51 protein-coding genes are annotated in these 45,455 nt (G+C 72.6%); 14 read left to right on the top strand and 37 right to left on the bottom strand.

Annotated elements, in window-relative coordinates:
- The first annotated feature begins 79 nt into the window (after window positions 1-79).
- Both ASG32_RS32615 and ASG32_RS15395 read left to right on the top strand, forming a co-directional pair.
- Window positions 80-1,176, top strand: a protein-coding gene (locus tag ASG32_RS32615; protein WP_091926811.1) for an IS630 family transposase whose coding sequence is annotated in 2 segments (ribosomal slippage) — window positions 80-611 and window positions 611-1,176 — 1,098 coding nt in all. Because the reading frame shifts where the segments join, the coding sequence is not laid out codon by codon here.
- A gap of 126 nt (window positions 1,177-1,302) precedes the next feature.
- Entirely contained in the window at window positions 1,303-1,791 is a 489-nt protein-coding gene (locus ASG32_RS15395; protein WP_056527645.1) for a GNAT family N-acetyltransferase, read from the top strand.
- A 10-nt stretch (window positions 1,792-1,801) separates the two neighbouring features.
- Here the strand turns inward: ASG32_RS15395 and ASG32_RS15390 are convergent, their stop codons facing one another.
- From ASG32_RS15390 to ASG32_RS15365, 6 genes are all read right to left on the bottom strand, one after another.
- The gene (locus ASG32_RS15390) at window positions 1,802-2,002 is read right to left on the bottom strand and encodes a hypothetical protein (protein WP_056527690.1); all 201 of its coding nucleotides are present in this window, start codon (window positions 2,000-2,002) and stop codon (window positions 1,802-1,804) included.
- Window positions 2,003-2,039: 37 nt separating this feature from the next.
- A complete protein-coding gene (locus ASG32_RS15385; RefSeq protein WP_026604575.1) occupies window positions 2,040-2,408 on the bottom strand; it encodes a DUF6481 family protein in 369 nt (122 codons plus the stop codon).
- A 124-nt stretch (window positions 2,409-2,532) separates the two neighbouring features.
- Entirely contained in the window at window positions 2,533-2,742 is a 210-nt protein-coding gene (locus ASG32_RS15380) for a cold-shock protein (protein WP_020090869.1), read from the bottom strand.
- Window positions 2,743-3,113: 371 nt separating this feature from the next.
- Window positions 3,114-4,253, bottom strand: a complete 1,140-nt coding sequence (locus ASG32_RS15375; RefSeq protein WP_056527642.1) for a beta-ketoacyl-ACP synthase — start codon at window positions 4,251-4,253, stop codon at window positions 3,114-3,116.
- A gap of 18 nt (window positions 4,254-4,271) precedes the next feature.
- Window positions 4,272-4,751, bottom strand: a complete 480-nt coding sequence (locus ASG32_RS15370; protein ID WP_056527639.1) for a 3-hydroxyacyl-ACP dehydratase FabZ family protein — start codon at window positions 4,749-4,751, stop codon at window positions 4,272-4,274.
- Between the two features lie 22 nt (window positions 4,752-4,773).
- Entirely contained in the window at window positions 4,774-5,082 is a 309-nt protein-coding gene (locus ASG32_RS15365) for an acyl carrier protein (protein WP_010683687.1), read from the bottom strand.
- 278 nt (window positions 5,083-5,360) lie between these two features.
- On the opposite strand from ASG32_RS15365, the gene ASG32_RS15360 reads away from it, so the two are divergent.
- Complete coding sequence (locus ASG32_RS15360; RefSeq protein ID WP_056527636.1) at window positions 5,361-6,479, top strand: AI-2E family transporter; 1,119 nt, start codon at window positions 5,361-5,363, stop codon at window positions 6,477-6,479.
- A gap of 13 nt (window positions 6,480-6,492) precedes the next feature.
- On the opposite strand, the gene ASG32_RS15355 is transcribed toward ASG32_RS15360, so the two are convergent.
- Complete coding sequence (locus tag ASG32_RS15355) at window positions 6,493-6,996, bottom strand: thermonuclease family protein (RefSeq protein ID WP_056527634.1); 504 nt, start codon at window positions 6,994-6,996, stop codon at window positions 6,493-6,495.
- Between the two features lie 211 nt (window positions 6,997-7,207).
- On the opposite strand from ASG32_RS15355, the gene ASG32_RS15350 reads away from it, so the two are divergent.
- A complete protein-coding gene (locus ASG32_RS15350; RefSeq protein ID WP_020090875.1) occupies window positions 7,208-7,501 on the top strand; it encodes a hypothetical protein in 294 nt (97 codons plus the stop codon).
- Window positions 7,502-7,528: 27 nt separating this feature from the next.
- Here ASG32_RS15350 and ASG32_RS15345 read toward each other — a convergent pair whose 3' ends face one another.
- Complete coding sequence (locus tag ASG32_RS15345) at window positions 7,529-8,209, bottom strand: L,D-transpeptidase (RefSeq protein ID WP_020090876.1); 681 nt, start codon at window positions 8,207-8,209, stop codon at window positions 7,529-7,531.
- Between the two features lie 171 nt (window positions 8,210-8,380).
- Here ASG32_RS15345 and ASG32_RS15340 point away from each other — a divergent pair, with 171 nt between their 5' ends.
- On the top strand, window positions 8,381-8,821 hold the full coding sequence (locus ASG32_RS15340) for a VOC family protein (RefSeq protein ID WP_020090877.1): 441 nt from the start codon (window positions 8,381-8,383) through the stop codon (window positions 8,819-8,821).
- Here the strand turns inward: ASG32_RS15340 and ASG32_RS15335 are convergent, their stop codons facing one another.
- Window positions 8,822-9,265, bottom strand: a complete 444-nt coding sequence (locus ASG32_RS15335) for a Crp/Fnr family transcriptional regulator (RefSeq protein ID WP_020090878.1) — start codon at window positions 9,263-9,265, stop codon at window positions 8,822-8,824.
- A 136-nt stretch (window positions 9,266-9,401) separates the two neighbouring features.
- Between ASG32_RS15335 and ASG32_RS15330 the strand changes: the two genes are divergently transcribed.
- Window positions 9,402-10,160 (top strand): electron transporter, encoded by a 759-nt coding sequence (locus tag ASG32_RS15330; RefSeq protein WP_082557902.1) that lies wholly within the window; start codon window positions 9,402-9,404, stop codon window positions 10,158-10,160.
- 17 nt (window positions 10,161-10,177) lie between these two features.
- Here the strand turns inward: ASG32_RS15330 and ASG32_RS15325 are convergent, their stop codons facing one another.
- On the bottom strand, window positions 10,178-10,384 hold the full coding sequence (locus ASG32_RS15325; RefSeq protein WP_020090880.1) for a hypothetical protein: 207 nt from the start codon (window positions 10,382-10,384) through the stop codon (window positions 10,178-10,180).
- A 240-nt stretch (window positions 10,385-10,624) separates the two neighbouring features.
- On the opposite strand from ASG32_RS15325, the gene ASG32_RS15320 reads away from it, so the two are divergent.
- Window positions 10,625-10,813, top strand: a complete 189-nt coding sequence (locus tag ASG32_RS15320; protein WP_010683678.1) for a KGG domain-containing protein — start codon at window positions 10,625-10,627, stop codon at window positions 10,811-10,813.
- A 164-nt stretch (window positions 10,814-10,977) separates the two neighbouring features.
- Here the strand turns inward: ASG32_RS15320 and ASG32_RS35120 are convergent, their stop codons facing one another.
- Window positions 10,978-11,187, bottom strand: a complete 210-nt coding sequence (locus tag ASG32_RS35120) for a hypothetical protein (protein ID WP_244491985.1) — start codon at window positions 11,185-11,187, stop codon at window positions 10,978-10,980.
- Window positions 11,188-11,805: 618 nt separating this feature from the next.
- Window positions 11,806-12,609: a response regulator gene (locus tag ASG32_RS15310; protein WP_012321915.1), complete on the bottom strand. Its 804-nt coding sequence runs from the start codon at window positions 12,607-12,609 to the stop codon at window positions 11,806-11,808.
- A gap of 174 nt (window positions 12,610-12,783) precedes the next feature.
- On the opposite strand from ASG32_RS15310, the gene ASG32_RS15305 reads away from it, so the two are divergent.
- On the top strand, window positions 12,784-13,122 hold the full coding sequence (locus tag ASG32_RS15305) for a NepR family anti-sigma factor (protein WP_244491983.1): 339 nt from the start codon (window positions 12,784-12,786) through the stop codon (window positions 13,120-13,122).
- A gap of 149 nt (window positions 13,123-13,271) precedes the next feature.
- On the opposite strand, the gene ASG32_RS32610 is transcribed toward ASG32_RS15305, so the two are convergent.
- Window positions 13,272-13,448, bottom strand: coding sequence for a DUF1328 domain-containing protein (locus ASG32_RS32610; RefSeq protein WP_007568853.1), 177 nt, complete (start codon window positions 13,446-13,448; stop codon window positions 13,272-13,274).
- A 610-nt stretch (window positions 13,449-14,058) separates the two neighbouring features.
- Here ASG32_RS32610 and ASG32_RS15300 point away from each other — a divergent pair.
- Entirely contained in the window at window positions 14,059-14,979 is a 921-nt protein-coding gene (locus ASG32_RS15300) for an MBL fold metallo-hydrolase (protein WP_056527625.1), read from the top strand.
- A 13-nt stretch (window positions 14,980-14,992) separates the two neighbouring features.
- Here ASG32_RS15300 and ASG32_RS15295 read toward each other — a convergent pair whose 3' ends face one another.
- Both ASG32_RS15295 and ASG32_RS15290 read right to left on the bottom strand, forming a co-directional pair.
- Entirely contained in the window at window positions 14,993-15,772 is a 780-nt protein-coding gene (locus tag ASG32_RS15295) for a DUF1499 domain-containing protein (protein WP_056527687.1), read from the bottom strand.
- Between the two features lie 67 nt (window positions 15,773-15,839).
- Window positions 15,840-17,675 (bottom strand): AsmA-like C-terminal region-containing protein, encoded by a 1,836-nt coding sequence (locus tag ASG32_RS15290; RefSeq protein WP_244491981.1) that lies wholly within the window; start codon window positions 17,673-17,675, stop codon window positions 15,840-15,842.
- A 304-nt stretch (window positions 17,676-17,979) separates the two neighbouring features.
- Here ASG32_RS15290 and ASG32_RS15285 point away from each other — a divergent pair, with 304 nt between their 5' ends.
- A complete protein-coding gene (locus ASG32_RS15285) occupies window positions 17,980-18,720 on the top strand; it encodes a CoA transferase subunit A (protein ID WP_020090888.1) in 741 nt (246 codons plus the stop codon).
- Between the two features lie 24 nt (window positions 18,721-18,744).
- On the top strand, window positions 18,745-19,407 hold the full coding sequence (locus ASG32_RS15280) for a 3-oxoacid CoA-transferase subunit B (protein WP_042671934.1): 663 nt from the start codon (window positions 18,745-18,747) through the stop codon (window positions 19,405-19,407).
- A gap of 361 nt (window positions 19,408-19,768) precedes the next feature.
- Here the strand turns inward: ASG32_RS15280 and ASG32_RS15275 are convergent, their stop codons facing one another.
- The 17 genes from ASG32_RS15275 to ASG32_RS15195 form a co-directional block, all read right to left on the bottom strand.
- Window positions 19,769-20,062: a formate dehydrogenase subunit delta gene (locus tag ASG32_RS15275; RefSeq protein WP_056527622.1), complete on the bottom strand. Its 294-nt coding sequence runs from the start codon at window positions 20,060-20,062 to the stop codon at window positions 19,769-19,771.
- Window positions 20,063-20,071: 9 nt separating this feature from the next.
- On the bottom strand, window positions 20,072-22,933 hold the full coding sequence (gene fdhF, locus ASG32_RS15270; RefSeq protein WP_056527619.1) for a formate dehydrogenase subunit alpha: 2,862 nt from the start codon (window positions 22,931-22,933) through the stop codon (window positions 20,072-20,074).
- Window positions 22,934-22,943: 10 nt separating this feature from the next.
- Window positions 22,944-24,503: a formate dehydrogenase beta subunit gene (locus ASG32_RS15265; protein ID WP_056527615.1), complete on the bottom strand. Its 1,560-nt coding sequence runs from the start codon at window positions 24,501-24,503 to the stop codon at window positions 22,944-22,946.
- Window positions 24,500-24,973 carry a formate dehydrogenase subunit gamma gene (locus ASG32_RS15260; RefSeq protein ID WP_010684574.1) on the bottom strand — a complete coding sequence of 158 codons (474 nt, stop codon included), beginning with the start codon at window positions 24,971-24,973 and terminating at the stop codon, window positions 24,500-24,502. The genes ASG32_RS15265 and ASG32_RS15260 overlap by 4 nt, the downstream gene beginning before the upstream one ends.
- 399 nt (window positions 24,974-25,372) lie before the next feature.
- Entirely contained in the window at window positions 25,373-26,029 is a 657-nt protein-coding gene (locus ASG32_RS15255; RefSeq protein WP_020090894.1) for a glutathione S-transferase family protein, read from the bottom strand.
- 96 nt (window positions 26,030-26,125) lie between these two features.
- Entirely contained in the window at window positions 26,126-26,590 is a 465-nt protein-coding gene (locus tag ASG32_RS15250) for a cytochrome c-type biogenesis protein (protein ID WP_020090895.1), read from the bottom strand.
- On the bottom strand, window positions 26,590-28,590 hold the full coding sequence (locus ASG32_RS15245; RefSeq protein ID WP_020090896.1) for a heme lyase CcmF/NrfE family subunit: 2,001 nt from the start codon (window positions 28,588-28,590) through the stop codon (window positions 26,590-26,592). Before ASG32_RS15245 ends, ASG32_RS15250 begins: the two co-directional genes overlap by 1 nt.
- A 10-nt stretch (window positions 28,591-28,600) precedes the next feature.
- Window positions 28,601-29,113 carry a cytochrome c maturation protein CcmE gene (gene ccmE / locus ASG32_RS15240; protein ID WP_020090897.1) on the bottom strand — a complete coding sequence of 171 codons (513 nt, stop codon included), beginning with the start codon at window positions 29,111-29,113 and terminating at the stop codon, window positions 28,601-28,603.
- A 214-nt stretch (window positions 29,114-29,327) separates the two neighbouring features.
- Window positions 29,328-30,815: a c-type cytochrome biogenesis protein CcmI gene (gene ccmI / locus ASG32_RS15235; protein ID WP_056527613.1), complete on the bottom strand. Its 1,488-nt coding sequence runs from the start codon at window positions 30,813-30,815 to the stop codon at window positions 29,328-29,330.
- A gap of 219 nt (window positions 30,816-31,034) precedes the next feature.
- Window positions 31,035-32,453 carry a sensor histidine kinase gene (locus ASG32_RS15230; RefSeq protein WP_056527609.1) on the bottom strand — a complete coding sequence of 473 codons (1,419 nt, stop codon included), beginning with the start codon at window positions 32,451-32,453 and terminating at the stop codon, window positions 31,035-31,037.
- Between the two features lie 15 nt (window positions 32,454-32,468).
- Entirely contained in the window at window positions 32,469-33,629 is a 1,161-nt protein-coding gene (locus ASG32_RS15225) for a PrpF domain-containing protein (protein ID WP_082557901.1), read from the bottom strand.
- Window positions 33,626-34,303: a response regulator transcription factor gene (locus ASG32_RS15220; protein ID WP_012321897.1), complete on the bottom strand. Its 678-nt coding sequence runs from the start codon at window positions 34,301-34,303 to the stop codon at window positions 33,626-33,628. Before ASG32_RS15220 ends, ASG32_RS15225 begins: the two co-directional genes overlap by 4 nt.
- A 35-nt stretch (window positions 34,304-34,338) precedes the next feature.
- Window positions 34,339-34,710 carry a PepSY domain-containing protein gene (locus ASG32_RS15215; protein WP_020090901.1) on the bottom strand — a complete coding sequence of 124 codons (372 nt, stop codon included), beginning with the start codon at window positions 34,708-34,710 and terminating at the stop codon, window positions 34,339-34,341.
- A 197-nt stretch (window positions 34,711-34,907) separates the two neighbouring features.
- Window positions 34,908-35,126: a hypothetical protein gene (locus ASG32_RS15210; protein ID WP_056527606.1), complete on the bottom strand. Its 219-nt coding sequence runs from the start codon at window positions 35,124-35,126 to the stop codon at window positions 34,908-34,910.
- 1 nt (window position 35,127) lies between these two features.
- Window positions 35,128-35,472 carry a hypothetical protein gene (locus tag ASG32_RS15205; protein WP_056527605.1) on the bottom strand — a complete coding sequence of 115 codons (345 nt, stop codon included), beginning with the start codon at window positions 35,470-35,472 and terminating at the stop codon, window positions 35,128-35,130.
- A 54-nt stretch (window positions 35,473-35,526) separates the two neighbouring features.
- Entirely contained in the window at window positions 35,527-36,060 is a 534-nt protein-coding gene (locus tag ASG32_RS15200; RefSeq protein WP_056527602.1) for a hypothetical protein, read from the bottom strand.
- 60 nt (window positions 36,061-36,120) lie between these two features.
- Window positions 36,121-36,627 carry a phage tail tip lysozyme gene (locus ASG32_RS15195; RefSeq protein WP_056527598.1) on the bottom strand — a complete coding sequence of 169 codons (507 nt, stop codon included), beginning with the start codon at window positions 36,625-36,627 and terminating at the stop codon, window positions 36,121-36,123.
- A 79-nt stretch (window positions 36,628-36,706) separates the two neighbouring features.
- On the opposite strand from ASG32_RS15195, the gene ASG32_RS15190 reads away from it, so the two are divergent.
- Complete coding sequence (locus ASG32_RS15190) at window positions 36,707-37,267, top strand: GDSL-type esterase/lipase family protein (RefSeq protein WP_244491979.1); 561 nt, start codon at window positions 36,707-36,709, stop codon at window positions 37,265-37,267.
- A 37-nt stretch (window positions 37,268-37,304) separates the two neighbouring features.
- On the opposite strand, the gene ASG32_RS15185 is transcribed toward ASG32_RS15190, so the two are convergent.
- Both ASG32_RS15185 and ASG32_RS15180 read right to left on the bottom strand, forming a co-directional pair.
- The gene (locus tag ASG32_RS15185) at window positions 37,305-38,561 is read right to left on the bottom strand and encodes a DUF2793 domain-containing protein (protein WP_056527591.1); all 1,257 of its coding nucleotides are present in this window, start codon (window positions 38,559-38,561) and stop codon (window positions 37,305-37,307) included.
- Between the two features lie 31 nt (window positions 38,562-38,592).
- Window positions 38,593-42,501 (bottom strand): glycoside hydrolase/phage tail family protein, encoded by a 3,909-nt coding sequence (locus ASG32_RS15180; protein WP_056527589.1) that lies wholly within the window; start codon window positions 42,499-42,501, stop codon window positions 38,593-38,595.
- Window positions 42,502-42,576: 75 nt separating this feature from the next.
- On the opposite strand from ASG32_RS15180, the gene ASG32_RS15175 reads away from it, so the two are divergent.
- The gene (locus tag ASG32_RS15175) at window positions 42,577-42,879 is read left to right on the top strand and encodes a type II toxin-antitoxin system RelE/ParE family toxin (protein ID WP_056527588.1); all 303 of its coding nucleotides are present in this window, start codon (window positions 42,577-42,579) and stop codon (window positions 42,877-42,879) included.
- The gene (locus tag ASG32_RS15170) at window positions 42,879-43,163 is read left to right on the top strand and encodes an addiction module antidote protein (protein WP_056527585.1); all 285 of its coding nucleotides are present in this window, start codon (window positions 42,879-42,881) and stop codon (window positions 43,161-43,163) included. The genes ASG32_RS15175 and ASG32_RS15170 overlap by 1 nt, the downstream gene beginning before the upstream one ends.
- Here ASG32_RS15170 and ASG32_RS15165 read toward each other — a convergent pair.
- From ASG32_RS15165 to ASG32_RS15155, 3 genes are read right to left on the bottom strand one after another with little or no spacing between them, the layout of a single operon-like run.
- Complete coding sequence (locus tag ASG32_RS15165; RefSeq protein WP_056527582.1) at window positions 43,094-43,642, bottom strand: NlpC/P60 family protein; 549 nt, start codon at window positions 43,640-43,642, stop codon at window positions 43,094-43,096. The two genes, ASG32_RS15170 and ASG32_RS15165, sit on opposite strands and share 70 nt — an antisense overlap.
- Window positions 43,639-44,514 carry a DUF2163 domain-containing protein gene (locus ASG32_RS15160; protein WP_056527579.1) on the bottom strand — a complete coding sequence of 292 codons (876 nt, stop codon included), beginning with the start codon at window positions 44,512-44,514 and terminating at the stop codon, window positions 43,639-43,641. Before ASG32_RS15160 ends, ASG32_RS15165 begins: the two co-directional genes overlap by 4 nt.
- A gap of 14 nt (window positions 44,515-44,528) precedes the next feature.
- Complete coding sequence (locus tag ASG32_RS15155) at window positions 44,529-45,170, bottom strand: DUF2460 domain-containing protein (protein WP_056527675.1); 642 nt, start codon at window positions 45,168-45,170, stop codon at window positions 44,529-44,531.
- Between the last annotated feature and the right edge of the window lie 285 nt (window positions 45,171-45,455).

Genomic DNA, 45,455 nt, shown 5'->3' with positions numbered 1-45,455 from the left:
CCTACCCTGCCGAGTCGTTCAATCTTATACCAAGTCTCGTTGAGCAGGACTCACGCTGGGTAGCGGTGGCGAGCGGGTTGTGATTCTGTCCTCTGGTTTGGAGCCTGAGGAGGATGGGATGGCCGCTCCTGTGCCGCTGCGGCCAGACTTTGATGCCGCGGCCCTGCGAACTCTGGCCAAGAGCTCGCGCGATCCGGATCAGACCCGCCGCCTTCTGGCTTTGTCGGCGATCTACGCGGGCAGTCCGCGCTCCGAGGCGGCCGCTCTCGGCGGGGTTGGGCTTCAGACCGTGCGGGACTGGGTGCTCGCCTTCAACGCTGAGGGGCCACATGGGCTGATCGGCGGCAAGGCTCCCGGTGCCCGCCCACGGTTGAATGCGGATCTGCGTGCCGCGCTGAAGGCCCTGGTCGAGCAAGGCCCGGTGCCAGCCGCGCACGGGGTGGTGCGCTGGCGTTTGGTCGATCTGGCTCAGATCCTGTTCGAGGACCACGGCGTCTCGGTCTCCGAGCAGACGCTGAGCCGGGTTCTGCGGAGCATGGGCTACCGGAAGCTCTCAGCCCGTCCGCGCCATCATGCTCAGGATCAGGACGTCATCCCGGCTTTTAAAAAGCCTTCCCGGTTCGCTTGGCAGAGGTCGCGCAGGCTGTCGGAGGCAAGCCGATAGAGATCTGGTTTTCCGACGAGGCTCGGGTCGGTCAAAAGAACTCCATCACACGTCGTTGGGCCCGCCGCGGCACACGGCCCGCAGCCTCAAAGGACCAGCGCACCGCCTCCGCCTATCTCTTCGGCGCGATCTGCCCGGCTCGTGGCACGGGAGCCGGGCTCGTCATGCCCCGCTGTACCACCGAGGCGATGAACCTGCATCTGGCCGAGATCGCCAGGGCCGTCACCGCTGGTGCGCACGCCGTGCTGCTGCTCGATCAGGCTGGCTGGCACATGACCCAGAAGCTTATCGTGCCGGCCAACATCACGCTGCTGCCGCTGCCAGCGCGCTCGCCCGAACTGAACCCGGTCGAGAACCTCTGGCAGTTCATCCGTGAGAACTGGCTCGGCAACCGGATCTTTGCGTCATACGAGGCCATCCTCGATCAGTGCTGCGACGCCTGGAACAAGCTCATCGATCAGCCCTGGCGCATCATGTCCATCGGCCTGCGGGCCTGGGCTCATGGGTTCTGATCAGTGAGAGTTGGTATNCTCGATCAGTGCTGCGACGCCTGGAACAAGCTCATCGATCAGCCCTGGCGCATCATGTCCATCGGCCTGCGGGCCTGGGCTCATGGGTTCTGATCAGTGAGAGTTGGTATGAGTCTGCACATCCGGGCCGTGCAGGCGGCCGACCACGCGGCCATCACCGGCATCATCGTGCCGACCATCCGGGCCGGTGAGACCTACGCGCTGGACCGCGACCTCGGCGAGGCCGAGGCCCTCGCGTACTGGATCGGCCCCGACCGCGAGACCTTCGTGGCCGAGGAGGCGGGGACGGTGCTCGGCACGTACTACCTGCGCGCGAACCAGGCTGGCGGAGGCGCCCATGTCGCCAATTGCGGCTTCATGACGGGAGCGGCCGCCCTCGGCCGCGGGGTCGCGCGGGCCATGTGCGCGCACGCCCTCGATCGGGCGCGGGCGCGGGGCTTCGCGGCGATGCAGTTCAACTTCGTGGTGAGCACCAACGCCCGGGCCGTCCGGCTCTGGGAGAGCTTCGGCTTCGACGTGGTCGGCCGGCTGCCGGGCGCCTTCCGGCACCCGACGCTCGGGCCGGTCGACGCGCTGGTGATGTTCCGGACGCTCTGAGGCGCCCGGATCAGGCCTGCGGGGCCGCGACGAGGTCACCCTCACGGATCGCCCGCTCGCCGGTCCTCGTCCGGATCCGATAGCTCGGCTCGCCGGTCTGATCCGCCGGCATCAGCCGCAGGATCTCGAACACCTCGGCCTCGCCCGTCTCGCCCGGGATGCCCAGGCGGGACCGGCAGACGCGCTCGCCGACCTTGAACTTGTGGGACATGCCGAGCTCCTGGACGGGCATCGCTGCGGAACGCGCCTCAGCGCTTCTTCTGAGCCTTCGCCTTGCGGGCGAGATAGCGCGCGTCGCGCTGGGCCTTCTGCTCGGCCTGCAGGGCCTTGGCGCGCTCCTGGGCGGCCAGCTGCTCGGCGTGCTTGCGCTCGATCTCGGCGAGGCGTTCCGCCTCGGCGAGGGCGGCGGCGCGCTCGATCTCGGCCTGACGCTGGGCGGCGCGCTCGGCAGCGCGGACTTCGCGGGCATCGACCACCGCGCGGCGGGCGGATTGGCGGGCGAGGACGGCCGGGTCGTCGGCGGACGGGCGGGCCCGGAACCGGGCCAGCATCTCGGAGCGCGCCTTGGCGGCGGTCTCGAGGCGATCGGCGACACCCTGCTTGTTCAAAAAGCTCACAGACACTCCTGGATCGGGTGCGGCGAAGGCCGTCACCCGCAGAGGGGGGATCAGAAACACGATGGCAGATACGAAGAAGCCGCTCCCAGAGGAGCGGCTTCCGGAGAAACGCTGAGGACGGCGATCAGGCCGTCTGGAGCTGACCGGCGGACTGCTTGCCGCTGCGACGGTCGGTCTCCAGCTCGTACGTGACCTTCTGGCCCTCGTTCAGGCCGCGCAGGCCGGCGCGCTCAACGGCCGAGATGTGGACGAACACGTCCTTGCCGCCGTCATCCGGCTGGATGAAGCCGTAGCCCTTGGTCTCGTTGAACCACTTGACGGTTCCGGTGCTCATGGAAGTCCTTGATCTTCGCAGGCATAGTGAGAGATGGCACCCGCCCGAACGAGGGGGCGCCGGCATCGACCGATAGCGATAGGAAAGTCAGAACCGCCCTGCGAAGGCGTAACGGTCCAAGATATCCGGACACGTGCCGATGCGGTAGAAGTAGACCGCCGGCGGTTCTTTGGCAAGCGCAGAGAAATATTTCCCTCGGCCAGCGCCGCAGCGATGCGGGAAACTCTTTCCGGAAATTCCGGTTGAGCGGCGCCGGAACGGTCGCTTGAACAACGGGATAAGGGATTTCAATACGGCGCATCCGCGCGAAAGCTGTGCTGCCGACCGGACGATCGGACGCGGCCGACATGCGCCGCGTGACGCGGGTTCGCTCAGGCCGGGACGAGGCGCAGGATCCCTTCGCCGCGCCGGTGGCCGACGGCCGTCACGGCGACCTCGCGCGCACCGCCGGCGGCGACGAGGACGGCGGCGAGGGCCGCCCCGAACGGCGCCGCCACTTCGAGCCCGTGCCCGATCACGTCCCCGAGGGCGCGCAGGCGCGCGCCCGGTGCGAGCCGCGCCAGCGCGCCGCGCTCCTCCGCGGTGATCGGGGCCACGCCGGTAGCGCCGGACAGGACGGTGTCGGGAGCCGAGAGGCCGGCCTGTCGCCAGAGCGTCTCGAGGCTGCCGGCGACACTGCCCGGCGCGCGCCGGGTCCGATCGCTCGCCACTGGCTCCAGCCGGGCCAGGGCGCGGGCGCCGCGCGCCGCGGCGTGGGCGGCGGATTCGAGCATCAGGAAGGCCGCGCAACTCCCGAGGATGAACCCGCCCGCCCCGCCACCGGACTCGCCCCGCGCGAAGACCGGGCGGTAGGCGTCGCGGGCGAGGTAGCCGCCCATCTCGTGGATCACCAGAACGTCCGGCCGCTCGGCGCTGTAGGAGCCGCCGACCAGGATCGCGTCGATCTGGCCCGACGCCACCCGCGCCTGGGCGATCCGCAGGGCATCGACCCCGGCGGATTCCTCGCCCATGAACGTGCGCGAGGCGCCCGTCACCCCGTGCACGATGGCGATGTTGCCGGCGAGCAGGTTCGAGAGCTGGGCGAGGAACAGGGTCGGGCGGAGATCGTTCTGGAGCCGCTCGTTCAGGTAGGCGCCCGGATCGGCGGCGTCGCGCAGGCCGGTCAGGATCGCTCCGTCCGCCGCGTAGTCGCGCTCGCCGCCGCCCGCGGCCACGACGAGGTGGAGCGCCTGCTTGAAGGCGGCGTCGTCCTTCACGCCCGCCGCGTCGAGCGCGAGGCCGGCGGCGTAGACGCCGAGCCGCTGCCACGCCTCCATCTGGCGCTGGTCGCTGCGCTTGGGGATCTGGCCGTCCCAGACGATCGCCGGGGCCGGATGGACCGGATAGGGCGCGAAGGTCTCGCTGTCGGTGCGCGGGGCCGCCTCCCCGGCGAGGGCGGCCAGGTGGGCGTCGACGCCCTCGCCCGCGCAGGAGACGAGGCCGAGGCCGGTGACGACGACGGGGCGGCTCATGGCTGGCTCATGGCTGGCTCAGGGCTCGCGTTCGGCCGGAGCCGGATCGGGGAACAGGCCGATGGTCCGCGCGCGCTCGCGCATCGGCGCGTCGAGTCCGTCCGGGAACGGCATGGTGCGGAAGCGGAGTTCCGCGTCGCACAGCGCCTTGCCGTCGTGACTGATCGCCGCCTTGGTCACCGCGTAGCCCGAGCCGTCGTGCTCGAGGGTGGCCGTGACGAGGAGGTCCGCGCCGGGCCCGACGAAGGACCGGAAGCGCGCCTTGTCGACCCCGGTGAGGAACGGCATCCGGGCGAAGTCGAGATGGGCGAGCACGAGGTACCCGGAGGCCTGGGCCATCGTCTCGGTCAGGAGGACCCCCGGCACGAGGGGGTGGCCGGGGAAGTGGCCCTCGAAGACCGGGCTCGCCATCGGCACCCGGGCGAGCGCCTCGATGCGGCCGGCGGCCCTGTCGAGGAGCCGCACGGAGTCGATCATCTCGAAGTATTCGAGGCGCATGACGGGTCGGATCGGCCTCGGTTCAGACCTTGGCGGCCTTCTCGGCCACGAGGCCGTCGATGCGCGCGCACAGGTTCTTGAGGACGAAGTACTCCTCGGCCGGGACCTTGCCCTCGTTGACCTCCTGGGTCCAGCGCTCGAGTGGCAGCTTGATCCCGAAGGCCTTGTCGACCGCGAAGGCGATGTCGAGGAAGGCGAGGCTGTCGATGCCGAGGTCGTCGATGGCGTGACTCTCGGGCGTGATCTTGTCCCGCGGGATGTCGGCGGTCTCGGCAATGATGTCGGCCACGCGCTCGAAGGTGGCGCTGCCGTGGGCGGGCTCGTCGGACATGTCTTCTCGCGGGCTGTTCGAGTTCCGGATCGGTCGTGCGGGAGCCCCCTCGCCGCCCGGGCGGCCGCCCGACGCGTGGACGGGGCCTGGAACGCGGCCCGGTCGAATGGCGGCGACCTCTACACGAGGGTGTCAGAAGCGGCAACCGCGGCGCTTCCCCGGCGTTTCAGCGCCTGTCCACAGGCGTGCGCCGCCGGGTGCGGGAACGCGCGTACGCTCCGGACGCGCCGGCCCTAGCTTGACGGCGAGACGAGGCGCGTCCTCAGGAGACCAGACGGATGCCACCGATCACCAAGCCCGCCGCCCCGCCGGCGCGCGTCGAGACGCCGCCCCTGCCGCCGCAGGAGCGCGCGCGCTCCCAGGGAGCGGCCCGGGTCCTGCTGGTCCTGACCCTGACGGCGCTCGGCCTCTGGATCCTGCACGAGTTCCTGCCGGCGCTCGCCTGGGCAGTGGTCCTGGCGATCGCCCTCTGGCCTGTCTACCAGCGGCTCGAGCACCGTTTCCCGCCGGGCAAGCACAACATCCTCCTGCCCACGCTGATGACCGCGGCCGTGGCGCTGGTCTTCCTGGCGCCGCTCGCGATCCTCGGCATCCAGGCCGCCCGCGAGGCCCACGACGTGGCCGAGTTCGTTCGGAACGCCGAGGCGAACGGGGTGCCGGCGCCGGAATTCCTGCAGCACCTGCCCTACGGCGCCGCGCAGGCGACCGCGTGGTGGAACGACAATCTCGGCCACGCGCAGGCGGGCTCCGACCTGCTGCGCCGGTTCGAGAACCACTCGGTGCTCGGGGCCTCCCGCAATGTCGGCCGCGAGGTGCTGCACCGCATCGTCCTGTTCGGCTTCAGCCTCGTGGCGCTGTTCTTCCTGTTCCGCGACTGGCGGACGGTGCGGGACCAGTCGCTCACCGCCTGCCACCGGCTGTTCGGGCCGCGCGGCGAGCGCGTCGCCCGCCAGATGGTGGCCTCCGTGCACGGCACGGTCGACGGGCTGGTGCTGGTCGGCCTCGGCGAGGGCTTCGTGCTCGGGATCGTCTACCACTTCGCGGGCGTGCCCCACCCGGTCCTGCTCGGCGCCTTCACGGCGGTGGCGGCGATGATCCCGTTCGGCGCCGCCGTGGCCATCGCGATCGCGGCGCTCCTCCTGGTGGCGGCCGGGTCGGTGACAGCGGCTCTCGTGGTGGCGGCGGCGGGCTTCGTCGTGACTTTCGTGGCCGACCACTTCATCCGCCCGGCGCTGATCGGCGGCACGACCAAGCTGCCCTTCCTGTGGGTGCTCCTCGGCATCCTCGGCGGCGTCGAGACCTTCGGGCTCCTCGGCCTGTTCCTCGGGCCGGCCGTGATGGCCGCCCTGGTCCTCCTCTGGCGGGAATTCACCGAGGGACAGGACGCGACGGCCTGAGCCGCCGGAGCGGCTAGTCGGCCGCGCTCGTGCCGGCCGCGGCCTCGACTCGGCGCCGGTCCTGGCGCCAGTCGGCCGGCTTCTCGAAGGTGCCGGCCCAGATGCCGCGGCGGGTCGCCCAGGCGTGGCCCTCCTGGCGGATATAGGGAGCCGTCACTTGACGGTTGGCCAGCGCCAGGCCCTGCCCGACCATCCAGGCGGACAGGTCCTCACCGTGGACGTGGCAGATCCCGGTGACGCGACCGGGCACGCCGCCCTCCCGCCGCTCGCACGTGACCGCGCCGCTGCCGATCCGCGCGCGCAGGGCCTGCGCGGCCTTGCTGCCGCAGCGATACTCCTGGCCATTGGCGGTCTCGCAGCGCTGCGCGGTCTCGGGGGCGTCGATACCGTAGAGGTTGATACGCGTGCCCTGCACCTCGATCGTGTCACCGTCGATCACGGTCGCGGGGCCGCTGACCGTCCCGGCCGCGGCCGCGGGGCCGCAGAGGAGGAGCAGGGCGAGCATCGGTCTGATCATAGCGGGAATGTCCACGCGCGTGGCGAGTCAGCTGGTGACGGGGGCGTCGAGGCCGCGACGGTGCCCGGCCAATGTGGCGAATTTGCCGGGTGACCGAATCGGCCTCGAGCGCGCGATGCCGAGTTTCGACCGCCGTGGTTGCCAAAGCGTTCCGCCCGTCGGAGCGAAGCTTGGCAACGGAACGACGGCCCGGAGCCGCTCGTTATGAAACATGACCTTTCTCAAGACCCTGCTGGCCAGCCTGGCCCTGTGCGCGGCTCTCCTCGTCTGGGCCGGCCTCTCGATCGGCCCGGAGCGGCCGACGGACCGGACCAGTCCGGGCCTGACCACCGCCGCGGTGCTGGCCAGCGATGGCATGGGGCCGGACGGTCGACCGGGCGAGCCGGCCGCGGCCCCCGGCGGCCCGGATCGGGGCGATCTGGATCGAGCGGCTCTGGACCGGCTCGCAAAGCGGGTCTCCGGCGAGGTCCGCGACGCGTCCGCCGCGGGGACGCCGGCCGGCTGACCGGTCAGGAATCCGCGCCTCGCCCGCTCAGGTCCGGTACTTGCCGTTGCGCTTGATGAGCACGCGGGTGCCCACCGGCACGCGCTCATACAGGTCGGCGATATCCTCGTTTAGCATCCGGACACAGCCCGACGACATCTGCTCGCCGATGCTCCAGGGCTCGTTGGTGCCGTGGATGCGGAACAGGATGTCGCGGTTGCCCTGGTAGAGGTAGAGGGCGCGCGCCCCGAGGGGATTGTCGAGGCCGCCCTTGCGGGTGCGCGGCAGGTCGGGATGCAGCGAGACCATCGTGACGGTCGGGCTCCAGTCCGGCCAGACGCCCTTGCGCCCGACCCGAGCCTCGCCCTTCCAGGAGAAGCCGGCCTTGCCGACGCCGACACCGTACTGCATCGCCGTGCCGTCGGCCTGGACGAGGACGAGCTGACGCTTGTCGATGTCGACCACGATCGTCCCGGGCTGCTCGGGGCCGTTGTAGCTCACCTGCTGGCGGCGGTACTTCGGATCGAGGCGCTGGGTGTCGACCAGCGGAATGTCGAAGGGCTTGTCGGGCTTGCTGCCGACGTACCATGCCGCCTCGTCGTCCTGGGCGACCTGGACCGGACGGGTCTGGCAGGCCGCGAGGGGCGCGATCGCCACGACGGCGAGGAGGATTCGCGAGAGAACGATCCGGCGCAGGCGGCTCCAGGCCGAGGGAAGCGTGGCGATCATAGGTCCTGTCGTGCGGGATACGGTCGTCGCGCCATGCCTACCGCCTCTGCGCCTGTGACGATGTAGCTTTTGCGCCGCAGCCGGCCGTGCGCGGGCCGCTCCCACGGCCACGGTTGTGCCCTAATTCTGAATCGCAGCGGTGCTCTACTGCGCCCGGAGCGGAGGTGAACGATGGCCGAGACCGAAACTCTTCCCACCGAGGCGACGGTCGCTCCCGATGTCCCGCTCAGCCCGGCCATACACCTCGATCACTGCGTGATCCACGTGAGCGACTGGGCACGCTCGAACGCCTTCTACCGCGACGTGGTGGGTGCCGAGATCCTCGAGCGCGGTCCCGGCTTCGCCTACCGGTTCGGCGGCGTCCAGCTCAATTGCCACGGGCCGGGCGTCGAGCCGGTACCGGTCGCGGCGAAACCCGTCCAGCCGGGCAACAGCGACCTGTGCTTCCGCTGGTCGGGCGCGATCGAGACCGCCATCGCGCATCTCGAGGCCGCCGGGGTCCCGGTGGAACTCGGCCCGGTGGAGCGGCACGGCGCCGCGGGCGCGGGGATCAGCGTCTACTTCCGGGATCCCGACGGCTCGCTCCTGGAATTCATCACCTACGCGGGATGATCAGCCCCGGCTCTCGGCCAGCGCCTGATTGGTCTGCTCCAGCCGCAGCGCCAGCACGCGCATCAGGGCGATGCTGATCTGTGGAAACTGGGCCAGCAGTTCCAGGAACACCCCGCGGTCGATACGCAGGGCGGTCACCGCGGATTGCGCCGTCACGGTGGCGGAGCGGGGCTGCTCGGCCAGGATGCCCATCTCACCGACGAGGGCGTCCTGGCCGAGGAGCGCCAGCCGCACCGGGCCGGCGGGACCGTCGATGCTGACGTCCGCCGTACCCGAGAGGATCACGTAGGCCGCATCCGCGACGTCGCCGCGGGCGAAGAAGCGTTGCCCCGGCTCGAAATGCACCCGCTCGCTGGTGAAGGCCAGGAGCTTCAGGCGCGCCGGTTCCACCTCGCGGAACAGCGGCACCTGCTTCAGGGAGGAAACCTCGGTGTCGAGGGTCATTCGGGGGCTCCGCGACGGGTCTCACGCCCAGGACGGCGGGGCCGGACGGGCCCGCTTATCCATGCGGTTCGTCAGGCACTTGTCCAGCCCCGCGCCTTACGCAACCTGTCGGTGTGGTCTCGGCGCCCTCCTGGCATTGTGCCTCGTCCTGTCACCGGAGCCGGCAGCGGCCCGCCTCGTCCAGGCCGACCTCGCCCGCGTCGCGGTCGCGCCGCCCCCGGGTGCCCGGGCCCCGCTCGACCTCGCCGCCACCGACGCGCGCACCGACCGGCCGACCACCCTCGGGCAGGCCCTGGGCGGCCGCGCGGCCCTTCTGCTGCCGGTGGATTACACCTGCGGGAATGTCTGCGACCCCATGCTGTCCCTGTCGGTGGACGCGCTGGCGGCCACCGGCCTGCCGATCGACGACTACGCACTCGTGCTGGTCGGGATCGATCCCCGCGACGACGCCGCGGCCGCCCGGCGCATGCTGGCGGAGACGCTCGGGGATCGGGCGGGATCCGTCCGGCCCCGGGCGCTCATCGTGTCGGACGCCGCGCTCGCGCGCCTCACCGGCGCGCTGGGCTATGAAGCTGTCTACGATGCCGGGACCGACAGCTTCGCGCATCCCGCGGCGGCGCTTCTCCTCACCGCCGACGGCCGGGTAGCCCGTGTGCTGTCGCCCCTGGCGCTGACCGGGCGCGACCTGCGCCTCGCCCTGACGGAAGCCGGCGAGGGCCGGGTCGGCAGCATCGCCGACCAGCTCACCCTGCTCTGCTACGGCTACGATGCCGCGCGCGGCGTCTACACGCCCCTCATCCAGCGGATCCTGACGGTGGCCGGGATCGTCACGATCCTGGCGATCGCTCTTCTCGTCGCGGGCCTGACGCGCCTCGCGCACCGGCGCCGGACCTGAGAACGCCCTCGCCCGGCTCAGCGCTTCGTCGAGAGCCCCTGTCCCCCGGGAGGGGGCGCGTCGCGCTTGAGACTGGCATTCAGGTGCGGCGAATCCGTCGGCTCCTCGCGGGTGGTCGGGGTGGCGGAATCTTCCGGCGCCGGCATCGGCGGCAGCGGCGGCGTGTTGGGCTGCGTGGCCTGTGCCCCCGGAGCGGCATCCTTGACCATGTTGCGGTTCGTCATGCGTGAAAACCCTTCTCTCGTGCCGTGAGGCCGCGCCGTCCGCCCGGGACGACTCGCCGGGCCTCCGGGCCTGTCGGACCCGACGCGGACTTCAACCAAGGTCGAATGTCGACCAACGCGGCACACAAGTCGGGGTTGCTGCCAAGCTTAGCTGTCGGAAGCTTGAGCAGGTCTCGGGACAGGAACCTTGGTTATTGCTGAAGGTTGTTGCGGGGTGAAGCGAAGCCTGAGGAGGAACTGATGGCGTCCGGAAATTCGACCTCGAAGCGAGGCTTTGCCTCGATGGACCTGGAGCGGCAGCGCGAGATCGCCAGCAAGGGCGGCCGCAGCGTTCCGGCCGAGAAGCGCTCCTTCTCGCAGGACCGTGAACTCGCCTCGTCCGCCGGCCGCAAGGGCGGTCAGTCCACGGGGACCGGCCGGGCCGAGTGAGGCCGCTGCCGTTCCGTACCGCGTAGCGGCGCCGCGTCCCTCGTGACGGGCGCCGTTTTCGTTTCAAGTTTAGGCCGCGGATCGCGATCTAGGGCCGATCCACACAGCAGAAGGCCCCGCCGAGACGGCGGGGCCTTCTGATTTCCAGTCCTTGTCGGCGCCGATCAGGAAATGCAGCGGCCGGGGGTCATGCGGCGCGCCTCGGGACCGACTAGGGAGCTCAGCGCCGCCTCGCACCCCTCGCGCATGCGCCGCGGCGGCTGCCGCAGGATCGGCTTGATCTCCAGATCCTGCGCCTCGCCGGCCACCGGGGCGTTCCGGCTGTCGAGGCGCTGCACCCCCGCCACCCGCGTCGGGCTGATCGACAGCGACACGGGTCGCATCCCGGGCAGCGGCGCCGAAATGGTCTGCGCGGTCGGGACCGGCATCGTCCACCGATCCGCCGTGTCGCGAACCACCGGCTGGACCAGAACGGTGAGAAGAGCCGCAGGAGCACTCACGCCCAGGATGAAACCAGACCGCAGCATCGCCCCGACCTCATTGCGAGAGCTTGACAGGATGTTCGTACAACGCGCCCTGCAATCGTAGGTTCCTAGACTGTCTCGTGTCTACGAAGCCTGAGTATTCGAACGCAGCTCGGCTGTTGGTGCGGCGGCGCACGCCCGCTATCCACAGCCCCGGTTCGTGGCAGAAAAAGCACGCCTCACGAAAAAGCGCCCATTCTGGAACCTCCCGCGCCGGCACCCGTTCTCTGTGCACCCGGCCACCTGGTCCTCCCCGCATTCCCCTTGTGCATCGGCCGGAACCTTCGCGACGGGCTGGAGCTCTCTCCGGCCCGTTTTTTTGTGCGCGGCGACCGACGAGGGCGTGCGGACCGACAACGAAAAAGCCCCGGCGTGAGCCGGGGCTTTTTCGTTGTCGCCACTCTCGGTCGCGGGCGCCCCGGGTCATTCCCGGGGGCGAACCGCCAAGCCTGACCTCAGGCCGTCATCTCAGGCCGTCTTGGCTTCCCGCCGACGGGCGGTCTGCTGGAAGAACAGCGCCTGGCTGATCACCGCCGAGACGTTCGCGGGCTGGAACGGCTTGGCGATCAGGAACGCCGGCTCGGGCCGCTCACCGGTGAGGAAGCGCTCGGGATAGGCGGTGATGAAGATCACCGGCACCTCGAAGGATTTCAGGAGGTCGTTCACGGCGTCGAGGCCGGAGGAGCCGTCGGCGAGCTGGATGTCGGCCAGGATCAGGCCGGGGCGCTTGCCCTCGCCGGCGATCTTGATCGCTTCGGTGCGGGTGCGGGCGACACCGATGACGTTGTGGCCGAGACCCTCGACCAGCGCCTCCAGATCCATCGCGATCAGGGGCTCGTCCTCGATGATGAGGATCTCGGTCGCCATGTCGGCGGCGAGCTCGCGACCGGCCTCGTCCACGAGGTCGCGAACCTCGGACACGTCGACGCCCAGAATGATCGCCGCGTCCTCCTCGGAGAAGCCCTCGAGGCAGGAGAGCAGGAAGGCCTGGCGCGGCAGCGGGGTGATCTGGCCGAGGCGGACCTCCGCTGGCAGGTCGTGCTGGACCTGCTCGCTGCGGCCGTTGACCGAGAGCGAGTTCCAGATCCGCGTGAAGACGCGGAACAGGTCGGCCTTGATGTTGGTGCTGCGACCGAGCGTGTCCGGCTCGTTGACGAGGGTCTCCAGGGTGGCGGCGACGTACGCGTCACCCGCCACTTGGCTACCCGTGAGCGCGCGCGCGTAGCGGCGCAGGTACGGCAGGTGCTGTACCACGAGTTGCGATGTCGACATTCGATCCCCTGTGCCTCGCCGTGTTGCCCGGCCGCGAACGCCTCGATCCGTCACCGAGGGCCTGCCGGGGCCGGCTTTCTGTCCTGCGCAGCCTACCGCCCAACGCGGACGCCCGCACTCCGTTCCACCCCCCAGCGGAACCGATGCCGGCGCGCAGGCGTTGCCGGCGCAGCCATGGCGTATGTCGAGCCGCAGCACAATGCGGCCGGGCCGACTTCGGCAACAAGGGGCGTGTTGATGGTGGACCAGGGAAAGGAGACCGGTCTTCGCGCGCGCGATCCGCACGTCGAGACCGCTTCGGATCGCTTGTCGGAGTCCGAGAACAGCTCCGGCGGCACGGCCGCCTCCGACCTGTCCGACCGCGCCAGGGGCAAGGGCGGCCTAAGCGACCAGACCCGGAACCGCATCGCCGCGCAGCTGCGCGCGATGTACGACACGGTCACGCAGCAGCCCGTACCCGACCGCTTCGCCGAACTGATCGCCAAGCTCGACAGCGCCGACCGCAAGGCCTGAAACCCCCGTCCGGTGACCGGGGCAATCCACCCCTGCAACGGCGCGCGATGGCAGCGCCGCGATGGAAAAAGCCGCCGCCCTGCGGCGACGGCTCTTCCGTGGGTCCGTGCGACGGCCCGCTGAACGGGGCCGGCCGCTCCGGCCCTCGGTCAAAGTGTCGGCGAACGGCCCCGCATCAGACCGACGACGGCCGAGATGGCGAACAGGACGATCGCGACGAAGAAGACCAGCTTGGCCGCCTCCATGGCGGTGCCGGCGATGCCGCCGAACCCAAGCAGAGCGGCCACGAGAGCGACGACGAGAAAAGTTACGGCCCAACCGAGCATGGTTCGTATCCTTAGAAGGTACCAACGCGGGCGGGCCGCGTCGTTCTGAACACGAAAACGCCAAGGTTTCGCTCCGGTTCCGCCCCCATCGCGAAGTCCTGTGGGTCTCCGCGGGCGCGAGCGCCGGCCGCGACATGGGGTGACGGAACGAGACAGGGGCGCTAGCGTTCGAAGATAGGTCTTAAGGCTCGATCCGGGATTTGCGATGCTGCAATCTGCCAAGAGTGCCGTTCGATCGAAGGCCGCCGCGATGGCGGCGCGCGTGACCGAGATTGTCGACAGGGCCGGCGACGCCCTGCGCGCGGCCGCACTCGGTCTCATGCCGGCACCGGCGCCCGTACCGGTCCGCGTGCGCGCACGGCAACCGCGCCGGCAGGACTGATCGCGGGACGCGCGCGACCCCGGAGCGGACACGACCCCTTCCGCGTTCCTCCACAGGCGCCGGACAGCATCACCCCTGCGTCAGGATCACCGGCAGGACAGCGGGCAGGTCCTACCGCCCTCCCAGAATGCCTCGCACCGCGGCCTCCCATCCCCTAGGCCCCAGGGGCGATTGCCACGCGGCCGCGAACCGTCCAAGGAACCGTCGTATCGATCGCACGGGATCGCGATGGCGGACACCGACGAGACCACCCTGACCTTCGATCCGTCGATGCCTCCGGCCGGCCGGCTGGACCGGGTCGCGCCGCTGATCCGCCGGCGGGTCGCGCCGAACGGAGGCCCGTTCACGGCGAGCGGCACCTGCACCTACGTGGTGGGCCAGGAGCGCGTCGCGGTGATCGATCCGGGCCCGGACGATCCGGCCCATGTCGACGCGCTGCTTCGGGATCTCGGCACCGAGCGGGTCGAGGCCATCGTGGTCACCCACACCCATCGGGATCACTCGCCCGGAGCAAGGCTGCTCGCCGCGCGCACCGGCGCGCCGATCGTCGGATGCGCGCCGCACAGGGCCGCGCGGGCCCTGTCGGAAGCGGAGACCCCGATGCTCGACGCGAGCGCCGACCGGGCGCACGCGCCGGAACGGATCATGGTGGAGGGCGACGCCGTGTCCGGCCCGGGCTGGACCCTCGTGGCCGTCGAGACCCCCGGGCACACGATGAACCATCTCGCCTTCGCGCTGCCGGAGGCGCGGGCGCTGTTCTCGGGCGACCACGTCATGGCGTGGTCGACCACGATTGTGGCGCCGCCCGACGGCGCGATGCGGGCCTACATGGACTCCCTCGACAAGCTGCGCGGGCGCGACGAGACGGTCTACTGGCCGGGCCATGGCGGACCGGTGCGCGAGCCCGCCCGGTTCCTCCGCGGGCTCGCCGGGCATCGCCGCCAGCGCGAGGCGGCGATCCGCGCGCGGCTGGCCGCCGGCGACGGGCGGATCGCCGACATCGTCGCTGCGATCTACCAGGGGCTCGATCCCCGGCTCCGCGGCGCGGCGGCGCTGTCGGTCTTCGCCCACCTGGAGGATCTGGTCGGACGCGGGCTCGCGTCCTGCGACGGCGCCCCCCGCCTCGACGGCACCTACGCGCCGGCCTGAGAGGCGCGGCGGCTCACTTCACCGCGAGGGCGAGGTTGGCGACGTCGTCGAGATAGGCCCGGATCCGGTCGGCATTGCTGCCGAAATCGCGGCCGCCGAGCCGCGAGGCCGAGCGCACGTCGATCCGCGCCCCGTCGGCGCGGGGACGGATGCGCACGGTGACATCGTCCGGCAGGTTGAGGATCAGCCCCCGCGCCACGGCCTCGATCCGGCCGTTCCCGGTCCGGCCGCCCGGCCGGATCGCCTCGACGATCTGCCAGTGCCGCTTCAGGGCAGCCTGCCGGGCGAGTTCGAAGGCCTCGTCGGCGCCGATATCGAGGGTCAGCGGCGCGATCTGCGGGTAGGCGCCGCGCTGGCTCTCGCGCGCAGCCGGGCTCGGGTCCGCCGGGTAGCGTCCGCCGCGGGCCGCGAAGGCCGCCCGCGAGCGCGAGAAGGCCGGCGGATTGTCGATGTCGGTGGTGATGTCCGACAGGGCGGGAAGACGCAGGCCGCGCAGGCCCAGGAAGGCGGGGTAGCCGAGAACCGCCAGCGCCAGGATCAATCCGGCGAGGGCGGCCCCGAGACCGCGGGCGCCCTCGCGCCAGACCCGCACGAAGGCGAAGATCGCGGCCGCGGCCGCCAGCAGCGCGACGCCGAGCCCGGCCACGAGCGCCACGAGGGCGGCGTCCGTGTCGGAGCGCGGATCCCGGACGAGGACCAGGGCGATCCCGGTGGCGATGACGGAGAACACGGCGAGCCGCCGGGCCAGCGGCCCCGCGCGAGTCACGGGTTCCTCGATGAGCAGGCGGCGCATGGGGATCATGAAGGCGTTCGAGGCCCGATCTTAGAGCTTGGCCGGAGCCGGCGCCATGGCGCCGCGGTCACGGCGCGTACGCGCGGGCGTTGCCGGGCAGGCCGAGCGTGGCGGGCAGTTTGAGCGGGTCGGGGAGCATCGCGCCCCCGTACCGGCCGACCGGGTCGGGGATCTCGCTGTGCGCGACCGTCTGAGCCGTCAGGGCGCTCCAGGGGCCCGTCACCGCGAACAGGATCCCGCGGGAGGAATCGCCGGGCGGACGCAGGACGAGGTCGCCCTTGGCATCGAGCCGACGCTCCGGCAGCGAGACTTGGCCGTGCAGGGTCGCCCCGACGCTCGGCCCCAGGAGACCCGACTCGGCGATCTCGCCCACGCCGTCGGCGAAGCGCAGCGTCACCACGGCCCGCTCGAAGGCCGTCCGGCCGTTGCGGCGCGCCAGGGCGCCGGACGCCACCGCGCCGTTGCGGTGGATGACGTCGGCGAGGTCGAGGCCCGCGATGGCACCACCGTCCATGGCGAGCGTGGCCCGGCCATTCAGGTGCGCCAGCAATCCGACCGTGTCCCGGGCCCTGGATTCGAGGGCGAAATGCCCCTGCACGGGCCCCACCACCCAGCGGGCCGCGCCGATCTCGCCGAGCAGCGCGCCGAGGTCGACGCGGTCGAGGCTTCCCTGCGTGCGCAGTTCGGTCGCGGCCGGATCGGACCCGCTCCTCAGGTTGACGCGCCCCTTGAACGTGCCGTCCTGGATCCGGGCCCGGTTCACCGCGACCTCCAGGGCGGCCTCCCGCACCAGGACACTCGCCGCCAGATCCTGCACCCGGACGGCGCCGGCGCGCCCCTCGGCCGCCGACAGGCGCAGGTCGAGGTCGCCGCGCGTGAAGGGCGCCAGGGCGATCGACGCGGGCGCGGGGTCGAGGAGCCGCGACAGATCCGCGACGAGAGGCGTGAGATCGAGTGTCTCGGCCGCCAGGGTCGCCTGCACCGAGAGGCGCGGCGCCTTGCCGGGCCCGAACGCGACGGCGCCGGCCCCCTCGAGCACGTTCTGACCCAGGCCGATGCGCAGGCTCGGCCACGAGACGGACCGCTCGCTCGTCTCGAACCGGCCGTCGACCGAGAAGGCGCCGGCGAGCGGCGCCAGCGGCATATCGCGGCCGATCCAGGCCAAGCTCTCCGGCAGGGATCGCGTCTCGAACCGGACCTGCCCGGACATGACGGGCAGCGCGCTCCCCTCCGCCGGCGGCGCCACCGTTCCGTCCGCCGCGAGGCGGCCGTCCGGCCACGTGATCTCCGCGGTGAACGGGCTCCCGCGGCGCTGGGCCATCTCGGCCGGACGCAGGTGGCTGAGGGCGATCCGGGTCGGCACGCCGCGCCAGATGAGGCTGGCGCGGCCCTCGGCGGCCTTGCCCCAGAGCGGCCACGCGATGTCGAGGTCGATGTCCCGGGCCGTGTCGCCGGCGGCGAGGCGCGCGTCGCGCACGACGATCCGGCGCGGCCGGGCCGTCTCGCCGGATCGGGCCTGCTCGGCGAGGCGCGCGAGGGGGGCGTCCCAGCCGGCGGGGTCGTCCGACAGCCGCGCGCCCTCCAGGCGGAGGCCGCTCACCGCGGCGCGGCCGCCGAGGAGGCTCAGCGGGTCGAGATCGATGGTCAGACGGCCCTCGTCCGCCAGGACCGGGCCGTCGGAACCGGCAGCGAGCCGGACGCGGTCGAGGGTCAGGCGCGGCCAGGGCAGCACCGCGAGGCGCGCGGGCCCCTGCAGCGTCAGCCCGAGGCCGTAGGCGTCGAAGGCGCGGCGGGCGAAGGCCGTGGCCCGGCCATCCTCCAGGGGCCAGTCGCGCAGGCCGAGGCCGGCCGCGATCAGGCTCCCGAGAGCGAGGATGAAGATCGGGCGGCGCAGCGACATCATGCTCCGAGAGGGCGGCGGCTGTGGCCGGAAGCCGGGCGCCGCGCCGGCCCCTCGGGCTGCCACGGCCCGGCAGGGTCTGCACGTCGAGTGGGCAACTTAGCGTCCCCGGCCGGCTTTGTCTGCCGCGCCCGCGCAGGGCCGCCCTGCCCTCCCCAGCGCAGTGCCGGTTACGGATCGCCCGGGACCGCGCCGGCCGGTGCGGTGCACCACTGGATTTCGCGCGCGGAATCGGGGAGAGCAGGCGCGAGGACACGCGCGTCCCGAGGTTTCGGCCGGTCGGGTCGGGCGGGAAAAGGACGGTTCGATGAAGAAGGTCTACACGGATGCCGCCGCGGCCCTGGCCGGCCTCCTGCGCGACGACATGATGGTGATGTGCGGCGGCTTCGGCCTCTGCGGCATCCCCGACGAGCTGATCGAGGCGGTGCGCCTCTCCGGCGTCAAGGGCCTCACCGTCGTGTCGAACAATGCCGGCATCGACGGGGTCGGTCTCGGCAAGCTCCTGGACACCCGCCAGGTCGCCAAGATGATCTCGTCCTACGTGGGCGAGAACAAGGAGTTCGCCCGGCAGTACCTCGGCGGTGAGCTGGAGATCGAGTTCAACCCGCAGGGCACGCTGGCCGAGCGGATCCGCGCCGGCGGCGCCGGCATCCCGGCCTTCTTCACCAAGACCGGCGTCGGCACCAAGGTCGCCGAGGGCAAGGAAGTCCGCGAGTTCGACGGCGAGCAGTACGTCATGGAGCGCGGCCTGTTCGCCGACCTCGCCCTGGTCCACGCCCACACGGGCGACACCGAGGGCAACCTCCGCTACCGGATGACCGCGCGCAACTTCAACCCGATGATGGCCACCGCCGCCAAGATGACGGTGGCGCAGGTCGAGCACCTCGTGAAGCCGGGCGAGATCGATCCGGACACGATCCACACGCCCGGCATCTTCGTGAAGCGCATCATCGACGTCGGGCAGCGCGACAAGCGCATCGAGCAGCGCACCACGCGCAAGCGCGGCGACAGCACCCCGGCCGCGGCGGCCGGCGGCGGCACGCACTGATCGGACGGGAAGGGAGCGAGAACGATGGCCTGGACCCGCGAGCAGATGGCGGCGCGCGCCGCCAAAGAGCTGGAGGACGGCTTCTACGTGAATCTCGGGATCGGCATCCCGACGCTGGTGTCGAACTACATCCCCGAGGGCATGTCGGTGCAGCTCCAGTCGGAGAACGGCATGCTGGGCATGGGCCCCTTCCCCTACGAGGGTGAGGAGGACCCGGACCTGATCAACGCCGGCAAGCAGACGATCACCGCTCTGCCGACGACGAGCTACTTCTCCTCGGCGGATTCCTTCGGGATGATCCGCGGCGGGCACATCAACCTGTCGATCCTCGGCGCCATGCAGGTGGCCGGCAACGGCGACCTCGCCAACTGGATGATCCCTGGCAAGATGGTGAAGGGGATGGGCGGCGCCATGGACCTCGTGGCCGGCGTGAAGCGCGTGGTCGTGGTGATGGAGCACGTCGCCAAGAACAAGGACGGCACCGAGAGCCCGAAGCTGCTCAAGGCCTGCGACCTGCCGCTCACCGGCACGCAGGTGGTCGACCTGGTGATCACCGATCTCGGCGTGTTCGAGATCGACAAGAAGGGCGACGGCGGCATGAGGCTCATCGAGCTCGCCGACGGCGTCACCGAGGACGAGATCCGCGGCAAGACCGAGGCCGACTTCACCGTCGCTTTGAAGAACTGACGCCTCGGGGCCCGGCGGCCGGCGTCGCCGGGTCCGCCGGGCGGGAGACGGCCGGGCACCCGACCGTCCCGCAGTGCCGCCGCCCACCGCCTTTCCACATCGGCTCAGGCGGTTCTCGGTTCAGACGGCGCGCTCCGTCGTCGCGAGCGCAGCGAAGTGACCCAGGGTCGCGCCATCGTGCAGAGCGGGGCGCTGCTGGATTGCTTCGCTCCGCTCGCGAGGACGGCGGAACCGGTCGGTGACCCGGAAACCGCATCGACCGCGAAGCACCCCCGCTCCCAGTCGGGACAGGGGTGCTTCGCGTGACTGCGCGCCGGCCAGGCGTGGCGCGGGCTGTGGGTCCCGCCCGGCCTCGGGCGGCTCAGCCCGCGTCGCTGGCGCCCGCGCCCGCGAGTTGCGGATTCCGGGTCGCGGGCCGCACCGGGCTGTCGGCCGCCGGCTCCTCGCCCCGCAGCGCCCGCCGCACGTAGCCGTCGACCCGGTCGCCCTGCTCCGGCAGGGCGGCCTCGAGATGCGCGATCATCTTGGGCGTCCAGAACGCCTTGATGTGCTTCTGGATCCCGGCCACCGCCTCCTCCTCCGGGTAGGACCGGAAGAAGGTCGCGATCTGGTTGGCCATGCGGACGAGCTTGTCCGCCTGCGTCACGGCGCTCATCGGAAACTCTTACTCTGCCGCGTCGAGGGTCTGGGCGATCCGGGTCAGGGAGAAGTCCTCCTCGTAGAACTTCGCCTGCCAGTCGGAGGGCCGGTTGGTCCGCCGGACCTGCACCGCCGTCACCTTGTACTCGGGGCAGTTGGTCGCCCAGTCCGAGTAGTCGGTGGTGATGACGTTGGCGCCGGTCTTGGCGTGGTGGAAGGTCGTGTAGACCACGCCCGGCTGCATCCGCTCGGAGACCTTGGCCTTCAGGGCGATATCGCCCGAGCGGCTCTCCAGGGCGACGAGGTCGCCGTCGACGATGCCGCGCAGCTCCGCGTCGAACGGGTGGATCTCCAGCACGTCCTCCTCGTGCCAGCGCGAGTTCTCGGTGCGCCGGGTCTGCGCGCCGACATTGTACTGGGACAGGATCCGGCCCGTGGTGAGGATCAGCGGGAACTTCGCCCCCGTCCGCTCCTCGGTGGCCACGAACTCGGTGATCATGAACCGGCCCTTGCCGCGGACGAACCGGTCCACGTGCATCATCGGCGTGCCGAGCGGCGCCTTCTCGTTGCAGGGCCACTGCACCGAGCCGAGCTCGTCGAGCTTGGCGTAGGACACGCCGGTGAAGCTCGGGGTGAGCGAGGCGATCTCGTCCATGATCTCGGACGGGTGATTGTAGTTCATGGGGTAGCCCAGCGCGTTGGAGAGCAGCACCGTGCCCTCCCAGTCGCCGTAGCCGCCCATCGGGGCCATGACCTTGCGGACCCGCGAGATGCGGCGCTCGGCGTTGGTGAAGGTCCCGTCCTTCTCGAGGAACGAGGCGCCCGGCAGGAAGACGTGGGCGTACTTGGCGGTCTCGTTCAGGAACAGGTCCTGGACGACGATGCACTCCATCGCCATCAGGCCCGAGGTCACGTGGTGCGTGTCGGGATCCGACTGGGCGATGTCCTCGCCCTGGATGTACATGCCCTTGAACGTGCCCTCGACGGCCTCGTCCAGCATGTTGGTGATGCGCAGGCCCGGCGCGTTGTCGAGCTTGGCGCCCCAGAGGGCCTCGAAGCTCTCGCGGGTCGCGTCGTCCGAGACGTGGCGGTAGCCCGTGAGCTCGTGCGGGAACGAGCCCATGTCGCAGGAGCCCTGCACGTTGTTCTGGCCGCGCAGCGGGTTCACACCGGCGCCGAGCTTGCCGATGTTGCCGGTGGCCATGGCGATGTTGGCCATGCCCATGACCATGGTCGAGCCCTGGCTGTGCTCGGTGACGCCCAGCCCGTAGTATATGCCGGCCGCGCCACCCTTGGCGTAGAGCCGGGCCGCCCCGCGGACCTGCTCGGGGTCGAGGCCGGTGAAGGACTGCTGGTTCTCCGGGGAGTGGCGCTCGTCGGCGATGAACCGGGCCCAGGACTCGAACTCGGCGAGGTCGCAGCGCTCGCGGACATAGGCCTCGTCGATCAGCCCCTCGGTGACGATCACGTGCGCCAGCGAGTTGATGAAGGCGACGTTGGAGCCGGGCTTCAGCGGCAGATGATAGTCGGCCTTGATGTGGGGCGACTTCACGAGGTCGATCTTGCGCGGATCGGCGACGATCAGCTTGGCGCCCTCGCGCAGCCGCTTCTTCATGCGCGAGCCGAAGACCGGGTGGCCGTCCGTCGGGTTCGCGCCGATCACCAGGATCACGTCGGACTTCTCGACCGACTTGAAGTCCTGGGTGCCGGCCGAGGTGCCGAGCGTCGACATCAGGCCGTAGCCGGTCGGCGAGTGGCAGACGCGGGCGCAGGTGTCGACGTTGTTGTTGCCGAAGGCGGCGCGCACGAGCTTCTGGACGAGGTAGGCCTCCTCGTTGGTGCAGCGCGACGAGGTGATGCCGCCGACCGAATCCTTGCCGTACTTGGCCTGGATCCGCTTGAACTCGGAGGCCGCGCGGTCGATCGCCTCCTCCCAGGACACTTCGCGCCACGGATCCGTGATCTTCTCGCGGATCATCGGCTTGGTGATGCGGTCCTTGTGGGTGGCGTAGCCGTAGGCGAAGCGGCCCTTCACGCAGCTATGGCCCTCGTTGGCCTTGCCGCCCTTGTAGGGGACCATGCGGACGACGCGCTCGCCCTGCATCTCGGCCTTGAACGAGCAGCCGACACCGCAATACGCGCAGGTCGTCACCTCCGCGTGCTCGGGCTGGCCGTACGCGTGGATCGATTTTTCCTGCAACGTGGCCGTCGGACACGCCTGGACGCAAGCGCCGCAGGAGACGCACTCGGACTCGAAGAAGTTGGTTGGGCCAGCGGCCACGCGGCTGTCGAAGCCGCGGCCCGCGATGGTCAGCGCGAAGGTGCCCTGCACCTCCTCGCAGGCGCGGACGCAGCGGTTGCAGACGATGCACTTCGACGGGTCGTAGGTGAAGTACGGGTTCGACTCGTCTTTCGGCAGGTACTTCTCCGAGCTCGGCCGGACGTGGTTGTCGCCCTCGTAGCCGTAGCGCACGTCGCGCAGGCCGACGACGCCCGCCTGGGTCTGCAGCTCGCAGTCGCCGTTCGCCGCGCAGGTCAGGCAGTCGAGGGGATGGTCGGAGATGTAGAGCTCCATCACGCCCTTGCGGAGCTTGGCGAGCTTCTCGTTCTGCGTGTGCACCACCATGCCGTTCTCGGCCGGGGTCGTGCAGGAGGCCGGGGTGCCGCGCCGGCCCTCGATCTCCACGAGACAGAGGCGGCAGGAGCCGAACGGCTCCAGCGAGTCGGTGGCGCAGAGCTTCGGGATCTGTGTCCCGGCCTGCATCGCCGCCGCCATCACCGAGGTGCCGGCCGGCACCGTCACCGACATGCCGTCGATCGTCAGCGTCACCGTCTGCTCGCTGACGCGGATCGGCGTGCCGTAGTCGATCTCCTTGATCAGGCCCATCGACGTCTCCTCACTCGGCCGCGGCCGGCAGATCGCCGGCGCGCCTGAAATCCTCGGGGAAATGGGTGATCGCGCTCATCACCGGCATGGGCGTCAGCCCGCCCATGGCGCAGAGCGACCCGTCGGTCATGACCTCGCAGAGATCCTCGACCAGCTTGAGATTCGCGTCCGGCCGGATGCCGGCGATCACCTTGTCCATGGTCTCGACGCCGCGGGTCGCGCCGATGCGGCACGGGGTGCACTTGCCGCAGGACTCGGTGGCGCAGAACTCGAAGGCGAAGCGGGCCTGGGAGGCCATGTCGACGGTGTCGTCGAACACCACGATGCCGCCGTGGCCGACGAGGCCCTTCTTGGCCGCCATCGCCTCGTAGTCGAGGGGCGTGTCGAGGAGATGGTCGGGGAAGTAGGCCCCGAGCGGCCCGCCGACCTGCACGGCACGGACCGGCCGGCCCGAACGGGTGCCGCCGCCGAAATCCTCGATCACCTGCCGGAGGGTGATGCCGAAGGCCATCTCGATCAGGCCGCCATGCTTGACGTTGCCGGCGAGCTGGATCGGCAGGGTGCCGAGCGACCGTCCCATGCCGTAATCGGCGTAGGCCTTGGCCCCGTTCTCCAGGATCCACGGCACGGCCGTGAAGGTCATGACGTTGTTGACCAGCGTCGGCTTGCCCAGGAAGCCCTTGAGCGCGGGGATCGGCGGCTTCGCCCGCACGATGCCGCGCTTGCCCTCCAGGCTCTCCAGCAGCGAGGTCTCCTCGCCGCAGATATAGGCTCCGGCGCCGAGGCGCACTTCCAGGTGGAAGGTCTTGCCCGAGCCCAGGATGTTGTCGCCGAGCACGCCGGCCGTCACGCCGTTGGCGATCGCCTCCTTCAGGGTGGCGAAGGCCTGCGGGTACTCGGAGCGGAGGTAGATGTAACCGCGGGTGGCGCCGGTCGCGACGCCCGCGATGGTCATGCCCTCGATGAGGTTGAAGGGGTCGCCCTCCATCATCATCCGGTCGGCGAAGGTGCCGGAATCGCCCTCGTCGGCGTTGCAGACCACGTATTTCTGGTCCGCCTTGGCGAGCATCACGGTGTTCCACTTGATGCCGGCCGGGAAGCCGGCACCGCCCCGGCCGCGCAGGCCGGAATCGCGCACCGCCGCCACGATGCCTTCGGCATCGAGCTTAAGGGCGGCCTCGAGGCCGCGGTAGCCGCCATGGGCCCGGTAATCGTCCACGGAGACCGGGTCGACCACGCCGCAGCGGTGGAAGGTCAGGCGCTGCTGCCGGGCGAGGTAGGGGATCTTCTCCGGATCGCCGAGGCGCAGGGCGTGGTCGCCGCCCGTGGTCAGGCCGGCATCCAGCAGGGCATCGACGTCCTTGACCGTCACCGGCCCGTAGGCGACGCGCCCCTCGGGGGTGCCGACCTCGACCATCGGCTCCAGCCAGAACAGGCCGCGGGAGCCGGTGCGGACGATGGTGACGTCCAGGCCGCGGCGCTCGGCGCCGGCGAAGAGGGCGCGGGCAACCTTGTTGGCGCCGAGCCCGAGGGCGACGGCGTCGCGCGGAACGTAGAGCGTGACGCTCACTGGCGCACCTCCGTCAGGGCAGCTTCGAGGGCGTCGGCGGTCAGGTGCGCGACGGGCTCACCGTCCACCAGCGCGGCGGGGCCGTTGGCGCAGAGGCCGAGGCAGTAGACCGGCTCGACCGTGGCGCTGCCGTCGGCGGTGGTCTCGTGCCAGCCGCAGCCGAGGCGGCCCAGGATCTCGCGGTGCAGCTTGTCCGAGCCCATGGCCTGGCAGGCCTCGGCCCGGCACAGCTTCACCTCGTGGCGGCCGGCGGGGTGCGCCCGGAAGTCGTGGTAGAAGGTGATGCAGCCGTGGACTTCGGCGCGCGACAGGTTCAGCGCGTCCGCGATCAGCGGCACGGCACCGGAATCCACGTAGCCGAAGGTTTCCTGCAGCGCGTGCAGGATCGGCAGCGTGGCCCCCTCGAGATGGGTGTGCTCGGCGATGATCCCGGATGCGCGCTCCGCGCTCCAGGGCTCGTGACGCGCCATGGTTTCCAGCCCAGTCTGTTCCTGTTCTAATGCGAAGAGGAACAGAAATGCCGAATGGCATCAATCGCGCTGTCCGGTCGGGCGACAAAGGACGTTTGTCGAGCTGTAACGCGCAGGCCTGAGGAGCGGAGCCAGTTCGTTAACCTGTTGCCGCAGCGCGATTTTTCAGATCCGACCGGCAGTCAGGATTTGTCGCTTGCGTCGCAACATAAATTTGTGCCCTGCAAGAAACTGCATTCCACCAGGTCGGGTCCGGAACGTCCAGTTAGAGCACTCCGTCCTTGCGAGCGGAGCGAAGCAATCCAGGGCAGCGCGACCTCGGCAAGCGTGGCGCGACTGGATTGCTTCGCTCCGCTCGCAAGGACGGTGGCGGGCTCCAAGACGGCAGCCTCGGCCGCGTCAGAACTCCATCTCGAGTTCCTCGATCTCGTCCGGCTCATCGGCGGCGGCCTCCGCCCACTCGACCATCAGCGGCCAGTGCAGGATCGTGTCGCGGTAGGCGGCGGCGCGGGGCGGCAGCGCGACGTCGTAGGTGCGGAAGCGGGTGCAGACCGGGGCGAACATCGCGTCGGCGAGGCACGGCCGCGCGCCGAACAGGTACGGCCCCTCGTAGCGGTCCAGGCAATCGTCGAAAATCGTGACGATGCGCTCGATATCGGCCTTGGCACCGTTGAACACGCGGAAATCGGGGTGGAAGGCGCGCAGGTTCATCGGCAGCGCCGAGCGCAGATTGACGAAGCCAGAATGCATCTCCCCCGAGATCGACCGGCAATGGGCGCGCTCCGCCACGTTGCCGGGCAGGAAGCCGGCCTCCGGGAAAGTCTCGGCGAGATACTCGGCGATCGCCAGCGTGTCCCAGACGACCACGTCGCCGTGGCGCAGGCGGGGCACCAGGAACGAGGGCGACAGGTGCAGCAGCTCCGCCCGGGTGGTGGCGTCGGTGCCGGACAGGACCTCCGTCCGGAAGTCGAGCCCGGCCATCCGGCAGATCAGCCAGCCCCGCAGGGACCACGAGGAGTAGTTGCGGCTCGAGATGGTGAGCGTAGCGGCCGTCATCGTCCTGCCCCGGGCGCGTCGCCGATCGTGCGGTCTGCGAGGCCCGATCCAAGACTCGTGCCGAACGGGGCGGGCGAATCGCTTCCGGCGGCGATTCTACTCCCGTCGCAGCAGCGCCGCGACCTCCGCCTGCTCGGCGGCCGACAGGTTCCGGGCCGGCGCGGGCGGGCGGCGGCGGGCGAGGCGCCAGATTCCGAGCCCGCCGAGCAGCACCGCGAGCACCGGGGTCAGCCACAGCAGCAGGGTGTGCAGCGCGAAGACCGGGCGCAGCAGCACGAACTCGCCGTAGCGGGCCACGACGTAGTCGAGCACCGCCGTGTCGCTGTCGCCCTTCTCCAGCCGCTCGCGGACGATCAGGCGCAGGTCCTTGGCGAGCGGCGCGTCGGAATCGTCGATCGACTGGTTCTGGCAGACGAGGCAGCGCAGTTCGGCCGAGATCTCCCGGGCGCGGTGCTCCAGCGCGGGATCCTTCAGCACCTCGTCGGGCTGCACCGCCAGGGCCGGCAGTGACGCCAGCAGGGCGAGCGCGGCCAGCGCCGGGCGGAGCGAACGGCGCGCCATCACTCGGCCGGCACCGCGACCGGGAGCGGCCGCGCCTTCGCCTTTGCGGGGACGCCCACGCGCATTCGCCGGTCCGTGAGCGACAGGCCGCCGCCCAGCGCCATCACCACCGCCCCGAGCCAGATCAGCAGGACCAGCGGCTTGTAGTAGAGGCGCAGGCCGACGCCGCCGTCCTGCCCGATCTCCCCGAGGCTCGCGTAGACCTGGCTGACACCGTTGGTCAGCAGCCCCGATTCCGTCACGGCCATCTTGCGGCTCGGGTAGAAGCGCTTGCCGGTCTCGACCTTCCCGACCTCGTCGCCCCCGCGGGTGCGGATCGTCAGGTAGGCGGCGGCCTCCTCGTAGTTCGGTCCCTTGCGCGGTGCGACCCGGTCCAGGGTCGCCACGTAGGGCCCCGTCGCCAGGCTCTCGCCGGGCTTGAGGGTCGCCAGCCCCTCGGTGGCCCAGCCCTGCGCGGCGATGCCCAGCACCACCACGCCGACCCCGGCATGGGCGATGGCGGTGCCCCAGGCCGAGCGCGGCAGGCCGACGGCGCGGCGGCCGATCTGTCCGAGGGACCGGGCGCGGCTCGCCCCGTAGCCGCGGGCGCGGGTGACGATCTCCAGGGCGGACCCGATCAGCAGGTAGGCGCCGAGGCCGATCCCGACCGGCGCCAGCACCGGCCCGCCCCAAGTCAGCGCCAGCACCGCGAAGCCGACCACCAGGGCGACCGCCAGCGCGGCGAACAGGCGCTGGGCGGCGGCGAGCACGTCGCCGCGCTTCCAGGCCAGCGCCTGGCCCATGGGCACGATCAGCAGCAGCGGGATCGCCAGCGGCACGAAGGTGGAATTGAAGAAGGGCGGCCCGACCGTGATCTTCTCGCCCGTCAGCATCTCGAGCACCAGCGGGTAGAGCGTGCCGACCAGCACGGTGGCGCAGGCCGCCACCAGGAACAGGTTGTTGAGGACGAGCGAGCCCTCGCGGGAGATCGGCGCGAACAGTCCCCCCTGCCGCAGCAGCGGCGCCCGCCACGCGAACAGCGTCAGCGAGCCGCCGATGAACAGGATCAGGATCGCCAGGATGAAGACGCCGCGGGTTGGGTCGGTGGCGAAGGAATGCACCGAGGTGATCACGCCCGAGCGGACCAGGAAGGTGCCGATCAGCGAGAGCGAGAAGGTCAGGATGGCGAGCAGCACCGTCCAGACCTTCAGGGCGTCGCGCTTCTCCATCACCACGGTGGAGTGCAGCAGCGCCGTGCCGGCGATCCACGGCATCAGGGAGGCGTTCTCCACCGGGTCCCAGAACCACCAGCCGCCCCAGCCGAGCTCGTAGTAGGCCCAGTAGGAGCCCATCGCGATCCCGAGCGTCAGGAAGCACCACGCGGCGAGGGTCCAGGGCCGCACCGCCCGCGCCCAGACGGCGTCGATCCGCCCGTCGATCAGCGCGGCCACCGCGAAGGCGAAGCTGATCGAGAAGCCGACATAGCCGACGTAGAGCAGTGGCGGGTGGACCGCGAGACCCGGATCCTGCAGCAGCGGGTTGAGGTCGTTGCCCTCGAGCGGGGCCGGGATCACCCGGGTGAACGGGTTCGAGGTCGTGATGATGAACAGCACGAACACGAAGGTGATCAGCCCCTGCACGGCCAGGGTGTTGGCCCGCAGCCGCGGCGGCACCGAGTTCTTGGCCGCCGCCACGCAGGCGCCGAACAGGGTGAGGATCAGGACCCAGAGGAGCATCGAGCCCTCATGGTTCCCCCAGACGCCGGAGATCTTGTAGATCAGCGGCTTCTGCGTGTGCGAGTTCTCGACGACGTTCTGGACCGAGAAGTCCGAGGTGACGTGCGCGTAGGTGAGCGCCGCGAAGGCGAAGAGCACGCAGGCGAAGGCGCCGAGCGCCGCCTGAGAGGCGGTCTGGCGCAGGGCCGGATCGCCCGAGCGGGCGGCCCAGATCGGCATCACCACCTGGACGAGGGAGATCGCCAGCGCGAGCGCGAGGGCGAAGTGGCCGGTCTCGACGATCATGCGGGTTCCCTCACCGCTCGCTGCGGGGACCGAGGGTGCTGTCCGCCGCCGCGGTCGCGGGCTTCGGCGCCGGGCCACCCTTGTTCGGGCCGCCCTCCTGCCAGCGCCCCTGCGCCTTCAGCGCGTCGGCCACCTCGCGGGGCATGTAGGATTCGTCGTGCTTGGCCAGCACCGTGTCGGCGCGGAACTGCCCGCCCGGCTCCAGCACGCCCTCGGCGACCACGCCCTGCCCTTCCCGGAACAGGTCCGGCAGCAGGCCCTTGTAATGGACCTCGACGGTCTCGTTCGTGTCGGTGACGGCGAAATCGACCGTCTGGTCGGGGCCGCGCCTGAGCGAGCCGTCCTTCACCAGCCCGCCGAGCCGCAGGCGCGTGCCCGGGGCGATGGCCTGCTTGGCGATGTCGGTGGGCGAGCGGAAGAACACGATCGAGCCGCTCATGGCGTACAGCATCAGCCCCACGGCGAGCGCCAGGACGCTGCCGCAGGCGGCGATCAGGATCAGGCGGCGTTTCTTACGCGTCACGATACTTCCACCCCGCGGTCCGGCGCGCGGCGACCCGCCTCGACCGGAACCGTTCTCATTCTAGTCTTGAGGGTGTCGGCTCCAGGCGCCCGCGGGTCAAGGGCGGGCGTCGGGACCGATTGTCGTACGGACCGCTCCACGGAGGCGGGCTCGCGATTTCGTGGCGCCGGGGAACGGGCGCGCCAAGGGTTTGGTGCGTCAGGGGTTCGGTGCGTCAGGGGTTCGGCTTGGCGGGGAGCTCCAGCTCCCGGGCGAGACCGTCGAGCCGCGCCACCGCCTCGCTGTTGGCGGCCAGCGCCATGCGGGCGCGGTCGAGCGCCTTCACCGCCTGGTCGCGCTCGCCCAGCGCGCTGTAGGAGCGCACGAGCCGCATCCACTCGTCCGGCGTGCCGCCCCGCGCGGCGAGGCGCCGGTCGAGTCCCTCGACCATCCCGCGAATCGCCGCCTGCTGCTCCGCCTGCGGCATGGCGCGCACGGCCGCCATCGCGGCCTCCTTCTCGGCCTGGACGCCCGGTCCCGCCCGGCCCGATTCGGCCGGCGCGGGCGCCGCGCCCTCGGCGCCGAGACCCACGGCGCGGGCGCCCTGCTCGACCTGGGCGAGACCCTGCGGGTCGCCCGCGAGGGCCGTGCGCGCGCGGGCCAGGGCGTCGGTCGCCTGCGCGCGCTCGCCGAGGACCATCCGGGACCGGACGAGCCGCAGCCACTCGTCGGGGGTGCCGCCGCCGCTCTTGAGGCGGGTGTCGAGCCCGTCGACCATGCCGCGAATCGCCGCCTGCTGCTCGGCCGGGATCTCGGGGGCGGCCTGGGGCGTCGCGGGCGGGGGCGGCTCGCCCTTGAGGCGGGCGAGGCTCTGCTTGACGATCCCGAGCCACGGGGCGTTCGGCGGGCTGCTGGCCTCGAGCTCGGTGAGCTGGCGGATCGCCTCGCCGGTGTCGCCGGCCTGCTCGGCCGCGCGGGCGAGGTAGAAGCGCGGCTTGGGCGCGTTCGGCTCCTTGGCCTGCGCCTTCTCGAACAGCGCCTTGGCCTCGGGCGACACGGTGCCGTCGCCGGCCGCCGTGAGGGCCTCGCCCTGGTCGGCCAGGAGGTCGGCGGTCTCGCCCTTGATCCGCGCGAGGTGGCCGTAGGCGCGGGCGGCGTCGTCGAATCGGCCGGTGCGCATGTAGACCGGGGCGAGCACGGCCCAGCCGCGCGCATCGTTCGGGTCCCGGGCGAGGCGCGCCTCGATCTGCCCGACCGCCTTCATCAGCTCGTCGGCGCCGCCGCGGGCGGCCTGCCGGTCGGCCTCGGTCTGCGCCGGCACCTCGGGCGAGCCGTAGAGCCCGTAGGCGATCAGCGCCACGAGCGGGATGGTGGAGAGCGCGAAGGCCGAGGCGGCGCGCCGGCGGCGCAGGCGCGGCTCGGCCGGGCGCGCGGCCTCGGCGATGCCGGCATCCTCGGCCTCGCGCTGCGCCTCGCGGCTCGACCGGAGGAGGCGGCGCGCCGCCTCGGCCTTGGCGGTCTCGGCCTCGTCGGGGGCGATCAGGCCGCGCTCGAGGTCGCGGTCGATCTCGGCGATCTGATCCTCGTAGAACGCCGTCTCGGTGGCGAGCCCGCTGCCGCCGGCCTCGCCGGTCGGCACGGCGGCACGCCGCGACATCGGCCAGAGCAGGCCGAGCACGGCCGCCGCGGTCATGGCCGCCAGGATGAACCAGATCGCCGTCATGGACCTTATCGCCAACGGGCCGCACCGGCCCGCCCCTCCCCACGCCCTGTGGAGCCGGCGGCGTGATGCCACGACGCCTCCCGGCGGCGGCTCGGTGTCACGCAACTCTGTTGCGATGACAAGGCCCCGGGCGGGAGCCATGAGGCCGCGCGCCGCCTCCCGGCCCGTACCCGGACGCGGCCGGACGTGCCCGGACGTGCCCGGACGCGTCCGACGGCCTCAGTGGGCGGCCGTGCCGACCGGCAGGTCCCCCGGCACCTCCAGCACCGCGCGCAGGCCGCCGAGCGCCGCCTGCTCCAGGGTGAAGCGCCCCCGGTACAGGGCGGCGAGGTCGGCGACGATCGACAGGCCGAGTCCCGAGCCGGGCTTCGATTCGTCGAGGCGGCGCCCCCGGCCGAGCACGGCCTGCCGGGCCTCCGGCGGCAGGCCCGGACCGTCATCCTCGATGGCGACGACGAGGTGGGGATAATCGTCCTTGCTCACCGCCTCGGCCCGGATCGCCACCCGCCCGTGGGCCCACTTGGACGCGTTGTCGACGAGGTTGCCGACCATCTCCTCGAAATCCTGGCGCTCGCCGCGGAAGCGCAGGCCCGGCGGGACGTGGACGTCGTAGGCGATGTCCTTGTCCCGGTAGATCTTCCCGAAGGTGCGCACGAGGCCGGCGAGCGCCGGCTCGACCTCCGTGGAGGTGCCGAGCGTGCCGGCGAGCGCCGCGGCGCGGGCCCGGTCGAGGTGGTAGTTGACCTGATCGCGCATCACCGCGGCCTGCTCGCGGATCTTCTGCGCGAGTTCCTCGGGGGCGTCGGAGGCCCCGACCTCGTTGACGATGATCGAGAGCGGCGTCTTCAGGGCGTGGGCGAGGTTGCCCACCTGGGTGCGGGCACGCTCCAGGATCTCGCGGTTGGTCTCGATCAGGAGGTTCACCTCGCCGGTGAGCGGCGCGATGTCGCGGGGATAGGTGCCGGTGATGCGGTCGGCTTCGCCCCGGCGGACGGCGCCGAGCGCGGCGCGCATCTTCTTGAGGGGCGCGAGGCCGAAGCGGATCTGCAGCAGCGTGGTGATCGCCAGCGACAGGCCGAGCAGGCCGAAGGTGATGGTCAGCGAGTTCCGGAACCGGTCGACGTCGTTGACGATCTCGTCGGCGGGGCCCGCGACCCGGACCGTGTAGCGGCCCTCCTCGCCGAGATCGACGTCGCGCTCCATGATGCGCAGGAGGCGTCCGTCCTGCCCCTTGCCGTAGCCCTGGCGGATCTGCCCGACGCCGACCTTGCCGTCCGAATCCGTCGCGGGCGGGAGCGGCACGCCGACGAGCGAGCGGGAGGTGCGCACGTCGCGCGGCTTCGCGTCGGGCTTGCCGACCTGCCAGTACCAGCCCGACAGGGGCAAGTCGAAGCGCGGGTCGCCGAGCGAGAAGGTCCGGCTCTCCGGATCGTTCGGCGAGACGAGATCGGTGGCGAGATTGTTGGCGAAGACGAGGAGGCGGCTGTCGAAGGAGCGCTCGGTGTTCTCGCGGTAGAGGGTCGTGAGGATCCAGGCCGCGATCAGCAGGATCGCGGAGCTCGACAGGAACGCCGACACGGCGAGTCGCACCGCGATGGAGCGGCGGCGCAGGGAGAAGAGGCCGATGAGGTCGATCATGGATGCGTCGGTCGCTCAGACGTGCGGCGGCGCATCGTAGAACACCGCGCCGCGCATCAGCGGGCGCGCCGTGCGGAAGAAGGCGCCGCGCTCGGCCCGCCAGCCGTCGGCCCCGCGGGTCACGGCGGCGTCAGCGGTGAGGATGCCCGACGGCATGCCGACCCGCAGGACCGCTTCGGTGGGGCGCGCGGCCTCGTGGACGAGGCTGCCTTCGAGCCGGGCGGCGACCGCGAGGCACAGGGTGGCGGTGAGCGGCAGCGCCTGGTGCGGCACGCCGTTGGAGATGACCCGGGCGCCCAGGTCGGTCTCGGCGGCGCGGATCGTGGCGCCGGAGAGGCTGCCGGAATCCTGCGGCGGCGCCACGAGGCCGACGAAGGGCACGTGGACGACGCGCGCCGCCGCCTCGAGATCGGGCGCGATGCCCATCGCCACGGAGCCGGCCCGGCGGATCCGCGCCAGCCGGTCGAGGAGGCCCGGCACGGCCTCCAGGGCGGCGGGCAGCTCGGTGCCGGCGAGGCCGAGATCGGCGGCGCGGACGAACACGCAGGCATTGGCGGCGTCGATCAGCGAGGCCTCGATCGCGCCGAGGCCCGGCACGTCGAGCCACTGACGGACGGCGCCGGTCGGGAGAAGCCGGCCGGTCGTGGCGCCGCCGGGATCGAGGAAGTCGAGCTGGATCGGCGCGCCCGTGCCGGTGACGCCGGGGATCGCGAGGTCGCCGCGGTAGACGCTGCGGCCGCCCGCGGCGGCGAAGCCCGCCACGATCAGCTTGCGCGTGTTGGTATTGAAGATCCGCAACCGCACCGGGCCGTCCGGGACGTCGACGAGCCCCTCGTCGACCGCGAACGGCCCCACGGCGGCGAGCATGTTGCCGCAATTGCCCGAGAGGTCGATGCGGCCGTCCCGGACCACGACCTGCACGAAGGTGTAGTCGATGTCGGCGTCCGGCCGCGCGGAGCGCTCCACCACGCAGATCTTCGAGACCGACGAGACGCCCCCGCCCATGCCGTTGAGCTGCCGCCCGAACGGGTCGGGGCTGTCCATGGCGGAGAGGAAGGCCGGCTCCCAGGCGGCGAGATCCCCCGGCACGTCCCGGCGGTGCAGCATCAGCGCCTTGCTGGTGCCGCCGCGCATGAAGACGGCCGGCAGCGTGCCGGAACGCGCGGCCGCGCTCACATCCGGGCCGGCGGCTGGTTGGGATCCACGAGGTAGCCGAGGCCGCGGACGGTCTGGATCAGGTCCACCGCGAGCTTCTTGCGCAGGCGGCCCACGAACACCTCGATCGTGTTCGAGTCGCGGTCGAAATCCTGGTCGTAGAGGTGCTCGGTCAGTTCGGCGCGGGAGACCACCCGGCCGGTATGGTGCATCAGGTAGGAGAGCAGCCGGTACTCGTGGCTCGTCAGCTTCACCTGGGCGCCGTCGACGAACACCTTGCCGGAGCGGGTGTCGAGGGTCACCGGCCCGCAGGCGATCTGGCTGGTGGCGTGGCCGGCGGCGCGGCGCAGCAGGGCGCGCACCCGGGCCATCAGCTCCTCCATGTGGAAGGGCTTGGTGACGTAGTCGTCGGCGCCGGCGTCGAAGCCGTCGACCTTGTCGGACCAGCGGTCCCGGGCCGTGAGGATGATCACCGGGGTCTTCACGCCCGCCCGGCGCCACTTCTGCAGCACCGTGACGCCGTCGGCCTTGGGCAGGCCCATGTCGAGGATGATGGCGTCGTAGGGCTCGCTCTCGCCGAGATAGCCGCCCTCCTCGCCGTCATAGGCCTTGTCGGCGACGTAGCCGGCCTCCTCCAGCGCGGCCACGACCTGCCGGTTGATGTCCTTGTCATCCTCCACGACCAGCAGACGCACGGCTCACTCCCCTCCGAAACGGTCCCCGCGCCCGCTCAATACTGTCCCGCCACGGTGCCGGTGCGCGCGTCGACGATCACGTGCACGAAATGCCCGTCGCGGCGCAAGGCGGTGAGCATGTAGACGAGGCCGTCCGCGTGACGGCAGAGGCTCGCCCGCTGGATCTCGGCGCGGGGGATCACCGTCCGGGCCGCGCGGATCGCCGCGACCGGCGGGATCACCCGGCGCTCGCCGACCTCCTCGCGCAGGTCCGCGGGGGACAGGCAGCTCTCGATCCGCAGCGGCGGCTGGCTCGACACCGCGCCCGTCTGAGGGGCCGGCCCGTCGTCGGCCATGGAGCCGAGGCCGCCCGCGGCGAGGGCCGCGGCGGTCAGGCTGATGGCGACGAGGGCGATGGCGTAGCGCATTGGCAGACGATGTGAGCCCAGGGCACTGAATGCGTCCTGAATACGTGGCCGTGCGTCGCCCCCGGCGGTCGTCGGCGGCGGTCCGGACAGTCCCTTCGCGGTCGATTCGGTGGCGGGCGGCATCGTGCGGACATGACGGCCGAGGCGGCGCCCGGTTCCACGCCGCGCGCCGCTTCCCACAGGCGCCGCGGCCGGTCTCACGGTGACGGCGCCGGGGCGGGACCGCAGGCCGCGGCGCGGGCCGGCGGCCCGGCCCGGCCGGCTCCCGCGGGCGCGGCCTGCGCGGCGCCGCCGGACCCCAGCGTCCAGGCAAGCCGGCCGACCGCCGCACCCTCGTGGACGGCGACCGTCACCGCCGCGGCGGCCGCCAGGCCGAGCCACGCCCGGTCGAGAACCCTGTCCCAGAGCAGGCGCATCTCACCCTCCCGTCAGCAGCTTCCAGAGGGCCCGCAGGGCCGGGATATGCGCGGCGAGCCACGCGACTTGGTCGGAGAACCAGTGCGCGGCCGCCGCCGCGGCGACGAAGGCGAGCACCGTCGCGTGCTTGAGCCGGCGCAGGTAGCGGCGCAGCGCGCGGCGCTCGAGATGCGCGTCGACCAGCTCGTCGAGGGCGGCGAGGCGCGGCTCGGACTGCCGGGCGAACCACGCGTGCCAGACGGGCGGGAAGCGGATCGTCCGGAGCCGCCCGCCGAGGGCGACCCCCGCGCCCTCGGCGTCCTGGGAGGGCGCGGATTGCCGTGCCTCGGTGCGGAGGGGCTTCATGGTGACGATCCCTGTTACACGGCCCCCGCGCCGCCGAGGCGGCGAGGCCCGGCCTCAGGCCGGGTGCTTGTCCGCCCCGCGCAGCTGCGCGAGCGCCGGGGCGAGGACGCTGGCGGCGCTCGCCTGCGGATCGAGGGGCAGCGCCCGGAAGATCCGCGCGGCCACGCCCTCGGGGCCGCCCGCCTTCCGCACGACGTGCGCGGGGGCGGTGGCGAGCACGTGCCGGGCGCCGGCGGCAACCACCGCGGCGCCGAGATCGGCGCTGACGGTCCGGCCCCGGGCGGCCCCGGCCACGGCGTTCTGGCCGAACTCGGCCCCGGCGCGGATCGCGGCCTCGATCCGGTCGCGGGTGAGCACCGAGGCGGCCCAGGGCGCGACCCGGGCGATGCCGGCGGTGACGGCGGCGGCGGCGAGCGGCACGAGCGCGGCCGTCACCGGCTGGAGCAGGCCGGAGAGCCAGTCGCCCCACGGCAGCAGGCCGGCGACGGGAGTAACGGCGGGCGCGGCACCGCCGGCCGGCCCGGCGAGGGCGGCGAGCGGCAGGCCCGTGACGGCCAGGGCGAGGGCCGCCCGGATCGGGTGCATCATCGTGGAACTCCTTCTCAGCGCGCGGCGGACCCGGCCGGCTCGGGATCGGGTGACGACGGGTCAGGGCCGGCCCGGCGGCTGAGCCGGCATCGCGGCGGGACCGTCGCGCAGGGCGGCGAGGGCCCGGCGCGCCCAGGCGAGGCGGCGCGCGGGCGCCACGACGCCGGGCCGCTCGTAGCGGCGCCAGACCGCCTCGGTGGCGGCAGCGAGGGTGGTGGTGGCCCGCAGGGCCGCGAGGGCCGGCGCCTCGGGACCGCGCAGCTCGGCGCAGAGGTAGCCGTAGCCCGCCTCGGGGTCGGCGGGATCGCGGCCGCGCGCCCGGCACCACGCCTCCATGGCGACGCGCCGGGGCCCGGTCCACTGGGCGAGCCCCCAGCCGCCACGGGAGCCCGGCACCGCGGGGGCGACCTCCTGGAGTTGGCGGAACCCGCCGGTCTCGTGGCCGAGATTGCCGAGCAGGCCGGCGGCCTGGACGTCGCTCAGGCCGAGATCGCGCATCAGCCGCGGGCCGAGCCGGCGGCAGGCCGCGGCGAAGGGCTCCCGCGCGGCGGGGTCGGATGGCGGCATGGGCTTGCTCCGGAAACTGGCCTCCCCGAGCGCGCCGGGCTAAGGCGGCCCGCGCCGTGGGCGGCGCCGAGGGGGATGCGTGGGACGCGGACAGGACCGGCCGCTCGTGTTCATCGGCGACTCGATCACCGCCGCCTGGGGCGCGGTGCGGGCCGAGACCTTCGCGCGCCACGGCTTCGTCGCCCGGGGCGTCCCGGGCGAGACGAGCGGGCAGATCCGGGCGCGCTTCCTGCGGGACACGGCCGGCGCCCGGGCCGTGCATCTACTCTGCGGGATCAACGACATCGCGGAGATCGGCGGCCCGGTGCCGGACCGGGCGATCGCCGGGAACATCATGGCCATGGGGCGGATGGCCTTCGCGGCCGGGCTGCCGCTCACGATCGGTACCGTGATGCCGAGCGATTTCTGGGGCTGGCGCCCCGAGCTGCGGCCGGTGGCGCGGATCCGCGCCCTGAACGGGTGGCTGCGCGCCTACTGCGCGGCGGGCCCGGCCCGCCTCGTCGATTACGGGCCGCCGCTCGCCACGGAGGCGGGCGCGCTCCGGATGGACTTCACCGACGACGGCATCCACCTCAACGGCGCGGGCTACGCGGCCGTGGAGCCGGCGATGCTGCGGGCCCTCGACGCCGTTCCGGACTGAGAGCGGCCGCGAGGCGCCGCCTGCGGATCCACGGCGCTCACGCGCCCAGCGCCAGCCAGTAGGTCGGCACAGACCCGACGCCCGCCACCGCGCCGGCCGTCGCGCGGCGGGTGCGGAGCGTGAACCCGGTGGCCGCCACGTCGCTGACCTGCGCGGCGTGGAGCGCGTCGCCGGCGCCGGCGACCGGCTGCGCCCAGACGCCGAGGCAGCTCCCCGGGAAGGCGATGCCGAACGGCACCGCGACATCCGCGTCGGCGGCGGTGACGAGCCCCCATTGCGCGATCAGGCCGCCCGGGAGCCGCACCGACCCGTTCGCGCCGAGCACCTGCGCGCCGGTCGCCAGCGGCGTCCCGTCGGCGCGCTGGTAATGGCGCACGCGCCAGCGACCCGCCGCGTCCGAGGTGGCGATGCAGGTGTCGTCGGCGGCCGTCACGAGATCGGCGCGGGTCGGCAGCACCAGCGCCTCGGGATCGTGGACCAGGGTCGCGGCGCCCGAGAAGCGCACGAACCGCTCCCGGTCGGCGGCGGCGCCGAAGCTCGCGATCCGGGCCGCGCCGGTGACGAGCACCCGCCGGGTGCCGGCCGCGCCGAGGTCGGTGGTGGGGGCGGCCGCGAGGGCGGTCTCGGCCGAGGCGAAGTCGATCCCGCCGGTCCGCGCCGAGGCGGTGAGCGCCGTGGCGAAGGCGGCCCCGTCGGGCGAGACCTTCAGGGTGAAGTCGTCGCTCCCGAGGGTGCCCAGCAGCGCCCGCGCCGCGTAGCCGGTCTCGAAGACCAGGGCGGCGTCGCGGGCGGCGGATTTCCGGTTGACGAAGACCCGCATGTCGCCGGTGCCCGGCGTGACGTCGTCCCAGGTCAGGAGCGCGGAATCGGACTTCACCGCGAGACGGTTGGTGGCGTCGGCCGCCGTGTTGATCCCGAGATGGCCGACGCTCTGGAGCGCGGTCAGCGCGCGGCGGAGGCTCGTCCAGGCCGCGCCGTCGAAGACGTAGAGGTCGGCCTCGTCGATCAGCCAGGCGAGCCAGCCGGCCCGCGGCGCGGCGCCGGTCCAGACCCCGTCGGCGTAGCGCACCACCTGGCCCGCGAGCCCCGCCCAGGCGCCCCCGGGCTCGGCGGCGACCACGAGGTAGCGGTCGCCCTCCGCGGGGCCCGGCGGCGGCGCGGCGAGGTCCTTGTCCAGGCAAGCGAGCTGGACGAGCGCGTCGAGCAGGCCGAGCGCCTCGTTGTGGGTCACGTGCTTCTGCGCCTGGCTCGCGGCGATCCGCGGCAGGCCGAGATGGGGCGTGGCGTCGGACATGGGGCGGCTCCCGGGCGGTCAGGTCGAGCGGTCAGGCCGAGCGGACGGAGACTCGGGCGCGGCAGGCGGGTCCGGGCCCGGCGACGAGACCGAACTGCGCCACCGCGACGTCGAGATGCGTCTGGGCACCGCCGAAATCGGCCGCCTCGTCCGCGTAGAGGCAGTGCTGGGCCTCGGCCCGGACCGTGCGCAGGGCCGTGCCGGCGGCCGAGAACACCGTCACGGCGTAGACCTCCGGCTCGTCGAGCGGGATCTCGGCCGGCTCCCAGGCGTCGCCGTCGCGGCGGGCCCGCCGGATCCACGAGAGCCGCACCCCGTCCGCCGCGCGCCGCGCCCGCAGGTGGACCGGCCGCAGCGGCGTCAGCGCCGCGAGGCCGGCCGTGGCGGCGATCTCGGCGAAGGCCGGGTCGGCCGGGTCGCGATCCGCCGGCCCGATCCGGTAGCGGAACGCGCGGCCGACCTCGTCCAGCCGGTCGACCAGGGGCGTCACGGCGCCGTCGTCGAGGCGCACGATCAGGCTCCCCGCCGGGCAGACCCGCCCCGCCGCCGCCTCGCTGCCCGCGAGCCCGCGCAGGAAACCGGACAGCCGGTAGGTGTCGGGCCCGGTCAGGACCGCGGACGCGGCGCCGAGCAGTTCCACGGTCCCGTCCGCGCCGAGCAGGGCGAACAGGTTGCCCCCGGCCAGCATCGCGCCCGCCCCGATCGAGGCCAGCGTCGCGCCGCGCCGCAGGGCGACGTCGAGATGCGCGCCCCGCTGAATCCGCCAGAGCGGGCCGGGCGGCAGCGCCGACAGGGTGCGCCCGAGGCAGGCCGGGTAGTCGACGAGGCGGTGCAGGGCGAGCGGCCCGTCACCAGCGGCGCGCCAGATCGCGACCGCGCCGGGCCAGGGCTCGGCCGCCACCGCGCAGGACTGAAGGACCGTGGGGTCGCCGCGGTCGACCGGCAGGTCGAGGGCGACGGCGAGCGGCGGTCCGGGAAAGGCGGGCGGCGACACCGCCGCCTGGGCCATCGCGCGGGGCAGCCCGCGCCCGGGCCCCGCCCGGGGCGGCACCCCGCTCGCCTCGATCCGGCGGCCCGTGGGCGCGTCGTCGATCCGGTCGATCCGGCGCAGGACCGCGCCGCCGGGCACGTCGGCCGGCACCGCCAGGAGGTCGCCGGGCTCCAGCTCGACCCGGCGCGGGCTCAGCGTGAACACCGCGGTGTCGCGGGCCGCGATCAGCCGGTCGAGCAGCGCCTCGGCCAAGCCGTCGGCGGTCTCCCGGCGGGTGACGATCGCCGCCTCGATCCGGGTCTCGCGCCGCCGCAGACCGGCGGGCCGCACGGCCGAGGCCGCGGCGCGCCGGTAATCCGGGCTCTCGGAATCGGTGATCCCGAGCTCCACGGAGCGCGGCAGGGCGCTCTCCTCGGCCCGGACCTGGTGCAGGACCGGCCGCTCCTCCGACAGCCGGACGAGGTCGGTCTCGGCCAGGATCACGGGCCGGTCGCGCCGGGGACCGCGCAGCCGCAGGGTCCCGGCCACCGCCGAGACGTCGAGGCCGTAGACCTCCGCGAGGGTCTCCAGGGCGCCACGCGCCGTGAGCGGCCGGTCGATCACGTAGCCGTCGAGATAGGCGGCGGCCTCCACGGAGACCGGCGCGTCGAACCCGAAATCCGCGAGGATCCGCTGGACCAGCAGGTCGAGGTCGCAGCCCTCGATCCGGCCGGTGATCCAGTGGCCGACCCGCCAGTTGGCGGCGTCGGCCCAGACGCCCCGCACCGTCGGGAAGGCCGGGAAGGGGCGCGCGTCCCAGGCCCAGACGAAGATCCCGTCGGGATCGACCATGCGGCCGCCGTAGACCGGCGAGACCGGGTTGTCGGCCTCCCGGAAGCCCGGCACGGAAGGGTCGAACCGCGCGATCACGGCCTCCAGCCCGCGGAGCTGGATCAGCTCGTCGCGCAGGGCCCGGGATTCCGGCGGGAAGGCGCTCTCGGACGATTTCGGGTCCGGGAAGACGTTGGGGCCGTTGGTGCCCTTGTCCACCGCCGGCACGCCGATCTCGGTGAGCCAGATCGGCTTGCCGGCCGGCACCCAGGCGGTGGTGCGGGTCTCGACGCCCCCGTCGCGCTCCACGTGCGGGCTCGACCACCACGCGACGAGGTCCTTGGCCCGGTAGATCCAGGGCTTGCCGGCGGCGCCGTCGGTGATCGGCCGGCGGGCCTGGGCGGCGCGGTCGGCCGCGTCGGCGTAGTACCAGTCGAAGGCCTCGCCGGACGCGCCCCGGGCCTTCAGATAGGCCCGGTCGGCGATGTCGCCCGTCACCGCGAGATCGGCGTGGTCCGGGTCGTCGCGCCAGTCGGAGACGGGCGGGTACCAGTCGATCCCGACGGCGCCGATATGCGGGTCGGCGAACAGGTCGTCGAGGGGGAAGCGGACGGTGGCGCCGCCGTCGCCCACATGGGCGCCGTACTCGGTCCAGTCCGCCCCGTAGACCAGGGTGACGGCCGGGCCGAGGCGGTCGCGGAGCGCGGCGGCGAGGTCGCGCAGGGCCCGCACTGCCGGGTAGCCGGCCGCGCCGCGCACCCGGGTCAGGCCGACGAGCTCGCTGCCGATCACGAAGGCCGCGAGGGGCGTGCCCGAGGCCGCCCAGCCGGCCGCGAGGTCTGCGTAGTGCAGGACCGCGTCGCGGTAGCCACCCGCGAAGAAGGCTGCGACCTGCGCGTCGGCCGCGGCGGTCCCGTCCGGGCTCCCCGGACGGCCGGAGGCCGGATCGCAGGTGATGCGGCCGCGCCAGGGATAGGCGGGCTGCGCGGCGCCGGGGGCGTGCGGATCGGGGAGCGCGTTGCCGGCCGGCACGTCCATCATGACGAACGGGTAGAGCGACACCGCCAGCCCCCGGCGCGCCAGCTCGGAGACCAGCCGGGTCAGGCCCGCATCCGCCGGCGTGCCGCCGTAGGCCGGGCTGCCGTCCGGCAGGGTCGAGACCGTCTCGGCCCGGTCGCGGGTGATCCCGGCGACGCGCCAATCCTCCGGCCGGGCGCGCTTGTCGGCGGCCTCGACCTTGGGCACGACCCGGCAGGATCCCGCCCGCAGGTCGGTGCCGAACCACGTCGCCACCACGGCGACCCGGCGCAGGTTCGGGCACAGCGCCTGGAGCGCGTCGAGGGAGGCGATCACGTCGGTGCCGCGCTGGAGCTGGTGCCGGTTGGCGGCCTCGGTGCGGCCGAGCCCGAGATCGACCGTGACGCGGTCCGGATCGAGGCCGAACTCGCTGGCGCCGGGGATCAGGTCGACGGCGCGCACGCGGTCGAACAGGCCGTTGACCGGGCGGATCACCTCGAAGGCGAATTGCGGGACGCGGTTGCCGAAGGCCGCGAGGGCGAGGTTCTCGAACACCGCGTAGGCGAGGCCGCGATAGGCGGGCGCGTTCTCCGCGCCCTCCTTGGCGACGATCAGCGGGTCCGGCTCCTGGCCGGGGCCGCCGGTATGGACCCGCAGGGTCAGGCCGGCTTGGTCGATCTCCCGCCCGTCCGCCCAGATCCGGCGGACGCAGGCGATCTCGCCCTCGCACAGGCCGACCGCGAGGTTGGCGAAGTAGCTGTAGCGGGTGGTGACGGTCCTCGGGCCGCCCGCGAGCCCACCCAGGCCCTTGGAGGGCGCGGCCGCGCGGGCGACGGTGGTGTTGGCGACCTCCAGTGGACGGGTCGCCCAGATCAGGGTGCCGCCGATCCGCGCCCGCCCGTAGACCCGCGGGATCGGATCGCCCTCGGTGGAGGTGAGCCCGGCCACGTCGGCGAGCCGCGGCCCCTCGACGAAGCGCGCGTGCCGCCCGGCCCCCGACAGGGCGCCGCCGAGGGCCGCGCCCGCGACGGAGCCGAGCGCCCGCCCGACCAGGCCGCCGATCGGGCCTCCGAGGGCGGTGCCGACCGCCGCGCCGGCCGAGGACAGGATCAGCGTCGCCATGGCGGGGCTCCGGATCTGATGGCGGTATCGCGTGGACGGGTTGCCGGTCCGTATCCGATCGGATACGTTCGATCGGTGACGACGATCCTGCTGTCCGACACCTTCCGGACTTGGCTCACGGGCCTGAAGGATCACCGCGCCAGGGCGCGCATCGCGGCACGTATCCGCAGCGCGGGGCTCGGCAATTTCGGGGATGCCAAACCGGTCGGGGCAGGTGTGTTCGAGATGCGGATCCCGTATGGCCCGGGCTTTCGCGTCTACTATGTCCGACGCGGCGAGGTAACGTACCTGCTCCTGTGCGGCGGCGATAAGTCCAGCCAGACCCGGGACATTCAGAGGGCCAAATCCATGGCCGCCTCTCTCGACGGAATCACCTGATGCGTTTCACACCGTTCGACGCCTCGGAATTCCTCGACAGTGAGGAGGCGATTGCCGAATACCTGGCGGCGGCGCTCGACGACCCCGACCCCGAGCTGTTCATCGCGGCCCTGGGCGATGTCGCGAAGGCACGCGGCATGGCGCAGATCGCCCGGGAAGCGGGTGTCGGTCGGGAGAGCCTCTACAAGGCGCTGACGCCGGGCTCGAAGCTCCGCTACGAGACGGTCCGCAAGATCATGGACGTGCTCGGCGTCAAGCTCACCGTATCGACGCGTTCCTCGTAGGCGCCGCAGCGCGCCGGAAACCGGAACACCCCCGTCGCGTGCCGCCGCCACCATCCGGTGAGCGCGACCTCGGTGACGGCGGCCCCGTCGTGGGCGTGGATCATCGCGCCGGCGCCGGTGGCGATGGCGCAGTGGCGGGCCGGCAGGTGGCGGCGGAAGGCGAAGAGCAGGACGTCGCCCGGCCGCGGCGCCAGGTCCGCCAGGGGTCCGGGCACCGGCACGAGGTGGCGGGCGGCCGCCTCGGTGAGCGGGTCGGTCCCGGGCGCGGCCGATTCCGCCCAGGTGCCGGAATAGGGCGGCGGCACCTCCGGCTCGGCGCCGTAGAGCCCGCGCCAGACCCCGCGCAGCAGGCCCAGGCAGTCGCAGCCCACGCCGCGCAGCGACGCCTGGTGGCGGTAGGGCGTGCCCAGCCAGAGCCGCGCCTCGCCGAGCGCCGCAACACCGATCTCTCGGCCGATCTCGCGCCGCATCGCGCTCATCGGAAGAGGCTCCCGCCGTCGAGGATGGGGTCCGAACCGGGGACCGCCCGCATGACCGCGTCGTTGCCGGGCATGTGCGGGAAGCCCTGGAAATTGACCGCGTTGGCGAAGCGGTCGCGGCAGGTGGCGAGGCGCTTGTCGCACCCGGCCGTCAGGCTGAACCCGTCGCCGGCGGCGACCGGTCGGGGCGGCACCGTCCAGAGCTCGATCAGCGGCCCGAGCTGGAGGCGCACGTCCGCCGCGAGCCCGGCATTGGTGCCCGTCGTCCAGGTCAGCCGCCCGCCGGTGAACAGGCCGTCCGCGAAGGACCCGGCGAGCGCCGCCGCGAGCGTGGCCGGCTCCGGGACGCCGCTCACCCGGCCGGCCGTCGTCCACGCGGCGCGGTCAACGCGGCATCGGGCATCGCCGAGATCGGCGCCGCAGGTCGCCCGGTAGGTGCGGCCCCGCTCGGCGCCGAGCCGGTGCGCGAGGCCGCGCAGCTCCGCCACGAAGGCGTCGCCGTCCCGGCGCACCTCGCCGATCGTGGCGACGTCGAGGAGGAGCCGGGTCTCGGGGCTGCTCCAGTCGACCAGCCAGGTCTCCACGGCGGCGCCGTCGTAGAGGCCGCCGGCGATGTCCGCCTCGGTGAGCCCGAGGCCGCTGAGCGCTCCCGCCACGTCGCCGCCCGAGACCGCGAAGCCGAGCTCGGCACTGGCCTCGGCCGCCTCCAGCCCGGTGCGGGCGGCGTGGACGAGGCCCGCGACGGTCAGGTCGCGGTCGTGGTCGGTGAAGCCGAGGGCGAGCCCGTCCCGCCGCCGCAGGGACCAGCAGCGGCACAGGGTGGTCACCCCGCCGGCGAGATGGGCCGCGAAGGCCTCCGGGATGTCGCGCACGGCGTCACGCCTCCTCAGGGCACGATCTCGACGAGCGGCACCTTCGGGATCTCCCCGGCCGTGAAGGCGGCGAGGTCGATGGTCAGCGCGTCGGTGTCGAACCGGACCGGCACGTCGAAGGCGAAGCCCGCCGTCACGGCGGCGCCGGGCGGCGGGACGCGGCCCGCCGCGAAGGTGACGAGGCCGGTCGTCGGGTCGCACGCGAAGGCGCCGGGCTCGACCTCCCGGCTCGCCACCGCCACACGGACGCTGCCGGCCACCGGCTTGGCGATCCGGCGGCGATAGGGCGCGAAGCCGGACCCGTAGGTTTTGACCAGCGGGAAGGACGCGGTGGCGCCGTCGCCGGTGCCCAGCAGCTGGTCGAGGGGACCCGTCGGCCGGCCGGGCGGCCCGGAGCGGTCGTCGACCCGGTCGCGGAACCGGAATCCGTAGAGCCGTCCGCGCCGCTCCTCGAAGAAGGCCAGCACGGCGTGCAGCGCGTCGAGGCCGCGCATCCCGAAGCCGGCCTCGTAGCGGCGGCGGGAATCGGCCCAGCGGCCGTTCCGGTGCTCCCGGCCCGAGGCCAGGGTCACGATCTCGGTCAGCCGCTGCGGCCCCCCGCCGGCGCGCAGGGACACGTCCAGGGGGAACAGCACCTCGTGGAAGTCGTCGGCCATGACGGGCCTCTCCGGTTCGGGTGGCGACAGGGCCGCGCCGGTCTTCCGGGGCGTCACCGTCATCGCGAGCGCAGCGACGCGACCCCGGGCTGCGCGACATCCGTGACCGTGGCGCTCCGGGATCGCTTCGCTCCGCCCGCGAGGACGGAGGCCGGGCCGCAGATCCCGCGCGGCGCCCGGGGAACGGTATCGCTGCCGGATCGGAGCAGCTGAAAAAAGTCTTCCGAGAGGCGCCGGAAAATCAAAAGCGCCGTTCATCGACACGGGACGGCAGGTGATCGAAGA

This window comes from Methylobacterium sp. Leaf361 (genome assembly GCF_001424445.1).
Lineage (GTDB): Bacteria > Pseudomonadota > Alphaproteobacteria > Rhizobiales > Beijerinckiaceae > Methylobacterium.
Note: the sequence above shows the minus strand (reverse complement) of the source record. Positions and strands in the feature narration are given on the sequence as shown.

Bases quoted from the DNA above. Each gene is read 5' to 3' on its own strand.
- ASG32_RS15245 (WP_020090896.1), bottom strand. From the start codon at position 28,590: ATGATCGTCGAGACCGGCCACTTCGCCCTCGCGCTCGCGCTGGCGATC.
- ASG32_RS15325 (WP_020090880.1), bottom strand. From the start codon at position 10,384: ATGACGAACCGCAACATGGTCAAGGATGCCGCTCCGGGGGCACAGGCC.
- ASG32_RS15370 (WP_056527639.1), bottom strand. From the start codon at position 4,751: ATGCGCCTCGAATACTTCGAGATGATCGACTCCGTGCGGCTCCTCGAC.
- ASG32_RS15395 (WP_056527645.1), top strand. From the start codon at position 1,303: ATGAGTCTGCACATCCGGGCCGTGCAGGCGGCCGACCACGCGGCCATC.
- ASG32_RS15300 (WP_056527625.1), top strand. From the start codon at position 14,059: ATGGCGGACACCGACGAGACCACCCTGACCTTCGATCCGTCGATGCCT.
- ASG32_RS15360 (WP_056527636.1), top strand. From the start codon at position 5,361: ATGCCACCGATCACCAAGCCCGCCGCCCCGCCGGCGCGCGTCGAGACG.
- ASG32_RS15365 (WP_010683687.1), bottom strand. From the start codon at position 5,082: ATGTCCGACGAGCCCGCCCACGGCAGCGCCACCTTCGAGCGCGTGGCC.
- ASG32_RS15290 (WP_244491981.1), bottom strand. From the start codon at position 17,675: ATGATGTCGCTGCGCCGCCCGATCTTCATCCTCGCTCTCGGGAGCCTG.
- ASG32_RS15195 (WP_056527598.1), bottom strand. From the start codon at position 36,627: ATGCCGCCATCCGACCCCGCCGCGCGGGAGCCCTTCGCCGCGGCCTGC.
- ASG32_RS15320 (WP_010683678.1), top strand. From the start codon at position 10,625: ATGGCGTCCGGAAATTCGACCTCGAAGCGAGGCTTTGCCTCGATGGAC.
- ASG32_RS15380 (WP_020090869.1), bottom strand. From the start codon at position 2,742: ATGAGCACCGGAACCGTCAAGTGGTTCAACGAGACCAAGGGCTACGGC.
- ASG32_RS15355 (WP_056527634.1), bottom strand. From the start codon at position 6,996: ATGATCAGACCGATGCTCGCCCTGCTCCTCCTCTGCGGCCCCGCGGCC.
- ASG32_RS15305 (WP_244491983.1), top strand. From the start codon at position 12,784: ATGGCGTATGTCGAGCCGCAGCACAATGCGGCCGGGCCGACTTCGGCA.
- ASG32_RS15180 (WP_056527589.1), bottom strand. From the start codon at position 42,501: ATGGCGACGCTGATCCTGTCCTCGGCCGGCGCGGCGGTCGGCACCGCC.
- ASG32_RS15275 (WP_056527622.1), bottom strand. From the start codon at position 20,062: ATGAGCGCCGTGACGCAGGCGGACAAGCTCGTCCGCATGGCCAACCAG.
- ASG32_RS15310 (WP_012321915.1), bottom strand. From the start codon at position 12,609: ATGTCGACATCGCAACTCGTGGTACAGCACCTGCCGTACCTGCGCCGC.
- ASG32_RS15285 (WP_020090888.1), top strand. From the start codon at position 17,980: ATGAAGAAGGTCTACACGGATGCCGCCGCGGCCCTGGCCGGCCTCCTG.
- ASG32_RS15155 (WP_056527675.1), bottom strand. From the start codon at position 45,170: ATGGCCGACGACTTCCACGAGGTGCTGTTCCCCCTGGACGTGTCCCTG.
- ASG32_RS15170 (WP_056527585.1), top strand. From the start codon at position 42,879: ATGCGTTTCACACCGTTCGACGCCTCGGAATTCCTCGACAGTGAGGAG.
- ASG32_RS15350 (WP_020090875.1), top strand. From the start codon at position 7,208: ATGACCTTTCTCAAGACCCTGCTGGCCAGCCTGGCCCTGTGCGCGGCT.
- ccmI (WP_056527613.1), bottom strand. From the start codon at position 30,815: ATGACGGCGATCTGGTTCATCCTGGCGGCCATGACCGCGGCGGCCGTG.
- fdhF (WP_056527619.1), bottom strand. From the start codon at position 22,933: ATGGGCCTGATCAAGGAGATCGACTACGGCACGCCGATCCGCGTCAGC.
- ASG32_RS15200 (WP_056527602.1), bottom strand. From the start codon at position 36,060: ATGATGCACCCGATCCGGGCGGCCCTCGCCCTGGCCGTCACGGGCCTG.
- ASG32_RS15255 (WP_020090894.1), bottom strand. From the start codon at position 26,029: ATGACGGCCGCTACGCTCACCATCTCGAGCCGCAACTACTCCTCGTGG.
- ASG32_RS15340 (WP_020090877.1), top strand. From the start codon at position 8,381: ATGGCCGAGACCGAAACTCTTCCCACCGAGGCGACGGTCGCTCCCGAT.
- ASG32_RS15250 (WP_020090895.1), bottom strand. From the start codon at position 26,590: ATGGCGCGCCGTTCGCTCCGCCCGGCGCTGGCCGCGCTCGCCCTGCTG.
- ASG32_RS15345 (WP_020090876.1), bottom strand. From the start codon at position 8,209: ATGATCGCCACGCTTCCCTCGGCCTGGAGCCGCCTGCGCCGGATCGTT.
- ASG32_RS15260 (WP_010684574.1), bottom strand. From the start codon at position 24,973: ATGGCGCGTCACGAGCCCTGGAGCGCGGAGCGCGCATCCGGGATCATC.
- ASG32_RS15215 (WP_020090901.1), bottom strand. From the start codon at position 34,710: ATGCGCTACGCCATCGCCCTCGTCGCCATCAGCCTGACCGCCGCGGCC.
- ASG32_RS15280 (WP_042671934.1), top strand. From the start codon at position 18,745: ATGGCCTGGACCCGCGAGCAGATGGCGGCGCGCGCCGCCAAAGAGCTG.
- ASG32_RS15165 (WP_056527582.1), bottom strand. From the start codon at position 43,642: ATGAGCGCGATGCGGCGCGAGATCGGCCGAGAGATCGGTGTTGCGGCG.
- ASG32_RS15375 (WP_056527642.1), bottom strand. From the start codon at position 4,253: ATGAGCCGCCCCGTCGTCGTCACCGGCCTCGGCCTCGTCTCCTGCGCG.
- ASG32_RS15185 (WP_056527591.1), bottom strand. From the start codon at position 38,561: ATGTCCGACGCCACGCCCCATCTCGGCCTGCCGCGGATCGCCGCGAGC.
- ASG32_RS15210 (WP_056527606.1), bottom strand. From the start codon at position 35,126: ATGCGCCTGCTCTGGGACAGGGTTCTCGACCGGGCGTGGCTCGGCCTG.
- ASG32_RS15205 (WP_056527605.1), bottom strand. From the start codon at position 35,472: ATGAAGCCCCTCCGCACCGAGGCACGGCAATCCGCGCCCTCCCAGGAC.
- ASG32_RS15335 (WP_020090878.1), bottom strand. From the start codon at position 9,265: ATGACCCTCGACACCGAGGTTTCCTCCCTGAAGCAGGTGCCGCTGTTC.
- ASG32_RS15390 (WP_056527690.1), bottom strand. From the start codon at position 2,002: ATGTCCCACAAGTTCAAGGTCGGCGAGCGCGTCTGCCGGTCCCGCCTG.
- ASG32_RS32610 (WP_007568853.1), bottom strand. From the start codon at position 13,448: ATGCTCGGTTGGGCCGTAACTTTTCTCGTCGTCGCTCTCGTGGCCGCT.
- ASG32_RS15230 (WP_056527609.1), bottom strand. From the start codon at position 32,453: ATGATCGACCTCATCGGCCTCTTCTCCCTGCGCCGCCGCTCCATCGCG.
- ASG32_RS15295 (WP_056527687.1), bottom strand. From the start codon at position 15,772: ATGCGCCGCCTGCTCATCGAGGAACCCGTGACTCGCGCGGGGCCGCTG.